We start from the raw sequence: 57,671 nt of genomic DNA on the forward strand, positions 1-57,671 counted from the left end.
TGGCGACGAAAACGATTGATGGTACGGTAACTGATTTGTTCATGATTAGCCAACCACCGCATCCGATAACTGTCTTCCAACAGAAATTCTATTCTTCTTCCTGAAAACACTTTTTGTGTATACGCATACAAAATGACTTTTAACATCATTTTGGGATGGTAGGCTGGACGTCCAAGTGGTTGTTCTAGTTGATGAAACAATTTCTGTGGAATGGCTTCAACTAGCGAGTGAACGGCAAAGACAACATCGGTTTCGGAAATAAACTGATCCATATCTAGTGGTAAAGTTGTTTGATTGATGGTATAATTTTTAAACATAAGAGCACACTCCTTTGATTTAGTTTCGACACTTTAATCATACTAGGTTGTGTGCTTTTTGTGTAGCCCAAAAGTGAAAAAAGCTCGTTTATTCAGTCTATTTCCTTATGATGAGGAATAGAGAGGGCTCATACTTCCAGAATAAGCAGCCTCAAAAGCAACTGGGGAATTACGAGCTGTTTTATTGCTATTTACAGCTCGTTTGACGCCAGTTAGGAATGAAATCGGCTCGTTTCTTGCCGAGTTGCTTCCGGCTAGCTGCCTCTTCGTTGATAGTTGATCCCTCTTGTTTTTTAAACGGAACATTCTCTTTTTTTAGAAATCAAAAAAGTGAGGCAACAATCAGATGTATTTCTGACTATTGTCCCACTCTCTATCCAATATCTTTGAATCAGTTTACCATCAATAGTTTTTTCGTCTTCTAGTTTTCCACCATTTTTAATGATTGTTATTTTAGAAGGTTCATTTTCTTTGTCACAGGTGAGTAAGACTTTTGAGTGTCCTTTCTCTTTAAATATAGCTAAAGATTGCTTTAATAATTCATTGGCATAGCCTTTTCCGCGGTGGGAAGGTACAACCCCATAACCAATATTTCCACCCAATTTCAGTAATTTTTCGTTTAGTTGATACCTTAATTGAACTGCCCCAACCAATTTAGACTCTTTTTCCAAAAATAAAGTTTCTGCTGGTACAAAAGAATGACTTGAATTTTTTTTATCTTCTTGGAGTTTTTCTAACCACTGTTGATAAGTCAGTCCATTTAAATTAGCAGAAAACGGCGTTATTCTGCTTTCTCCCACTTGTTGCCAATCTTGAACAAATAATCGATACTTCTCTTCATCTTCACTATTCAACGCTTTTAATGTCATAAACTGCACCTAATTTCGATTAATATTTTTGTTTCTCAGGAATTACTCCTCGAACACCGCCTAAAGGCTCTTTCATATCTCCATGATACCTTGGGATTAGATGAATATGACAATGCATAACACTTTGTCCAGCATCTTCTCCACAATTTACACCAATATTGAACCCACTAGGCTGAGACTCCCTATCCAACATCTTTTTTCCACGGATGATTAATTCATCGATTGCTACTTTTTCTTCTTTTGATAAACTAAAATAATCGCTCTTATGATTTTTAGGTATAATTAAAAGATGGCCTTCACTGACGGGATATTTATCAAAAAAAGCACCTGCAAATTCGTTCTCTATATAAAATTTATTCATTTCACAAAAAATACAAGTTGCCATCAGAATCCTCCTACTCAAATTATTATTTTCAAAAAGAGGATGGGTGTTTGTCCCATCCTCTTCTTACTTGATTTTTATGCTATTATCGCACCATTCGGCATTTCTTTTGGCGCGTCAACTAGTTGAAGTTTTCCATCAGGCGCTTCAGCTGATAGAATCATTCCTTGACTGATTTGTCCACGCATTTTTCTTGGTTTTAAATTCGCAACAACGACAACTTTACGACCAATCAGCGCACTTGGATCAGGATAAAATTCAGCAATTCCCGAAAGAATTTGTCTATCTTGTTCGTCACCAGCATCTAGACGGAATTGTAAAAGTTTGTCCGCTCCTTTTACTTTTTGACAGTCTATCACTTCAGCAACTTTTAGTTCAATTTTATCAAAATCTTCGTATTTGATTTGCTCTTCTTTTATAGAAGTCAATGTTGTTTCTTCTGGATCCCACTTCATTTCCTCAGCAGTTGTTTGAGCATTATTAGACATCTGCTTTTTGATATAGATAACTTCTGTTTCAAGCTCCAATCGAGGGAAAATAGGTGTTCCTTTCGTCGTTACCTTTACATTCAATGGGAACTCTCCAAATCGAATCCCTACCATCTGCATCTTTTGAGAATCTAATCCTAACTGTTCAAAAATTCTTTTAGGAGCTTCTGTCATCATTGGTTGTAGCAAAATAGCAACAATTCTTAAGCTCTCTGCTAAGTGAACCATAACACTGTCTAATTCTTTTTTCTTCTCTTCATCTTTGGCTAATACCCAAGGCTCAGTTTCATCAATGTATTTATTAGCTCTAGAAACTAATGTCCAGATTTCAGCAATTGCTGTATTAAATTCCATTTTTTCCATTGCTTCATGATATTTACCAATCACATTCGCTGCAGTTGTTGATAATTCACTATCAAAAGGTGTTACTTTAGAAGAATATGCAGGAACATGTCCATCACAATATTTGTTAATCATGGCAATCGTACGGTTAAGCAAATTACCTAAATCATTGGATAAATCATAGTTCAAACGAGAGACAAAATCTTCTGGCGTAAATACTCCATCACTACCAAATGGAATGGCACGTAATAAATAGTAACGTAACGCATCTAAGCCGTAACGATCCACTAACATATCCGGATAAACAACATTGCCTTTTGATTTAGACATTTTCCCATCTTTCATCAATAACCAACCGTGTCCAAATATTTTTTTAGGTAATGGCAAATCTAGTGCCATTAACATAATTGGCCAATAAATGGTATGGAAACGAACAATTTCTTTCCCAACCATATGCACATCTGCAGGCCAATATTTTTGATAAAGAGAATCGTCTGTAGACCCATAACCTAATGCAGTAATATAATTAGATAATGCGTCAATCCAAACGTAAACAACATGCTTAGGATCTTTTGATAATGGAACGCCCCATGAAAAAGTAGTTCTAGAAACCGCTAAGTCTTCTAATCCAGGCTTGATAAAGTTATTCAACATTTCATTTTTTCTTGATTCTGGCTGAATAAATTCTGGGTGTTCATCATAATATTTCACTAATCGCTCTGCGTATTTGCTCATACGGAAGAAATAAGATTCCTCTTTAACAAGTTCTACTTCGTGACCACTTGGCGCTTTTCCACCAATCACTTTTCCTTCATCATTGCGATAAACTTCAGCTAATTGTGTTTCCGTAAAATACTCTTCATCAGAAACAGAATACCAACCTTCGTACTCTCCAAGATAGATATCCCCTTGGTCTAATAACTGGTCAAAGATTTTTTGAACGGCTTCTTTATGATAGTCGTCTGTTGTACGAATAAATTTGTCATAGCTAATATCTAATGTCTTCCATAATTTTTGCACATCAGCTGCCATTTTATCCACATATTCTTGTGGTGAAACGTCTAATTCTGCTGCCTTATGCTCTATCTTTTGTCCGTGCTCATCTACACCTGTTAAATAGAATACATCGAAGCCCATTAACCTTTTATAACGTGCCATTGCATCGCATGCAATGGTTGTATACGAATTACCAATATGCAACTTGCCACTTGGATAATAGATTGGTGTAGTAATATAAAATGTTTCTTTCTGTGTCATAACAGGAAAGAACCCCCTTTAACAATTTTCGAGAATCTTCTAAATTCATTCTTAAACAGTATACCATATATCAGACTTTTTGAACTATCAAATCCGTGTGTTTTATTAAGGTCTACTTCCTATAAAAATTCAGCATGATTCTATTTTTACTGTCGCTTCACTAACTTTCTTTTTCCTAAATACTATCGAATAACGCCATCCTTGATTGCCGCCGCTGAAACTTCTTTAGTAATAATTTCTGCAAGATTTTCATTAAAAACCGAAGGGATGATATATTCTGGTGTTAATTCAGATTCTGGAATAATATCAGCAATTGCCTTGGCTGCTGAAAGTTTCATATTATCAGTAATTTTAGTCGCCTTTGCCATAAACGCTCCTTTAAATAAGCCAGGAAATGCTAAAACATTGTTGATTTGATTAGGATTATCCGAACGACCCGTTCCTACGATTTTTGCTCCAGCTCCCAAAGCCTCTTGATAGGTGATTTCTGATTCGGGATTGGCCATAGCAAAAACAATCGCATCCTTATTCATGGATGAAACCATTTCTTTTGAAACAAGTTTAGGCGCTGAAACACCAATAAATACATCTGCCCCGCTCATTGCTTCTGCCATTGAACCTTTAAAATTCTCTTTATTTGTTATAGAAGCAATTTCTTTTTCTAAAAAGGACATTTGATTCTGATTTTCTTTTCCTACGACACCATTAATATTATACGCAATAATCTCTTCGACACCAAAATCAACTAACATTTTAATAATTGCACTGCCTGCTGCACCAGTTCCTGAAACAACAACTTTGATATCTGAAACATTTTTATTTACAATTTTCAAAGCGTTAATTAAGGCTGCGATAGTTACAATTGCTGTCCCATGTTGATCGTCATGAAAAATAGGGATATCAAGCTCCTCAATTAATGCTCGTTCAATCTCTACACAGCGTGGCGCAGAAATATCTTCTAAATTAATTCCTCCAAAAGTTGGAGCTATAGCTTTTATGATAGTAATTATTTCTTGTGGGTCTTTTGTATCCAAGCATATTGGCACAGCGTCAATCCCACTAAATTCTTTGAAAAGTAAGGCTTTCCCCTCCATTACTGGTAACGCTGCTTCTGGACCAATGTCACCTAACCCTAGAACCGCTGTCCCATCAGTTACAACCGCTACTGTGTTTCCTTTCCAAGTATAATCATACGCTTTTTCAGGGTTCTCTTGAATCTTTCTACAGGGTTCTGCAACCCCGGGCGTATAAGCTAAAGACAAGTCTTCTTTGGTTTCCAACTTCACTTTAGAAGTTACCTCAATTTTCCCTTGCCACGTTTTGTGAGCCTCTAATGCTTTTTCATAAATAGTTGTCATTTTATTTCCTCCTACAATCGTTTCCTAACATTTTTTCAGGTTTTACCCACTGGTCGTATTCTTCTGCAGTTAACAAATGTGAAGCAATTGCTGCTTCTTTTAAAGTGATTTCTTCTAAATAGGCTTTTTTGGCAATCATTGCTCCATTATCATACCCTATATGTGGGTTTAACGCAGTTACAAGCATCAATGAGTTTTCAACATAGTCTTTCATTTTCAACTGATTGGCCTTAATCCCTCTTAAACAATTCTTTTCAAAAGATACAAGTCCACCTGCTAACAGTTGAATACTCTGAATAAAATTATAAGCAATTACGGGCATAAAGACATTTAATTCAAAGTTTCCTTGAGAGGCACCAATGCCAATTGTTGTGTCATTTCCCATCACTTGAATCGCCACCATGGTTAGAGCCTCACATTGCGTCGGATTTACTTTTCCCGGCATAATTGAACTACCTGGTTCATTTTCTGGAATTGTTATTTCACCTAGGCCACTCCGAGGTCCACTAGCCATCCAACGAATATCATTAGCCATTTTCATCGCATTAGCTGCTAAAGCTTTCAAGCCACCAGAAACAAACGCAATCGCCTCTTTATTCGCTAAACTATGAAATTTATTGGGTGTTTCTTTAAATTGAATTTCTGTTTCAAGTGACAGCTGTTCAATAAAAGTTTGAACGTACTCAGGTGAAGCATTCAAACCAGTTCCTACAGCAGTGCCACCCATGGCTAAGTCTTTTAAACTTTCTAAAGATTGTTCCAACATCCTCAAATTGCTTTCAAAGGCTGAACGCCATCCACTGATTTCTTGTCCAAAAGTTACAGGCGTAGCATCTTGTAAATGTGTTCGACCAATTTTGATGATTTCTTGATTTTCTATTTCTAATAACTGAAGCGTTGTGATGATTTTTTTTATTGCTGGATAAAGTTCTTTTTCAATTAAAAGAACACCAGAAATATGCATCGCTGTCGGGAAAACATCGTTTGAGCTTTGAGACATATTCACGTGATCATTAGGATGCACCTTTACCCCTTCTTGGGCTGCTAAATGAGCAATCACTTCATTAACATTCATATTTGATTGGGTACCACTTCCCGTTTGCCAAACAGATAAAGGGAAATGTTCATCTAATTGACCAGCAATGATTTTATCTGCAGATTTTTGGATGACTTCACTGATAGATTTATCCAATTTCCCAGAAAGCTCATTAGAGCGAGCTGCCATTTTTTTCACTAATGCTAAAGCATAAATTAAAGGTAACGGCATTTTTTCTGAACCTATTCTGAAATTATTTAAACTTCTTTCTGTTTGAGCCCCCCATAAACTTGATGCTGCTACTTTAATTTCTCCCATCGAATCTCTTTCTAAGCGATATGACATTTTTTACTCCTTCCAGACCTTACTTTGATAGTTTCACTATACTTATTTATTGGTTATTTCGCAATGATAATTCAACGATTTTTTCTAACTTATTAGTGGCAACCTTGCTCAGTTTAAGAAATAAAAAAACAAGCACTATGAGAGCACTTGTTTAACTATTCCATTTCATTAATTCACTGTTTACATTTTCATTAATCTATTTTAATTCTTCATTAGCTAAACTATGCTTGTATCCATAGAAGAAATAAATGACTAACCCGATTACTAATGTGACACCAAAAATCTGCCATGTTGCTGTTTTTAACTGTAACATCAATGCCATACAAATAAAAATAGATAAAATCGGAAGGAACGGTACTAATGGTACTTTAAATTCTTCTGGTTTTGGTTTACCAAACATTTTTCTCAATTTTATAATACCAACAGCCATCATCATTAAATACATTAGACTAACAATATTTGTTAATTCTGCTAATAGCTCCATAGGTACAAGCCCAGCAAAAATCATGGCACAAAGTCCGGCAACATAGGTCGCATTTTTTGGCGTACGGCGTTTTTCATCAATTTTACTCATAAACTTAGGTAATAGACCATCCTTACTAATTGCATAAATAACTCTAGCTAAACTGTACATCATAGAAATCGTTACTGTTAGTAAAGTTAAGATAGCTCCTACAGAGATCAAACCACCAATTGTAGAATGCTGAATAAAACGCATAGCAAATGCGACTGGATCTTTTACCCCTAATTGAGTAAAAGGGACAATTCCGGTTAAAATTAATGTCACAACGATATAGAGAATCGTGCTAATAATTATTGATCCAATAATCCCTTTAGGAATGTCCTTTTGGGGATTTTTCACCTCTTCTGCAGCCATACTCACAGAATCGAATCCTAGAAAAGCAAAAAAGACCAAAGCAGCACCACTAATCACACCAGAAAAACCAAATGGCATAAAAGGCTGCCAGTTTTCAGGTTTCACATAAAAAATCCCAATTCCCACAAATAAAGCAATAATAGCAAACTTCACAAAAACCATAATGTTATTTAAGCGCAACGCAGTTTTTGCTTCTTGTGATACCCAGAAAGTGACCAAAACCACTACTAACATTGCGATTAGGTCAATATAGGTCCCCTCAGCTGAATTGTAAGCGCCACTGATAGCTTTAGGTAAGTTCACTCCTAAACTATCTAAAAAACCATGTACATAACCTGACCAACCTGAAGCAACAGAGGAAACAGCTAGAAAGAACTCACAAATTACTAGCCAACCTGTCATCCAAGCAATAATTTCTCCAAATACAACATACATATAGGCATATGGCCCACCAATAACCGGGACTCTTGAAGAAAATTCTGCATAACATAAGCCTGATAAAATAATTGCAATAGCAGCTATCACAAAAGAAAGCGTCAATGCCGGTCCTGCATATTCATTCGCTGCTACACCTGTAATAACAAATATTCCTGTTCCTACAACTGCTCCAATTCCTAGCATAATAAGATCTACGGTTTTTAATTCTTTTTTCATTGCTCCCGACCCACTTGACGGAGCACTCATTTTTTTCTTTCTAAAAATTGACATTTTGGCCTCCAAAAAAATAGGCGTAAACAAATGGTCTACACCTTCATATACCCTAAAAGAATACCACCTAAAATAACAAAAAGGCAACCAAAAATGACATATCTCATCTCTTTTTTAGTTTTGTATTCTCCAAGTAGAAAAATTCCTCCCAAAGTAGAAATAATAATCCCCATTTGAGAAAGAGAAAAACTAATCGCTAAGCCCATTGTCTTCATGGTTAACAACATACAGATATTTCCGAGTCCCCATAAAAGACCACAAATTGTATTTTTCCAGACATACTGATTAACTTTTATTTTTTTAAATGCAAAAAAACTAGCACCAACAACCATCCCGATTCCTTGTGGCAAAATAATTCCCCAAGGATCTAAGCCCATAGCTTTTATTAAAATCGTATAAGAACCATACCCAATCGTTGAAAAAACAAGTGCTCGCAATCCCTTATTAAAATTCAGCATTGACCAAGTAGTTTTTACACCACTTTCGTCATCTTTTCTAGCTGTCAAATAAGCACCTAATACAAGTAGCGCAAGAGCAATAAATCCTAACGTGAAATCTCTACTACCTTGCCACTCATGAAAAATAATCGCTCCAGCAATCGTATTGACAATTAACTGCATCCCCGTTGAGACGGGTAATCCAACGGAAACACCCATATACTTCATCCCATGAAATTGTTGATTCTGTCCGACGCTCCAAAATAATCCTGATAAAATTCCTACAACAACCAGTTGAAAAGTCATTACTGGTTGAACGAATAAAAAAATAAAAGCAGAAAAAATAAAGGCACCGATAGTCATCCCTAATGTCTGTTGATTTGCACTACCTCCAATTTTACCACTAATTAAACCAATACTCCCCCATGCAAACATTGGGATTAAGGCTATGAATAAACTCATCTTATTCTCCAATCCATTTTTTATCTTATTTCATTGAAATAACTGAGAAATGGAAAAAGTAATTTCATCGTAGTTCCTTCTCCCTCAATTGATTCCATTGATAATTCATGCCCTAGTTTTACAGCCAGTTTTTGAGCTAAATATAAGCCTAATCCTGTTGAATGTTGTTCACTTTTACGTCCATTCTCACCAGTAAAACCTTTATCAAAGATTCTTCGCTGATCTTTTTTAGGGATTCCTATACCGGTATCTTTTAATGAAAGCCAAATTCCTTCTTTTGTCCGCTGAATTTCTACCGTAATCTCTCCACCTTTTGGAGTATATTTAATCGCATTACTAACTAGTTGTCTAAAAATGAAAGCGACCCATTTAGAGTCTGTCAAAACCGTAGCATCCTCTCCAATGATTGTGAACTGCAAGTTCTTTTGAATAAAATAATTGGCTTGCGTTCGGATGACCGATTGAACAATTTCTTTTAATGAATATTCTTGAATTAGATAATCTTTAGAGAAGCTATCTAATCGTGCATAATAAAGAACTTGCTCGACATAATCCTCAATTTTCTCCAATTCATTTTCTAGTAAATAATATTTTTTTTCTGGAATATCATCCTCTAATGATTGTAAAAGTAAATTCACAGCAGACAACGGGACTTTGATTTCATGAACCCAAGAATCGATATATTCTTTTTGCTCTTGTTGAGAACTAATCGCTTGTTGCATCACTTGTTGGTGCTCTACTATCAAACCATTGACATATTCTTGTGACATTTTTTCTTCATGTTTTGATGCATATTCTAAATAATTTTGTAAAGAAGGCGGATGTTCAGACGTTTCAATCGACTGCCACCAACGTTTTTTTAGCGAATAATCAATAACTAAAAAAAGAACGAGCAATAACCCTTCTAATAATACAATATACCCCATCACAGACATCGTCAACTTCATTTCAGGAGATAACCATAAAATGAAACAGGTAATCCCTACAAAGGAAAACCATCCAATAAATAATAGCCAATGATCTTTTAAATATTTACAGATTGTCATTTTCCCACCTACTTACGGAACAATATAGCCTTGTCCGACTTTCGTTTCAATATATCCTTCGATTCCAGCCTGTTCGATTTTCTTTCTTAACCGATTGATATTAACAGTTAAAGTGTTGTCATCGACGAATCGTTCATCTTCCCAAAGAGCCCTCAATAATTTTTCTCTCGTTAATATTTTTCCATGTTTCTTTACTAAAATGTATAGTAAACGATATTCATTTTTACTTAAATCAATTGTTTCACCTTTAATCTCCATACTTCCATTGTCAACATTCAAGGTTATTCCGTTATGAGACATTATCTCACTACTACCTTCAGAATAATTATAAGATCGTCTTAGCAAAGCATTAATCTTAGCAATTAAAACATCTATCTGAAACGGCTTCGTCACAAAATCATCTGCTCCCATATTCATAGCCATAATCATGTCCATATTCGTATTTCTACTAGAAATAAAAATAATTGGTACTTTAGATACCTCTCGAATTTTTTGGCACCAATAATAGCCATCAAAAACAGGTAAATTAATATCTAATAAAATTAATTGCGGTTCTTCTTGCTGGAAATCTTCCATTACGCGGTTAAAATCAGTGGTTCCAAATGTATCTAATTGCCACTTTTGCAACTCTTCACTGATCAATTCGCGAATCGTTGCTTCATCTTCTACAATCATAATCTTTGACATTTCTAATCCTCCAATTTGATTATTACTTTCATTCTACCTTAACAGAAAAAAAACGTCATTCATATAGGACTTTTTGCCGAATTTTATGATAAATATTTAATAAATAAAAAAAGAGAAAGCAACATTCACTTTCTCTCATTCCACAGTTTGTTTTAGATACTCAAAAAATTAAATTCTTCTTCCCAAGGAAAGTCACCAGACGTTTCAACATTTTTAGGCCAATGCTTACACCACTCAGGTACTTCTGGTTTTTCTACTCTTTCCGTACTTGGCGTATAAGGCTTGATATCAAGAAGCGGACTGTCATTTTCGGCATCCAAGTAGCTTACTTGAATCCTACCTTTTGCTTGATCGATAGTCACAATTTCCACGACTGAGTACGCAATCAAATTAGGGCGCGCTGGGCTTCTAGTAGCAAAAACACCTAATATGTCTGGCGACTTTTTATAAGGCTTTTCTACTTCTAAAATAGTCCTCATCTCTGGAACATCAAATTGATCAAACCAGTAAAGAACATCCACATGACTAAAACCTTCCAAGCCTTGAATTCCCGCAATATATTCTGGTAGCAACTGAATAAAAAATCCTTCCTCGTTAACTTCTGTGTAACCAATGGCATTTACCGTAAATTTTTTCATTTACTATCCCTCCTGTACAAAAAGCATACAGTCTCACATCATGTTAGAGTCAAGAGATTTTTTTAATGGAATTTGTAACTCGGTTAAATAATTTTCAGAATCCATTTCTTCACAGGGTCCTCGATGCGCTATCTGTCTAGTAGGTACTGACATTTCAAATTCCTTATTTGTATCTAACCACTTAGCCAAGGAACCGTAGGCACTTGCAATTTTTTCATAAGGGCCCTTAACAAAAATAGAAGCTACTAAGGGAAGTTCTTCTATTTGATAACATTGAAGTGGCTCTTCTACTTCAACGATTTCCTTAACTTTTAAACAAATTTCGATATCTATAGATTCCTCGTGGTAACATTCGTCATGAAAAATAGTAATATTATCTGGCGTTCCAGGTAGAAAGTCAACCTTTTGCTTTTCAAGCTGTTTGCCAAACTCTACCCATAATTTCCCTTCATGAAAATAAGTAGGGATTTTCTTCCTTAACGAGACAATGGATTCTTTAGGTACTGTTTTAAAACTAACATGATAAAATTCTTCATCCTCATTCTTGATTCGCTGAATCGTCTCTTCAATTTGCAAAAGACGTTTCTTTTCAAGCTCTATTTCTTTTTCAATCTGCTGATATTTTTCATTTAAACGTTTTTCCAAATGACTCTCATCTACTGATTGAATCACTTCAGCTATTTCTGCAACAGAAAATTTCAAATTTCTTAATAAAACAATCTTTTCTAAAACAGGCAATTGCTGTACTTGATAAAAACGGTAGCCTGACTCTTCATCTATTTTAGCTGGTGTTAATAACCCTTGTTCGTCGTAATATCGTAACATCCGAATAGATACTTGCGACAGTCTTGAAAATTCTCCAATCTTAAACATAATTCCTCCTCGATGTGACTAATCAATAATATCCATAACAAAAAAGCTATCTGAGGTCCAATTGGGACCCCAAGACAACTTCTATTCAAATACAATCACAGAACTACTTGAAACCATCTTCCCAACAAATAAAAATATACCATCCAATAATAAAATTGTCATATTTACTCCAAAAAGGATAGATAGCTTCTCAAGTCCATGCATTTTCTTCTTTTCTTTTAATATTAAATACAAAATAAAATTACTGCCGTAAGTAAAGACTGTTAAAACAATCACCAAATCCAACAAACCAACACTTCCCTTTTTATACTAGCTAACTCCCAAACAAATCTAATTGTACGCTATGTTTTAAGCATTGGGAAGGTCGATTTTTATTTTTCTTGGCTTGTCTGAATAGATTTCTTCAGCTTCAAAATACTTTAGCCATATAATATTCATCTATATAAGTGCCATTTTGATAAATTGATTTTTTTCTGATGCCTTCCTTTTGAAAACCTTGTTTTTCATAAAGTTTTATTGCCCGCAAGTTTGTTGACATAACCGTTAACTCCAAGCGAGTCACTTTTTCTTTTTCAGTCCAAGCATTGAGTTGTGAAAAAAACTGTTTTCCTATTCCTTTTCCTTGATACTTTTGTAAAATTCCTACAACTATATAGACAGTATGATTCATCTTCTTATATATTCCTCTTTGGGCTGAAAGATAGCCCACCAATTCTTGATTTTCATTTACTGCAACTATAAAAAAGCTATTTGAATGAATAGTTTCAATAATAGACTGGTGAACCTCAGAAACTTCACTCCTTCGTTCCTCTGGTTTTAATAACATATAGCTAGTTTCTAAGTCTAGTTTTCTCTGTAGCTTCAAAAAATGCTCTGCATCCTCTATCGAAATTTGTCTAAAAGAAATCATTTTTTCTCCTTAACTGATTCTAGGTTCTCTTCTTAAAAAAAATGAATCCATTTTTTTAAAAGACTAACCAATTAGTTGCCATTGACGATTACGATCAAAATACTCCGCCTCTGATTTGGCTTGATTTACTACTTCTTTAGGATAATTAAGAACTTGCAATAGTTGAATCGCATTTCTTGTTTTTGAAGGACCTTCTCTTAAACAATAATCAAAAGTTACCCCATTTTCTTCGGTTACTTGCTCTTCAAAATGAACGTTGCTACAAGAATCTTTTAAAATTTCTGTCAGTTCTATATCATGAGTTGCCACAAAAGCGAGACTTGGAAATTTTCCTAACCAACTTACCATACTAGCAGAAGCTGCAATTCGTTCAATCGTATTAGTTCCTTTCAAAATTTCATCCACAAAGCACAAACACGGAACCTTTGTTTCAGCCAATTGTAAAACTCGTTTTACTGATTTTATTTCAGCTACAAAATAACTATCTCCTTCAAAAATATCATCTTCTACTGCCATAGAGGTTAGTATATGACCATGAGGTAAGCGAAAGTCTAATGCTAATGCGGTGTGAATTGTCGCTGCAAGGATACAACTAATTGCTACACTCTTTACATAAGTGGACTTCCCCGAGGCATTTGAGCCTGTTACAAGGGTATTGCGTTCCCACTGAACATCATTCGGTACTGGTGTGGTCAATAACGGATGGTAAACTTCGCTACCTTTAACAACAACCTCATCAGTAAATACAGGTTGACATGTATCTGGCATAATTGTCCTAAAATTTAAAACAGCTGCTGCAACTTCTAATTCTCCCGACAGACGCCAAATTTCTTTTGCTTCATTCTCATAATTGATTAATTTTGCAATGACAAAATTATAAGAAATAAACGGTAGCATAAACATCATTGATAAGTAATCAAAAAATAACTCCGCTTCACTATTTGATTTTACTCTAAAGGCAATACCAAATTTCGTGATTGCTTCAATAGATTTCAGATTCCCTTTCAATTCATCTTGAAAAGGAGTCGGTATTTTTGAAAGCTTTTTGGCTGTGGAAATAGTCTGAACTAAATACCCCATGCAAGCAAGTTCTCGGTCTAACAATTGTTTTTTCAGCTGATAATAGACTACATTAAATAAAATTGAACCTAATAACAAAATAATTGAAAAAGTTGAAGGGATGACTACTATCGTAAATAACGCAAAAATAGGTAATAAGCCCAAAAAAATATACAGTCCGACATTGGGAAGTTTTTGATTCTTTGTTTCGTTTAAGTAGCTCTCCACCAGATTGTTATCCTTTTTTCCTAGACAAGCAAATAAATATTGTATTTGCTCTCTTTGCTCCGGATTATTTTGGTAGTAGCTGATTAAAGTTTCTAGGCGTTCATGATGGGTTTTAGAGAAATTAAAATTTCTTAAGCGCTGATACAGAGCTTCTGAACCAGCACTAGAATAAGTCGCGTTTATTTGCTCAAAGAGCGTAAATCCATCAAGATCATACCATGTGATATCATCCACTTCGCTATCATACTGCCTATATTTTTTTGCTTTAACCCAAGCAGATTTTAAACTTTCTTCTTTATCAAATACGCGCGAATACGGTAGCTTTCCCCATCTTTCTTTGACCCTTCTTCTTAAGCCTAGACGGTTCTTTATTTCTATAAGTATGATTGCAAAAATTATCAATGCAATAAAAATTAAAACGACTGCAACCTGTGTCGGCATAGAAATCCCTCACATTCTCTTTTTCTATTTAGTATATGTTTTTTATTACTCAAGCACAAGAAGAACTCTTTTTGAAAATGAATTCCTCTAGAATATACGAGAAAGTAATTCACAAAAAAATAACTAAACGGAAGTAGATATACTTTCCATTTAGTTATTTCTATTATTTATAACAAATAGTTATGATCGAATATTACATCGATTTTGTAATTACCAATTTTTTCGTATACTTGCCGTTGAATTTCAACTCTCAATTCATAATCCGATAATTGAAATTTTACAGGGATCACCAAATCAAATAGAAGCTGGTTCTCCTCTTCATAATTAACAGTTCGAATATCATGGGCTCGTAAATCACTATGAATTCCTTTAATGATTTTTTTTAGTTCTTGGTGAATAAATTGTTGTTTTTGGTCATGCAAATTAACAGGATCAATATGACAAACCAATTCTACCCCTAATTCTTTTTTGAAATTCATTTCAATGGCATCAATTTTTTCATGCGCTTGGTTTAAATCCCAGCGATCATCAATTTCAATGTGAACAGAAGCAAATTTTTTATTAGGCCCATACTGATGAATGAGTAAATCATGATAGCCAACAATATTTTCTACAGAAGCCAGATGCTCTTTCATTGAGTCAATTTCTTCTTGATCTGGTCGCAAACCCATTAATTCATCAATAAATTCACGAATTAACTGCAATCCACTATAGATAATGTAACAAGCAATAAGTAACCCCACAAAACCGTCAATTTGTAATCCTGTAAATCCTTCGATACCCGCTGAAACTAAAACTGCCAGGGTCGTAAATACATCATTAAAACTATCTTTTGAAGCCGCAACTAAGGTATTAGAGTTAATTTTTTTAGCAACAGCTTTGTAAAATAGCCCTTGCCATACTTTAATAAGAATCGATAGTACTAAAATGATCAATACTATCGGTGTTACGCGTATACTCTGCGGATCTTTAATTCGCTCTATAGATGTTACAAAAAACTGAAAGCCTACAAATGTTATTAACAATGACACCATCATACCACTGATGTATTCAAAACGTTCATGACCATAAGGGTGTTCTTTATCTGCTGGTTTTCCAGCAATATGAAATCCTACTAACGTTAAAATTGAAGACAGCATATCTGAAAGACTGTTCATTGCATCTGCCATGATTGAAACACTGCCAGAAAACAGCCCTATCAATAGTTTACCTATAAATAAAAGAAAGTTTGACAGAAGTCCCATCTTTCCTGCAAAAGAACCAAAGGCATTTCTAAGATTTTGTTTCTTTTGTTTTTGACGATTTTCAAATCGCTTAATGAATAAAGTTATCATACATTTCCCTACCTACATTTAGAGTATAAAGAACACTATAACCTCTACCACTTCCTTTGTATAGTATAGCATCTATTTTATTAGTGAGTTCTTATTGTTTAGAAAACCCCAATTTGAATCCTCAGCACTGCTTGTTTTTTTCTTAGGTATACCTTGATTTTCCTAACTTATATTAGAGAAAAAAAGAAGCTACCCCTTAAGGCAACTTCATTTTTATTAATGAAACATATGACTTTCATGAGCAATAGCTTCCAATTTTCTTACTTTTTCAACAATATAAGGGTATGCTAATGTTCCAATGATACTAAATACAATCATGATCCCAAACATAATGAAAATGGCGTGCCATGCGTTTGGCCAATAAATTCCTCCCGCGGACTCTCTTAGTAAATTCACAGCATGAGTAAACGGCAAGAAGGGATTAATAAATTGGAAAAATTTTCCAGATACTTGGATTGGATAATTTCCACCACCGCCAGAGATAGAAAGTACTAAAATGATAATGGCAATCCCTTTTCCGACATTTCCAAAGAGAGCAGCCAACACATAAACCATCACCATAAATGTCAATGCAATTAACAGTGCAAAAATCACGCTGAAAAATACATTTTGAACATCAACACCTAGCAAGAAATAATTTCCTAAAGTAACGATTAAAGCTTGCGCTAGTCCTACAGTCATAAAGGTTAGCATTCGAGCTACGAATTGTTCCCGTTTTGAAAACTTCTCTTTATCCTTTTCATCTAGATGATAATCAGTTGCTAAAACACTAGAAAGTAAAACTGCTCCAACCCATAAACAAAGCGCTGTATAAAAAGGAGTACTTGCAGAACCATTATTAGCAATTGGATAAACCCTATTCTCGGCAATCTCTACAGGTTTCGTAAAGAAATCACTTTCCTTAGTTGCATCTAGCTTCAATAATTTTATTACTTCACCTAAATCAACTTGTTCTTCCCCTTTTCTAATAGCATCTGCTGCTTTATGCAAACCTGTTTTAATGCTTGGCCAGTCATTTACTATTAAGTCGTTTGCTTTATTTAACGCTGACTCTAGATCAGGCATTTTTTCATTGACGGTTGTTAATGTGCCGGTAATATCTTTTTTGATTCCTGGATAATCATTTTGAATAAATGACGCAGCTAGGCTTAATTTATTTTCAACTATAGGTAATTCATTATTGTACAGAGCTGCTCCTCTATTAATTCCATTAACAATCGTTTCCATGTTGCCATTTAGCATCAGGTTCGCATCATGAACTTCTTGCTTAATGGCAGGTAATTGTCCTTGATATTTTTCTAGAATGCCAATTGCATTAGAAACTGTTTTTTCAGTGGAGTTTAATAAGGCTTCAATATTTATTTGTTTTGCTTTACCTAGTAAATCCTGCGCTGTGCTGATCGTTGCAAGCAACTTATTCAATATATCATTAACTGTTGCAGCAATAGCAGCAGGGTCGATTGAACTAGCTACTCCATTGATAGCGTTGGATGTCGTTTGAATATCGTTTAGGAAAGCCGCAAGTTGGCTAGTATCAATATTATCTACATCGATGTTATCCACTTTAACCTTTAGACTTCCTAATAAAACACTAATCTGATTTAACTTATCAATAGTTGGCTGTAATTCCTGATTACCAGCTTCTTGCTGCATTTGAGTTAACATTTCAGCCAATTGTTGGGCAGCAAGCTGTTGCGTTCCTAAACTTTCAGAGAACTTTTGTAACACTTCTTTCAATTTTGCTCGTTCTTCTGGTGTTAAGTTACCATCGGCTAACATCTGTTGAATTTCACCAACGATAGAAGAGACGTTAGCAGTAATAGATTTAATCGCTTCTAAAGTTACCTTCACACTACTAGTAATTCCTGGTAAGGCATTTTGTAATTCTTTCGCACCATTGGCTGTCGCTGTTGCTAAACTATCTGCTTGATTTCCTAATTTTTGAATATCAGGAAGAGTCTGTTGCACCCCTTGAATGATTTGCAATCCTTGTTTCGCTTCTTCAATCCCTTCATTCATGGTTTGTTCCACTGAAGCAAAATCTTCATCAATCATAGCAATTTGTTTTCCAGCATTTTGAATTTCTGGTATTTTTTGTTGTAGTGTCAAAATAACTTTCGCTTGTTCTTTGATCATTGGCATTTTGCTGTTTAAATCCACAATCTTATTTCCCAAAGCGTCCACTTGAGGTAAATAATCCACAAACTCATTTGCTTTAGCAAGTTTCCCTTTTAATTCTGGTAACTTTCCGTGTAAATCAACAACTTGTTTCGTATATCCATCGATGGTTCCAATATTTTCATCCGTCGAAAGAATCATGTTCTTCACTTTATTAATGCTCAATAAATTAGAGTCTAAATCATAACCAACTTCATTAAAGACGCTAATCAATGTACTGCTCGCAGTTTTAATAAATTCATCTGTAATTTGTGCTTGTAAGGAAGAAGCTCCTTTTTCAGCAATTTTAGGTGCAATAGCATTAATTTTCTCATTAATTGAGTACTCTATCTTAGGTTTGTTAATTTCTCCTGTAGTGAAACTAATTAAATCTTTTGAAAAATCCTTTGGTAAATAAATGCCGGCAAAATATTTTCCTGATTTCACCCCTTCATCCAACTCTTTTTTTGAATGAACAAATTTCCATCCAAGTTGTTTATTCTCATGAAGATTATTAATTACCTCGTCACCAATATTTATTTTTTCATTATTGATTGTTGCTGTCTGATCATCACTATAAACTGCAATTGGTAACTCTCCAGTGTTCGAATACGGATCCCAAAGTGCTTCGATATTAAACCAAGCATAAAGTGATGGAATAACCATCAGTGCCACAATCAAAAATGCGGCAATGGGGTTTGTAAATAGTCGTTTCCAGTCTAATTTAAATAATTTAAATGTATTCTTTATATGATTCATTTTGCTCACCCGTTCTTATTAATTCCTGATTACTTTAGCACTTTAGCACAATTCTTTATTTAATAACAAATGAAAAAAATAAAATTTGTCTATTTCTACGACAGTTCCACTCAGTTGTCGTAATTTATAATGAATGATCATTAAAAAAGACTCACATTCCTAAAAAAAGACAAACCTTTTATACACGGCTTGCCTTCAAAACTTATTTCTATAACTTAGAAGAAAAATCAGATACTACTTTTTTTACTTCATCCACTGCCTCTGGTTTTAAATAAGACAAGGCTCTTGGTGTGACACCTATCAAATACATCTTATTCAATTCACCTGTCGATTTTCTATCCATTAGTTCCACTAACAAATGCTTCATATCTTCTTGATGTTCTGGTTTAGTCCGATCTAAAATAAAGGTATAAAACTTTTTTTCTGATGGCTTCATGGTTATCGCCTCCAATACTTTTCTCTATTATAGAACCTTTTCAAAAAAAAATGTAGCAATTCATCTTTTAACACAAAAAAAACAATAAAATAAAGCCTTCAATCCCTTGCTTCACCTTATTGCCTTTTCAATTATTGTTTGAATTTAGATCTTTTAACTACTTAAGCGCCATGTTTCTTCATCAGAAACTCGTAAGCAGCTCTACTAATAATTCCCATTGGCTGATTTATTCCAGGGTTAAAGAAAAAGTCTAGAGTCACTAATTCTTCTAGAGTCACTTCTTTGGCAATCGCTAAAGATAAAGTGTTAATTGACTGAGTAATATCTTTTTCAGACATTATTTGCCCACCAATAATTTTTTGACTTCCTTTAGCAAAGACTAATTTAATGTGAACCTCTTCTTGTTTCTTTATGAAAGGAAGTTGGTAAGGAATACTTATAAAAATACTCTCTACATCTATTCCTTCAAACTTCGCCTCTACTTCAGTTAAGCCTGAACTAGCAACATACAAACCAAATATCTTAGAGGCGGTCGTTTTCTGGGTTGTCAAATAACCCATTTTATTCCCTAGTACGTTCATTGCTGCCACTGTCGCACTGCGAGCCACATTGTTCACTAATGGTATGAAAGATTTCCTAAAACTGTTATGGATTGGATAAGAAATGACATCTCCAACAGCATAAACATCAGGATCACTTGTTTGCATCTGCTCATTCACTCTTATTGTTCCATTCGAATTTAAATCTAAAAAGTCTCCCACCAATGAAGTATCTGGTCGTGCATTTACAGCAACAATCACATAATCATTTCTAATTTCCTCATTTGTTGTTTGAGTAATAAACGAATCTTTCTCCGTTTCTTTAAATCCTAAAACACTCTCATTTAAGTGTAATTCAATATTATAGGACTCCATTCTTTGCTTAATAATTTCAGCAAGTTCTTTATCAATATATCGAAAAAGAACCGTATCAGCGCTTTCAATTAAATGAATCTCTTTATCTGAATTTTTTAGTCCCTCACATAGTTCAATCCCAATATATCCTCCACCAATAATAGATATCACTCTAGCTTCAGAAAAACGACTCAACACTTCGGTTGAACTAATATAATCTTTAAAGACTGTTACCTTATCTTTACTTGGTAATGTCAAATTCGTTGAAAATTGATTAGAGCCTGTTGCTAAGATTAATTTGTCATACCCTTCTTCATAAGAAATACTGTCATTGTTATAAAAAACTAACTTGCTATTTGAATCAATATGCAATACTTCTGAATTTAATAAAACCTTTATCCCCAGACATTCTAAGTCTGATGCCGATATATATCTTACATCATCTAAGTCATCAACAACATTCGTCATTTTCAAAACAAGACCACTTGAAACATAACTAATATTGTCTCTTTTTTCAATTAAAGTAACTTCTATCTGGGGATTCAATCTTTTCATTGTCACTACAGCTTGTATTCCTCCATGTGAGGCACCAATAACTACTACTTTCAATAAGATCTCTTCTCCCTCCGAATGAGTTAGCTCTATTTCAAAATAAAGCTAACAAGTATCTGTTATTATTATATATATATATTATTGAAATTGAAAATAAATATGCTAAAAACATACTTTTTCAAGTTGCGTATTGCCATTTCAACACGAATAAAGTATCCTTAAAGTGAGGTGTTGATTATGCTTAAACGAGATTTTTTAGAAAAACCTTACGATTATATGAATGATATCCTCTTATTTCTTTATAATAATCAAGGGAATGCAACAAAAAATGAATTAATTCATGAATTTCAAATCAGTTTACCTACACTGAATGAATATTTATCTTTTCTTCAAGTTTTTTTAGAAGAAAGTCAAATAGATGACCTAGTAACTGTTACTCTAGAGGGTGAAACGATTTCTTTAGTAAAGGCACCAACGTTCCCATTAAAAAAAATCGTTGTTCTCTTTCTTGAAAAATCAATCAAGTTTCAGATGGTCAATCAACTTTTCTTTAAAAATGAACTTAGTTCTGGCTATTTTCAATTGAATTATGCAATTAGTTCAGCAACCTATTATCGAAAAATTGCTGAATTAAATGAATTGCTAAAAGAATTTCACCTTCAAGTAAAACGAGGGAAATTAGTTGGTGAAGAAAAACAGATTCGTTACTTTTTCTTCAATTTCTTCTGGTTCCTATTTGAAGATAAATCTGATTTAGAAAAAGAAACGACTAATCAGTATTTAAGTTTTGTTGATATTTTAAAAGAATCATTAAATTTAACTTTTGATCCTACAGAAGTATTACAAATAAAATTGTGGATGAAAATTTCTTTTAAAAGATTAACAATAGACTCTGATATTTTAATGAGTCCAAATTATGACTATCCTGATCGACCACTATTTGAAGAAATCAACTTATCCGTACATACATATTTTAAAAAAATTGATCGTCCATATACTATTTATGAGGCCTATATGTTTTATGATTTCTTCTGCTCTATGAACAATTTTTCACCTAACTCTACTTTTGCCTTTCGTTTAGCTGAAAGACAACGAAAAGAGAGTTCCTATTTAAACTATATGAACAAAGCTATTTTGAAATATCTCAAACAACAAGGATATTTATCTAGTTATGCTTCATCGGCACGTTTATTATACATTGAGAACTTGCTATTCCAACTGCATTCACAGCTGTATTACTTTGATGGGTTCATCTTACCTTTTGACAATTGGACAATTAAATCCATTGTAAATGCTCATCGACACCCTTTTTCTGGAAATGAAGTCAGAGAATTGATGGATATCGCAACTGAAAAATTTGATCAAAATGCTGAAAAAAGCAATTACAAAAACAAGTTCACAGAAATACATTATACGATTATATTAAATCACATTGCCGAACTAAATGAAGAAAAAATATCCATTGGTGTCTATCATTCACTTAATCCTTTTATCGCTGAACTAGTGATTCAACATTTATCAAATGTTTTAGGACACAAATATCCTATTAAAGCAGAACCTTTCGCAGATGATAGCCACTATGATATCCTTTTATCAAACATTTACAGTGATATTATCTCTGAGAAACAAGAACTTGTATACATTTTTTCAGATATAGGAAATAACTATGATATGTTAGAAGTGGAAAAATTAATTGTTGATTTAATTGAAACAAGATAATTATAACAACGTATAATAACAATAATTATTTTAGTCTAACTGCATTATAACAGAGAACATTCTTTCATTGTTCTCTGTTTTCTTTATCCCAGTGAAATTTAATGAGAATTTCCTACTTCCATAGATACTAGTAGCTTCACTCAACAAATCCCTTACCTCCAAATAAATGATAGCGGTTAACTTATTTTTTTCTGAGAAAAATAGAGGATTGTTATATTTGAAAAAAGAAAAACAAAATAACAATCTTTTCTTTCTACTTTATCCAACTCATTTGATTAAATGGAGCAAATCTAAACGATACAACGCCCTCAATTGATGAATTATTGACCAGACCAAATTCTCTGCTATCACTTGAATTTTCTCGATTGTCTCCCAACACAAAATAAAAGTCCTTAGGAATCTTTTTCATTTCTGTTAACTGTTCAGTAGCATCTTTAGAAATATTTACTTTAATCGTACCATCTGGCAACTGATTCGCAAAAGTTAGGTCTTTAGGTATTGTCGTTGTCTGTTGATTAATAAATAGATACTTGTCCTCTAACCAGATTAAATCTCCTGGCATACCTATTACCCTTTTAACATATTGAAACTCACTTGCCACTGGAGGTTTAAAAGTAATCACATCATAGCGATTAATTTCTTTTGTTCTTCTGACAATTACTCGATCCTTATTTTTAAGAGTAGGATTCATTGAATTTCCTTCAACCATATGTGGTGATGTATTTAAAATAAAAAGAAAAACAAGGATTGTAACAATTAAAATTGGTAGAGAAAATTTGATAATTTCTATAATATTTCTAACTCTTCGCTTCTTCTCTCTTAATCTGATTTGTTCTTTCGTTAGCTTCCTGCGTTTCTTTTTTCTTACTTTCGTTTTACTCTTTGTAGAAGTGGTTGGTTTCTTTCTTTCATTTACTTCAGATTTCTTCTTACTTGGTCTATTTTCAGTATTTTCTGTTCTTTCCATCACCTTATGTCTTTTCTCTCCATTTTTTTATTTTTCTTACTCTTAATTTTTAAAATCAAATCTTTTGTTTATTTGCATTAGATTATCTGTTTGCCTTTGTTTTTGTTTTTTTACAATTACTTTACTAAGTTTTTTTTCAAATAAAACAAGCTATTTCTCTTTCAGAATACCAGATAAAAAATTCTTTTGCCAAAAATGCGCTTAACTGTTTCCAAATTATAAAATTTGGAACTTTATTCAGCTTAATAACTATTATATCATGAACAAACAAGTTTCATACTAAATTTCAGTAATTTAGACTATTTTTATTGGTCTTTTTGCTTTCATATTTTAAATTTAGAGGCAAATAAAAAAGACGCAAACAGCTTTTTGCGTCTTTAAAAATAAATGGTTATGGATTATAAGATAGTTCCTGACCTTCAATAATAAAACTATTGCTAAGCTGATTTTCATTCATAAGCGTAGTTAAAGACAAGCCAGTTTCTTGAGCAATTTCCCATAATGTTTGTCCTGGTTTAACAATGTAACTATTCTTAGGACTATTCTTTTCATCAGCCGTTATCACAGCTTCTTTCTCTGATGACGAGGTTTGTTGACTCTCACCCTTTGGAATATCCTGTGGTGTTTCAGTAGGCGCAGGTGGCTGTGGCAAAACTACTCCACTATTCCCAGAAACTGGCACTGCTGCCTGTTTTCCCTCTGGCGAGACAGAGGCAGCTAACAGCAATGAATTATTCGTAAAATAAAAGATGGAACCAAACAATACGCATGAAAAAAGCAAGCTGTAAATATTTTTTTTATCAAACTTCTTTTTCATACTGTTCTCCTCCATTCTTCTTCTTAGTTCCCTGTTTTATCTAAACGAGAAAGTTTTCCTAAGCGTTCTTCTAATTCACGATAAATTGTCATGATTTCATTTTTAGACTCTTCAACTTCATTTGAGATATTTTTAGCACGGTTTCCAATATTTAGCATTTCAAGTTCTGCAGAATTAATCATATGTTTTGCTTCAACTTGCGCCTCACTGATAATACGGTTAGCTTCTTTCTTCGCTGAAACCATTACCTCACCAATTTCTTGTTGAGATTTAAGTGCTTCTTCTTGTAAGGATTGGTTTTTTAATAGCAGATCATTGATTTGTTGTTTTGCTTGTAGTAATTCTGCTAATTGTCCACTCTTAACTTCACCAGTTGTTGAAACATTACGCAATGCTTCTAATTCTTCTTTCAAATGGTCAAATTCTGCTTCTTTTTCTTTAGATTGCTCTCTTAAAACAGATAATTCAGATTCAAAAATATTTTTTTGGATTGAATACTTATCATTTAAGCCTTGAATGCGACCCAATGATATTTCTAATTCATTTTTCGCTTTTAGAACAGACTCTAATTCATGTTTCAATTCATCTAAACGACCATTTTCTGTTGCAGATTCTGGGTTTTCTAATAAACTAACTTCTTTATCTCTTAATTGAGTATTTTCTTCTTTCAATTTCGCAATTTGTTCTTGAAGAGCAGCTACTTTATTCGTCAAATCTTGGTTTTCTGTTTCAGTGTTCTCAAGTTTTCCATTCAATGATTCTAATTCCATTTTCACCGTCTCCAATACATCTTCTTTTTCTGTTAAAAGCTCTTTAGATATTAGTTGTTCGCTTAATTCATTAATTTCTTTTTCTTTCTCAGTAATCTTCTGATTTAACTCTTGTTCTTTCTCACCAATTGCTGATTCTAAAACAGAAATTTGTTCTTTTGCTATTGAATTTTCTTTGCTTAGTGCTTCTAATTGCGCTTTAACACGGTTTAGTTCTTCTAAAGCAACAGTTGATTCAGTAGATGTCGTTGTTGCTTGTAAATCCACAAGTTCTGCATCTCTTTTGGTTAGAAGCGTCGTTAATTCTTCATTTTGTTCTTTCAACTCTTCTATTTCATCTTGATGACTTTCTAATTTAAAAGCTAATTGTCGGTTTTGTTGGCTTAAACGAAAATTTTCTTCCTCATTTTTTTCAAACTCAATTTCTCTTGCTCTAAAGCTTTCTAGTTGTTCTCTTAAATAGTTAATCTCTTGCTCCTGTTGTGCAATACGAGCACTACTTGATACGGTAGATGTCGTCTCTATATCAGGGTCATTACTGAAATCAAATTCTTGTGTTAATTCTTCATCAGAAACTTCATTAATTTTTTTAATTAAGCGTCTCTTTGCCATTTAAATCGCACCTCATTTTTTCTTTCGTTTACTTTTCTAACTCTATCTTTTCTAAGTTTCCTTCTTTTGAAGGTCTTGAATAAACAATCGCTTTTTTTGATAAGGTATTTGTTTTATCACGATATGTAAAATTAAAATCTAGCATAGTTATTTCTTTTATTGGGGCTAATTCTTTTGCAAAAACTTCAACATTTTTTTCAGCCGTTTCAAATCCCTGATCTCTTAACGAAGAAGAGAAAATAGATAATGTTAATGATTTGGTATTATTACTTTTTAAAATCGTTGCATTAATTTCACCAAAAAATGGTTGCCAATCTCTTGATAATTGGATTTCATAATTTGTTAAGGCTGTTGCATCTCGACTTTCTACAACCTTGTTCCAAGGAAACTCAGTAAGCTTCAGAGCATTTTCTTTATAACTTTCTACTGTAATACTCGAACTTCCTGCACCAGAACTTTTGATTTCTTCAACTTTTAATTCTAAATCCTTAGTCTCTTGTCTTAAAACATTCTGATTATAGAAAACACCAGCGAATAATAAACTAAACATGACTGTTCCAGCCATAAGAAAAATCAATGACCGATTGTTTTCTTGATGTTTATAAAAATTAATTTTTCGCTTCATTTTTGGATTATCAGAATCTAAACTTTCTAATTGGACTCTAACATACAACTGGTAACTAAAAAACGCAAGTAATAATGCTACCAGTATAACCATAACAATCATTATCAAAATTACAAACCCCTTTACTTCTTAATAAAAAACGATAAAATCTATACAAGTCAAAGTTACTCATTTTCCCCCAATTATACATAATCCATTGTAACATTACACTTCGTCCTTGCCAACTTTTTTTATCAAATTATTTTGGTATTATGTCGTATAATAGCGAAAAACCAGCTATTTTTGTGGACATTATCTATAGTTTTCAACTAAATATGCTTAATTTTCCTTTTTACGACTATTATCCTATTCAAATAATAGAAAAAAGCACCTATAAAAGTAGGGGTTACCTATCTTTCAGGTGCATTTAACTTTGTCAAAATAAGAAAATGATTTATCCGACAAATTTCTATTTCTTTTCTAAGTTTTAAATCTATGGACTCACTTTACCTACCAACAACAGCGCCCCAATAAGTATAATTTTTCATCCTTCTTGATGAAAGTCACAGCGTTTAATTCAAAATAATTAACACTTATGTTAAAAGAATGGTTCTAATATTGGCATCTTACATTTTTATATTCAAATATATGTAATAAGCCCTTCCCCGTCTATCTCCGCAGATAAAATCCCCACACTAACACCTAATGCGCGATCCACTGTTTCCATAATAGATATGTCTAAATGACAGACCTTTTCTTTTAATCGAATTTTATCTATTGTTCTAATTTGTTCTAAGAGAATAACTGAGTCACGCTCTATCCCTGTCTCTTCTGATTTGATTCCGATATGTGTTGGTAATTTTGGCTTAGCCATTTTTGCAGTAATTGCAGCTACGATAATCGTTGGGCTAAAATGATTACCTAAATTATTTTGTATGACAAGTACTGGCCTAACTCCCCCTTGCTCTGAACCAACAACAGGGGACAGGTCCGCAAAATATATGTCGCCACGTTTGACCATAGCGAACCTCCTATTCTATCTATATTCTCTCGGTATACGTTCAGAAAAAGTACATGCTACTTCATAGTGAATTGTACCAAGTTGCTCAGCCACCATTTGCATTGTAATCTCTTTTTTCTTATTTTTACCTATTAAAGTTACTTCAGTGCCAACTGCTACTGGCTTAATCAGACGAATCATACATTGATCCATACAAATACGACCGACAATTTCACAATGTTCTCCATCGACTAATACTTCAAACCCTTGCATATGTCTTAACCAACCATCTGCGTAACCAATAGGAACGGTACCAATCCATTCTGTTCCAGAAGTTACATACTCCTTACCATAGCCAATTCCTGAATCTACAGGTAACTCTTTTATCTGTATCAATTTAGAAACTAACGTTAGAGCTGATTTCAGCGTATAGGGAGACGGTAACAAGTCCCCTGATGGATTAAGGCCATACATCGCAATACCAAAACGAATCATGTTACTTGTAACTTGCTTATGCCAAAGGGCGGTTGCACTATTTTCGACATGAATATAACGTGGCTTTTCTTCTAGTGCATCAAGAATTTCTTGGAAACATTGCACTTGCTTTTGAAAATAAGTATCATCTGACTCATCTGCTGTAGAAAAATGTGTAAACAGACCTTCCCAAATAAAATGGTCTTCTGATTTTATTGTTTGAATCGCTTGTAATGTTGCACTTTTTGATAAAAACCCAATTCTTCCCATCCCTGTATCGACTTTTATATGTACTTTTAACAACACTTTTTCATCCATATTTTTTAGATAGTCTGATGCAAGTTCTAGCCATTCTTGGGTTGCTACGGTTATAGATAAGTCATACTTAATCAACAATTCTATATAGGAACTATCGACAACGCTTAAGATTAAAATTGGTTCTTTTATCCCCGCTTCTCTCAATTCAATTGCCTCATCCAATAACGCTACACAAAAACCTGTGGCTCCGCCTATTTTCGCCGCTTTAGCGGTTTCAACTGCGCCATGGCCATAACCGTTTGCTTTTACAACAGCAAAAAGTTCTGAATCATTAGGCAATCGTTTTATTTCATTGCTAACATTTTCAATGATTGCTTTTTTGTCTATAATGATTTTTGTAGGCCGATGCCAACCAATAACCATATGTCCCCTTCTCTCCAACTGTTTACTTTAAAACACTACTCTTCTAAGATAATCTGTCCAACAGCTATTGTATCAGTATGTGAAATAGAAACAAATACTGAACCTGAATGAGGTGATTTAGTTACTTTAGGAGCACCACTTCTTTCTTTTAATATTTCTATGTCTTGAAACCCCACAGATCCAATCCCTGTTCCTAGAGCTTTTGAAAAAGCCTCTTTACATGCAAAACGTCCTGCTAAAAATTCTACTTGACGCCTGTATGACAAACTTTCAAAAAGTATCAACTCTTTATCAGTTAAAACTCTTTTTACAAAAGACGACTTCTCTGATACTATTTTTTCAATTCTGGAGAGTTCTACAATGTCAATTCCAATTCCTTTTATCATTTTCTTTGAGCCCTCTTTTTGAATTTAATAAATTAACTCTATTTTATCAAATTTTCACAAATTTTCCATACATTATTGCAAAATTAACAAAAATGAAAGTTCCTCTTCGAAAAGAGGAACTTTCATTTCATTTTTTGAGCCTAGTTGCCACGGATGACAAACCCTCTTTTTTTATCGTTCGTTCGTTTTGATGAGCTTGAATTTTTATTTTTATTGTAGCCGCCACTGCCGCCTTTGTTGTTTTTACCACCGCGGTAGCTACCGTTTCCGTCTTTACGTTTGCGGCTATTTCCGCCACCTTGACGATTATTTTTGTTGAATCCTTTTTTGTTTGATGGTAATGGACGTTCTGGCGTAATTTTAACCGGAACAGCATCTGTAGGATCTTTAGAAACTGTTTTTAATAATAATGCAGCTAAATCTTCAGCTGAATATTTTTCTAACAAGTTTTCAGCAGATGCAAGGTATTTTTCCAACCCATTTTCTTCTAATTTTGTTTCAACTGTTTCAATTGCAGCACCTAATTGACCTTTAAATGCTTCTGTTTCACTTGGTGGACGTAATGGTGTCATACGTTTTTTTGTTAACTCTTCAATAACATGTAGGTAGCCCATTTCATTTGGTGTTACAAATGTTACAGACATTCCGCCTTTTCCAGCACGTCCTGTACGACCAATACGGTGAACATAGCTTTCTGGATCTTGTGGAATATCATAGTTGTAAACATGAGTAACGCCAGAAATATCCAAACCACGAGCGGCAACGTCAGTCGCAACTAGAATATCCAAGTTTCCACCTTTAAATGAACGTAAAACGCTCATTCTTTTTTGTTGTGATAAGTCACCATGGATTCCTTCAGCTTTATAGCCACGAGCTTCTAGGCCACGTGCTAGTTCATCTACACGACGTTTTGTACGACCAAATACGATTGTTAATTCTGGTGTTTGCACATCTAATAAACGAGTCATAATATCAAATTTTTCAAAGTCTTTTGAACGAACGTAATATTGATCGATTAAATCAGCAGTCATTTCTTTTGCTTTGATTTTTACATGATGTGGATCATTCATGAATTTCACACCAATATTTTTAATCGCAGCTGGCATTGTTGCAGAAAATAGTAATGTTTGACGTTCAGATGGTACTTTTGAAATAATTTTTTCAATGTCTTCCAAGAATCCCATATTCAACATTTCATCTGCTTCATCTAATACTAACGTTTCAACGGTTTCTAGTTTTAACGTACGACGATTGATGTGATCTAATAGACGTCCTGGTGTTCCAACTACAATATGTGGATTTTCTTTCAGTCCGCGAATTTGGCGACCGATATCTGCTCCACCATAGACAGCTTGAACACGAATCTTTTTGTCTCTTCCTAAGCGATACAATTCTTCTTGTGTTTGGATAGCTAATTCACGTGTTGGTGCAATAACTAGTCCTTGAAGTGAACGATTTTGTGTATCAATTTTGTTAAGCATTGGTAATCCAAATGCAGCTGTTTTACCAGTACCTGTTTGCGCTTGACCGATAACGTCTTTTCCTTCTAATGCTAATGGAATTGTTTCTTCCTGAATGGGTGTTGCTTCCTCAAAACCTGAACGTTCGACTGCTGTTAATAATTCTTGTGCTAAACCAAGTTCTCTAAATTTCAAATGATATCCTCCTAGATTTGTTGTTATTAGAAAAAGACTCATTTTTTTCTTTTTCTAAATTTGAAGGTGATTTTACATTTATCAGTATCGAAAGAATTGTGAATTGACCCTATATCTTCAATTTTAGATTTCCTCTACTTTGAATGAGAGCGTTTCTTCTCTCTTCATAACATGTGCATGGTACATGGCTTTATAGAGTAATCCCAATGCTTTCTAATTGATTTTACCGAAAAATCCACCTTATGAAGTTCTATGGCACTAGAAAAGCCAAACGATGTCGTTCAGCTCTTTTACTTTTTATATGATAGAAAATAGTTTTCCTTCTTTGCTATCTTTCTTGTCACTTCAATCTTTCGGCAATAGGTCATTCTATCATAGATTTGTATTTTCAGCAAGTTTATTGGTTTTCATTTTCAAGAAGTTAGTTCACTAACTACTTGATTTAATCCCATCCCATTACTTGCTTTTAAAACAACCATATCATTGGCTTTCAATGTTGTCTTTAATTTATCTATCAATTCTCTTTTTTCTTCTTTAGTAAAATAAAATAAATTCTCTGGCGAATATTTTCCAACTAGTTCTAAATATAGCTCTTTCATTACTTCTCCATAGACGAAAACAGTTGAAATTTCTGATGGATTTAAGAAAGCACTCATCGAACGATGCATTTCCCCTTCATCAGGTCCAAGCTCTAACATATCTCCTAAGACAGCCACTCGGTTCCCAGTTGTAGGCATTTGGCAAAAACTTTCTAATACTAAGCCCATGGCAGTAGGATTTGCATTATAAACATCACTTAAAATTTCTATTCCTTCTGGTGATTTAAGCCATTCTGTTCGATTTTTTGTCAATTGAAAAGAAGCTAAACCACGAGTAATTTCTGCTTCTGTCAAACCATACCAACGACCAATCGCAATGGCAATGAGTGCATTGGTTACGTTATAGCTTCCTGGTACAGGAATCGAAAATAGCGAATCTAATCCTTTCACACGAAAAATCGTCTTTTCTTTTTCTAGCGTAATCGTTTCGGCTGTGTAATCTGCGTCCTTTTCCAGACCAAAGGTTTCTACTTTTTGAGTTACATTTTTTAAAATTGGTAATAATAATGGTTCGTTCTCCGGAACAATTAACAGACCATTTAAGGATAGCCCCGCTACAATTTCCATTTTTGTTTGCGCAATACCTTCTCGAGAACCTAAATTTTCAACATGAGCCTCTCCAATCATTGTAATCGCAGCAACTTCTGGACGAGCTAATTTCGATAGAAAAGAAATTTCTCCCGCATGATCCATGCCCATTTCAAGGATTAATTTTTCTGTATTATCTGGCATTTGCAAAATGGTGTATGGCAAACCGATATCATTATTGTAGTTACCTTGCGTTTTATACGTATGGAACTTTTCAGAGAGAACCGCTTCTGTCATATCTTTAGTCGTTGTTTTACCATTACTTCCAGTTATCGCAATCACTGAAGGGGCTTTTTTTAATACGTAGTAAACTGCTAATTCTTGCATAGCACTTAAAGTATCTTCTACTTGTATAATCGGAAACCCTTCTGGGGCTAAATCTTCTGACCAACTCCAAAAAGTTGCTTTAGCTCCTTTTTCGATTGCTCCGTTAATGAACTTGTGCCCATCGCTTTCTCCTTTTAACGGAACGAACAGATCTCCTAATTTCATTTTGCGACTATCAAATTCGACTCCTACCACTTCAAAATTAGGCCATTTTTTCCAATCATTTGTTGCTTGTACCGCTTGAGCAATTTCCCAAAAAGTAAGTTCCATTATTTTTTTCTCCTTCTAAAAAACGACTATATAGTAAAAACAGAAGCAATTAGCTAATAATTCAAGTAAAACAATAAATATCGACTGAACACTTTGAAACAGTTTGCTTTCCATTTCGTGTGCTTCTATCAATTATTATCCATTTTCCTGACTTATCAGAGCAAATCGCTTCTGTCCAATCTCTCAATATCCAACTATTTAGGAAATGGTCATTCTTATCCTAGTTAGTTCTTAAAAAATTCTTGTCTTTGTTTAAATCGATTCAGCCCTAGTTGAATCAGTTCTTCAATTAAGTCACCATATTTTAAGCCCATATTCTCCCAAAGTAAAGGATACATACTGAATTGAGTAAAACCTGGCATTGTATTAAGCTCATTTAAAAACAGCTCGTTTTTGTTAGTTAAAAAGAAATCACAACGACTTAGGCCACTTCCGTCTAAGATTGTGTATGCTTTCTTAGCAGATTCTTGCGCTTTTTGGTGAACCTCATCTGGAATTTCAGCAGGAATTTGCATCGTAATTTGATTATCAATATATTTGGAATTGTAATCATAAAACTCTACATCTTTCACAATTTCACCTGCTAAGGTCGTTCTCACGTCTTCATTCCCTAGAATTGCAATTTCAATTTCTCTTGCTTCTAGCCCTTGTTCAACAATGGCTCTTGAATCATAACGGTAGGCTTCTTCCAAAGCATTTTGTAATTCTTCTCGATTCTCTGCTTTACTAATGCCGACACTTGAACCTAGATTAGCTGGTTTAACAAATACAGGATAAATTAATGAACCTTCACATTGTTCAAAAATTTTCTTAGGATTTTCTTTCCATTGACTCTTTAGAACAGGAACAAATGGTACTTGCTGAATTCCTGCTGCTTGTAATAAATACTTCGTCATTATCTTGTCCATTGCTGTCGCACTAGCTAAAACTCCAGCTCCAACATAGGGCATTCCTAGTACTTCTAAAAAGCCTTGAATCGTTCCATCTTCACCATTTGGACCATGTAAAACAGGAAAGACAATCGCTTCTTCCTCTTTAATTTCACATGGAGAAATCAACTGACCTGTAATAACTTTCGCGTCATTGCCTTGTTCTGCCCAATTTAAGTGAAGGACATCTTCATTTTCAGGTTTTTCAGCCAACAATGGTCCCTTAACCCAATCTCCATCTTTACTAATAAATACTAATTGAACTTGATAATAATTATAGTATATTGCATTTAAAACAGAGTAGGCAGATAACAACGAAACATCATGCTCTCCACTTCTGCCACCATACAGCAAAATAATCTTCAAATGCTTTTCCTCCTATACTTCAATCTGTTCCTTGATTAAAACACTCTTTCATATTTTAGCATAAAAGCGCTATTTATAATAGGAACGATCAAAAATAATTGCTTATGCATTCTCTAAAAAAACGAGAGATTATAATGTAAACTTTTTTTCCATATTTTTCAAGTTTTTTTAAGAAAAAGATTCTCTAAATTTTCTATAGCAGGTAATTTATTGCCATCTTTTTAAAAAGAAAAAATAACTATGACAGTTTTTTGTGACCATCATCTTTCAATCATCAGCATGAGTTGTTGCTTAAATTGTTCTCTATTTTCAGCAGTGAAAGGTTTTGGTCCTTTAGTTCGTCCACCACTCTTTCTTACTTTTGCACTGAAATATCGCTGTTCTAGTAAGCCATCAATCGTTTCTATCGTATATTCTCGTCCAAGCTGATGAAGAACTGAAACACCTTTTGGTAAGACTAATGAAGCTAGTCCATAATCTTGTGTAATCAGTAAATCACCTTTTTGGACTAGTTGCACAATTTTATAATCAGCAGCATCGGAGCCTTTATCCACATAAACAAAAGAAACATTTTCAGGGTATTCTTTTAATGAGTAATGGTCAATACTAGTGACAATTATTACCTCTAATTGGTACTTTAACGCTACTTCAATTGTTGTATCTTTTACTGGTGAACCATCACCATCAATAAAAATCCTCATTGCTGAATTCCCCTTACTACTCTCCTAGCTCAAATACCAAGCAGGATGTCTTTTTAGAAATAATGATATTTCTTCAAAAGCTGATTCTCTTACAATTTTATACAACTCTGGATTTCTGATTTTCTTTTTTACAGCGCCAACATAACGAGGACGCTTGACATCGATTGAAAGAACCAAATCAAATCTTTCAGTAAAATTATCTGTCGTCAAATATTTTAATCGATTGGTTTCTTCTAAAAATTGATTGACAGCATCCACAGCTCCATGTATAAAGCCATCCAAATGAGTCCCTCCATCTGAAGGTAAATGGCCATTAACAAAGCTATCCTGAATACTCGCTGAACTATTTTTTGAAATGACTGCTTGAATTTTAACGTTTTCTCTCGTCGTATTAATCACAATCGGTTGCCCACCACGAGTAATACTATCATCTTTTTGGAAAATATATTCTACTAATCCTTGAGTATAATGAAAAACATTTTTTTGTTGCCCACCGTCTGTCAATGATATTTTCAGTCCACTATTGAGCATAGCCAATTCTTGACATCGATTAAATAAAACAAAGTAAGAGAGTGGTTTATTTCCAAATATTTCTTTATTAGGGGTAAAGGCAAGCTCGATCCGTTCTGTTTCTTCATCAGATGGAATCAACACTTTTTGCTTTAAAAGCCCATCATTGTATATTTGAATTACTCGTTTTCCCTTTGTTTCTACACCGAAACCCATTTGTTCTGACAATGCGTTGACTACAGCTAAAAATAAGTAGGGGGATGCCGCTCCTACCTTTTCCTTTTCTAAAAAAAAGTCTTTTTCTGTATAATAAGAAAAAATGATTTGTTTTTCCGAGAGTTCGATTGCTAAATCGGCAGTACCAATATTTTTGGCTAATTCTAGTAGGTTATCTAAAGCTTGTAAAATCAAGCTTTCCATACCTGCTTGTCCTGTTGCTCCAAGAAACATTCCTGGTCTTTTTTGAATATTTTCTTTTAGCAGTTCATCCTCTAGTACTTGCCAAATATTTTCTTTCGTCATGTCTAGCCCCTCCTACAAACACTATTTTTCCTATCACTAGATAGTCTCTGCTTCATTACTACTCCTAGCATAACAATTTATTCAGCTCACGTAAATAAATTATCCACTCCTGTCTATCATTATAATGAAAAAAAGACTAGAACGGAAGTAGCATGATTCATTTCACACTACTTATTCTAATCTTTTCAATCATTATTGCTTCAAAAATAGATTAAGCTACTCTTCTTATTTTAAGGTCTTCTTCATCATGTCAAGTAATGTTTTAACGTCTTCTGGGCGAGTATCTCCTGTACTTGAATCAATAATCGAGCTATATACATGAGGAATAATTTTCTTCACGCCTGCATCTACTGCAATTTGTACGATTTCTTCAAAGTTTTCTAAATCAATTCCGCCAGTTGGTTCTAAATAGAAGTCATATTTCGCACAAGCTTCTGCTACAGCTTTGTATTCTTCAATATGAGCTAATCCTTTCATTGGGAAATACTTGATTGAGCTTCCACCCATATCTTTCAATAATTTAATCGCTGTTTCAATTGATACCTCGCCAGCAGGAGCTAATGAACTTAGTGGACCTGTTGCAATATTAACAATCCCTACTTTTCCTGTAGGTGAAACCAATCCATTAACAATTGTTTCATCTTGTCCTAATAATGCACGGGATGTTCCGACGCCTGTAAAGACTTGGTTCACATGTTGTGGTTGTAACTCTTTAGAGATTCTTGATACCATTTGGCTTTGATTCGGATCTCCTGCGCCTAAACCAACAGATAAAGCATTGTTCGTAGCTGCAGCATATTTTTTCATATCTTCAATGGCCGCTTCATCGGTAGCATAGTTTTTTGATAAAACACCTAATACAATATGACCATCGGCTGCTTCATAACAGGCTTTGGCATTCTCCACTGAATTGGCTAAAACATTCAAACAAAGACGATTTTCTAAATAGTTTGGTGTTACTGACATATATTTCCCTCTTTTCTTTTAGTTAAACAATTATTTAAGCATGTTCATTCATAATTTCTTGCAATCGTTTCACAATTTTGCCCATTTCCTCTTGGTTTACTGAACGAATATCAAATTCGATAATTCCGTTATTTGCTTGATATTCCCGAGTATAGATCGCAGGACTTTTTTCTTTTAATTCTTGTATAATTTCTGTGGCTGTTTTAGATCCTGAAATTTTAAGGCTTGCTCGGAAAATATCTCTGCCAGCTCCATCTTGAACAACTTTTGCTTCAAGATTTTGAATTTCATTTAAGCTTTCAATAAATGGCCCTAAACGCCCTTTCATCGAGGTCCCTGATTCACTGCCGTTTTTCAAATAATCTTCAACCGCTTGGGTAAAGCCTAAAATGTTATCTTTGCCAATTTTCATAGCTCTGCCAATCCCTTTTCCTTGCAGACGAATCCATTCAATATAGCGTTTTTTCCCAATAACTAAACCAGCACTAGGACCTTCAATCGCTTTCGCTCCACTATAGATCACTAGATCTGCGCCAGCTTCAATATAGGGAAATAAATCTTCTTCTGCAGCGGCATCGACAATTAATGGCAATTGATGTTTTTCAGCTACTTCAGCAATTTCTTTCACGCTTAACATGCTTTTTTGAACAGAGTGATGACTTTTAATATAAAGAATCGCTGCTGTTTGTTCTGTTATCATCATTTCCACATGTTCTGGTGAACACATATTAGCGTAACCAGCTTCTACAACTTGTCCACCGCCTTGCGCCACCATCACTTCCACAGGAGTCCCATAATCTACATTGTGCCCTTTTGGTAAAATGATTTCACGTTTTGCTATTTTTTCAGTATATGGATGATACGCGTGAAATAGCGAGCCTTCACCAATTAAACCAGCAACACTTTGGGCAATTCCAGCTGATGCTGAAGACACTACTTGAGCATCTTCTACCTTTAATAAATTAGCCAAATAACGACCAGTCTGGATACTTAAATCGCTCATTTCAAAAAAGTGTTCGCCACCAAAACGTTGGGCAGCCAATACTGATTCTGAAACTTTTGATACACCTAAAATCGTCATGCGGCCAGAGGCATTAATTACTTCTTTTAAGTTAAATTTTTCATAACTAATTGTCATACACAATTCCTCCAATAATGGTTTTTACAGGCGTAATAAGTTCTTTTGCCTCACGAGTAGAACCATTCGAATCGGTTAAGGTTTTATGGCCTTTTTGAATCGTAAATAGAGTGATATCACCATCAAAACCTTCAGCTAATTGTCCTTTTGTATCAAAACAGAAATTTTTAGCTGGGATTTCTGTGACTTTTTCAATAATTTCTTCCCACTCATAGCCAACTACCCGCAATTTTTCCATAGTCGTTGCTAAATTATAGACCGGTCCATTTTCTCGATTTCTGATATAAATATCAGTACTGATACTTTGAGCTTTCATTCCTTCTTTAAAAGCAACTTCCGCTACTTCAAAATTGAAACTGTCTGTCCCATGACCAATATCAAAAACAATCCCCTTATCATAAGCAGCCCAAGCAAACTCTTTAATTTTCTTCGTTTCTTGATTTAGAATACCATTTTCTTTCCCGTTAAAACAGTGAGTTAAGATATCTCCTTTAGACATAAGCGTTAGTATTTCATCCAGTTCAGGAGGGGCTGAGCCAATATGAACCATTAGTGGTATGTTGTCATTATCTCGTTGAATTTTTTTGGCAACTTCTAACGGAGCAATTCCATTATCGCCAATTACTGTTTTACTCATTCGTGCTTTAATTCCAACAACAAAATCAGGTAAGTCAACTAATGCTTTATGAACAAGTTCTTCTTTTACTTTGTTTAAATCTGCTAGTTCATCTTGCTCTACGATACCCCATTTTGAAATATTCATTAAAGCATAGACATTCGTTTTTGCTTTTTTCGCTAAATCATAAAACTCATGAATATTTTCAGCTCCCGTAGTGCCAGCATCAATAACCGTTGTAACGCCCATTTTGACACCAATTTCATCTGGATAATCATAATACAGCGTCATTTTTTCGAAACAATGAACATGATCGTCAATCCACCCAGCAGAAATATAAGCCTCATTTTTTAGGTCAATAATTTCTTTCCCTGCCTCGTCAATTTTCTCAGCCACTTTAACAATTTTACCTTCACGAATAGCTACTGCAATTGCTTTATCTTTTATTGTTTTTGCATTTTTTATGATTAGATCATGGATCATTTTCCATCCCTACTTTTCTTTGAATCTAAATTTAGTCCAAGGTTTAATAAAATCTAAAAGAAGTAATTCTTTTTCAGTTATTTGACCTACTTTGTTTTTTCTTTTATCGGAATGAGGCGTTAAAACGATTTGTAGTTCATTCTTATATTTGCCAAAGCCATCATTTCCAACCACAATATCTCCTCTTTGAAATTCTAAAAGATTATTATGTACAGGATTGACTGAGTCACTATACTTTTTACGAACTTCAGTTGAACGAACGACTTGATCAGTTATATCGCCTCTTCTGAAATGCTGCTCTGATAAGACAATTTTTTTCTCTGTCTCACTAGCCTCTTTTTCAAATTCTACAGTTAACTCTAATTGATAACGATTCAACTTTCCTAACATTTCCAATTCTTCATCAGAAGCATACGCATTTCCAATAATTACGTCATCAATTAATCCACTTGCAAATAAATGTTTTGCTTGAATTTCAATAGGTAAATGGCGATGGATTTCTAGTGTCGGTAACCCATCATTCACATCCCAAGGTCCAATTGTTGCTTCTTGGGATGATAGAAATGCCGCAGTACGAATCCCATGTTTTTTAAAACGAATACTACATTTTTCAAAAAAATCATAAGGCAAGGCCGTTCCTTCTTGAGGATAAAAATTATGGCATCCGTATAAAAAAGGCTTATTTGCTTGATAGGTCAAAATATTATCTAAATAGGCTACATCATTACTCATATTTAATTCAATGGCCAATTCAAAAGGATTGAATGTTAGCTTCGCTTCTTTGTTACCATCAAACCCAGCATCTAGGCGGATGCCATCTGCTCCAACTTCATGAAAAAAAGTCAGATCATCATAAGAGATTTTTAAATCGTCGAAAATACTTGGCACTACATCTAAAATCGTTTCAAAACCTAATTCTTTTGCATAATGAATCAACGATTGAAATTTTTTCTTTACAACTTCTTTTCCATCAGTCACTTCTAACATACTCATAAAGATTCTCGAAAATCCGCATTCACTAGCTTTTTTCAAATACGCTTTATCTTTTTCAGGATCGCTATGATCTGGATAGACTGATACACCTAAAGTTCTTTTCATCAACGTTTCCTACTTTCTACTTTGTCATATTTATTTCTATATTTCCATGAAGTCAAGGTGCTTAAAAAGATGGTTGTAGAACCAACAACAAAGATTGGTTGAGAAATAAGGATGCCTACTAAAACTGAAAAAAGGATACTAGCAATGGTTAAAAAACATATATGAAGCAATCGCATATCCAAAATTTTAGAAGGTAACCATTCTTTTTCTATAACAATTTGACTAAAAATAAAAAATATAATAAACCATAGCAACATTATCTTGAACACCAAAGAGGATAGTATACTTACCATCCTCCCCTTCTTTTGTTAGTTCGTTAATTAAGCAACAATAGATGATCTCTCTAAGCTGCTTTCTTTTCTAATTCTAATTCTTCTGCTTCTTTATCCAATTGTTGTTTTTCATATACTTTAAAGAAAGGATAGTAAATTGCTAAAGTAATTAGAAAATTCACACAAACTAACAATGCGGCTGGAACACTCCAGTTAGTACTCATCCAAGCAGCAACCGGTGCTGGTATGGCAAAAGGTAACCGTGCTGCCATCATCGGAATGACATTCGTAACCGTTAAGAAATATGAGAAAGTAGTCGTAATTAATGGTGCCACAATAAATGGAATTCCTAAAATAGGATTCATGACAATCGGTGTACCAAAAATCACAGGTTCATTAATATTGAATAAGCCTGGTAAGAAAGATAATCGCCCTAGACTCTTTAAGTATTTTGACTTGGAAAACATCATTAAAACAACAAGTGCTAAAGTCGTTCCCGCTCCACCAATCCAAATAAACCATTGTAAAAATTGTTCTGTAAAAATATTAGGTAAATTATGAATAGAAGCGCCCTCTGAGAATGCAAGTGTATTTTCAGCAATTGACATATCCCAAAATGGTCTAATTACAGGTCCCATAATTGCTGGTCCATGAATCCCCAATACCCAGAAGAAGCAGATTAGGAAAACAGTTAACAATCCACCAAACAGACTGTTTCCTGCCAAAGTGTCTTTCAATGGCATCAACAGCATACTTAAGAATCCATTTAAATCAAACCCAATAACATGACGAATTACCCAAAATAGTAACAAGATTACTGCACCCGGAATCAGTGCAATAAATGAGTTAGAAACCTCTGGTGGAACTCCTTCTGGCATCTTAATTGTAATGTCTCGTTGAATAAAGAAACGATAAATTTCAACCGAAACAAGAGCTGTAACAATGGCACCAAATAAAGAAGCTGAACCGAGATTGGCAATATTTATATATCGACCTGCACCAATAACATCTTTAACCTCTTCAAAAACTCTTGTTGGTGGCGCAGCAGTGACTAAAAAGGCCATTACTGCTAAAATACCACAAGTTAAGGAATCTAATTTATAACTTTTTGCTAATGAAGCTGCAATACTAAAAGCTGCATACAGCGCTAATAATCCCATTGTATAACGAGAAGGAATATCTAAAACTGGTTGATAAGGTTCAATAAATTTCATATACGAGTCAATTGGTATATTTTGAAACGCTGTAAAAAATGCACCTACAATTGTCAAGGGCATCGTCGCAATTAACCCTTTTCTAATTGCTGTCATATGCCGCTGAGATCCAAATTTATTGGCTATTGGCATTAACTTTACTTCCATCCACTGTACAAAACCATTCATCTCTTTTTTCCTCCGTTCAGAACTATGATAAATATAAACATGAAATATTTCACGTTTATATTAACATAGTAACATTATAATGTAAACGGTTTTCCAAAGGAAAAAGAGGTATTAGTGTAAAAAAAGAGGTATTTTCTATTTAATTTCCATCGGAAAAATTGCACCAAATACCATTGCGCCTAAGATAGCTCCCCCTGCAATTGGTTTTTTCCAGACATAAAAGATTAAGGCGCCAATTGTTGAACCAATACCAATAGGAATTGAAGCACCTGCTGCACTCAGAACAATTAGTGGGCCTAAGAAGCGACCAGATGCGTTCCCAGCTCCCATCATAATATCAGCACCAAAAGTAGAATTGGATTGATTGATTGTAAATTTACGAATAGCAATGATAATTCCGCCGATTAACAGCCCAGCAATCATTCCTGTGATTAATGCAAGGACAAAATTTTCTATTGGAGCTTTAATACCCATACTTAACAAAATAGCAGGAATCCCAATTCCCACACCTGTTAAAATAGCGCCACCAATATCTAGAATACCTACTAAAGATCCTTCTAAAATTCTAGCGAACAAGAAACTTGCTCCAAAAGCTGCCGCAGCCCCATAAGATCCCCCATCTAATCCAGCTTTAAGCATTGCAACAATTGCAACCTCATTAAATGCACCCACACCATATTCAACGTACATATGTGTTCCTGCAAAAACACCTGCAGATAGTAGGCCTACTATAATTGGAAACGACCAGTCAGCAAACCAAAAACTCTTTTTTTCTAATGTTACTGTTTCTTCCATTATGATTCCCTCTTTCTTTACTGATTAATTTCCAATATTGAACACATCATGCATGTTTTGTAACCATTCTGGAATGGTTAAACGGAAACTTTCTATCATTTGTAAATCAAATCCTCGGAAAAATGCACTAAAGACAAATAGTAAAATAATTGCACCCATCATGCTCTTAGTTACTCTATTCCATCCGATTTCATCGACACCTTTACCAATCAAGATTCCTAGTACTACACCAGGAACTGCATTTCCCATAACCATTGTTGCCAACGCTCCGAAAACTGTTGCCCAAAAACCAGAACGTCTACCAGCATCAATTGCTGCTAACCAGAATAACACTGGCATTACTGTATTAATTAAGATATTTGCTGCAGGTACTAAGACTTCAACAGCTGTAATTTGTAATGACTCAGGAATTGCTGAAGCAGTAGAATTCAAGAAAGCAACAACAACCATCCCAATAAGAGCTCCGGCCATACCCATTTTTTTCGGGTTATGCATTGTTTCTGAAACATTTTTGTTCTTAACTAATAATGCTGCTGCTGCCCAGTTTGGAATAATGCGGTGATCGACATCCTGTGTAAATGCTCCGGCTCCAACTGTAGATGCCCATGCATTAAAGAAGAATCCTAGTCCAAAAGAAAAGTGACTGGCTGCATCCCCTTCACAAGCATTCATTTCACCTAAGGTACGAAATGCTCCTAAACCTTGAGTACTTGGTGCATGGAACATTCTAGCTGCTCCAACCCCAACTGCAAAGCCAACACACCCACCAATTAATATTGACTTCACTAAAATAATCAACACTGTCATTTTAATTTGCCTCTTTCTTTATTTTATTTTTAAAAAATGGTAAAGAGAATCCAACTGGATTAGTACGTTTTTTTTCTATAAAATGTACAGCATCCATTTCAATCATCGTAATGTCTGCCGTAACATCTAATGTTACTCGGAAATTGTGGCGAACTCTTGGAAAAAGTACAAACAGAAAGCGCTCAACATATGTCTCTTCTTCAGCTTTCACTACGTTAACAGCTATAGGTTCAATTCTTAGAGTGACATCTTTAGACTCTTTGAGAACATGATTTTGTACTTGGCTTAAAGCATTTGCAAATGCTTTATTTTTTTCCTCGGCTATCCCTTCTACCCGAATAACTTGTTGCTTTTTAGAAGTTACATTCCCCATATTGAATCCTCCTCTTTCTATATCACTTGTTAGCCATTCTTTTTCAAGTATGCTTCTACAATACGTTTCCCTAATTCTTCTTGATCCATGAACCCGAAACCTAATACAGTTTTTCCATCATTGATGGCTGTAACACCTTCATCAATTGAACGCATCCCGTGACGCTCTGGATAACCATATTTTGTTGCCGCAGTTAGTGCACCTGCTCCACCACTACCACAGAAAGAAATACCAATATCAGCGTTTTCTGTTTGCATGACATCCCCTAAACGCATATCCGCACCCATCCCAGGTACAACAACCGCTTTCCCACCAGCTGCTTCTACACCTTTCGCAACATTTTGTCCTTTTCCTAAGCGATCTGCAATTACTACTGTTACCATCATTATTCCTCCCAAATTTCATTTTTTATACTGCTGCATTTTGTTTAGCAGTTTCAAAATGTATCGATAATACATACATTTCATCTTGTGGTAAATTCCCAATATGTTGAACAACTTCATTAGAAATTTTTAGTGCTTCTTCAGAAACTTCTGCAAACATTTCTGGATCAACACCACTCATTTGTTCACCTGCTTTTGAGCGTTTAATCATTTCATTTAAATGATTGATTAATATTGTCCATTGTAATTCTGTCGGGCAAATAGTTTGTTCTTCTAATAGAACAGCTACTTTATTGATTAATTCCTTTAAGTCAGATTGATTTGAGCTTTCAGTGATTATCTTCTCAGCCTCTTCATGTAATTTCATCCGCCAGCTACTCCTCTCCAATATAATTTAACAAAGCAGTAATTTCTGCTTGATTAACCATTAAATCGTTTTTAGCAAAAATATTTTCAATCTTTTCTACTAATGTTTGTTGTGACAATAATAATTCCTTCACTACATTTCCTGTATTTTCATACTGTCCTTCAAAAGTAATTCTGTGAACCATCAGCATGACATGGAGCAAAAAGGCTTCCTTGTATTCGAGATTTAATTGATTTCCAAATGCTTTTAGCAGTTCTTCGTAAACAATATAGGCTTTTACTAATAAATCACGGCTTTCCACTTCCATTCCCTGTTTCTCTTTGACTTCTCTTCTAGGAATTAATCGTGGCACTTTTCCGCTTTGTGTATCTGCTAATATTTTATTGACTTCATCTTGTATTGCTTGAATATCTGACTTGGTAGGCAACGGATTTACTTTTATAAACGGACGGTTAATTGTCTCAACTGGAAAAATACTTAAAACTAAATCTGGATTTTTTTCTTCAATTGCTTCTGTTGCATTTAACACTGAAGCAAAACCAGCAATTTCAACATTCGATACTTCTTCTAAAATCTTTTGCTCAATCAAACTGGTAACACCTAAACCAGTTGAACAAACGTAAACAATCCGAACGACGTTGATACTGTGTAAGTTTTTTTCATAAGCTACCAAGAAATGGAGTGCAATATAAGCAATAAATGAATCGTTGATTAACAACGCCGAACCACCAATATCATTTTGACTCGCTTCTTGTATCGCTATAAATAGATCCGGATATTTTGCTTTAATGTCATCTACGAAAGGATTATATTCATTAATAAATAAATGCTTTTTAGTCAGTCGTAAAGATAGATGAGCAAATAAATTAGTGAAAAGTTGACGATCGCGGTAAAAAGGAAAATTAACCTTTTCTGAAACATCCTTGATTAGTTCTTCTGAAAGTTGGACAATGTCTTGTTGATTGTTCGCAACAAAAACATCACTATAAATGTACAAGTATTCATCTGCCAGAATTGGAAGTTCGTAATGGGAAAAAACTTTTAGCATTAAAAGGAAAGGTAATTCTTGTTTTTGTTCCAATACATTTTGGTTGGATAAAATCTTATAACCACCAACAGTGTGATGTAGCTGCATTCTAGATGTCGCAATAGCAACTCTTAACGTAATCGATAATATTTCCGCATAGTTAAATTGATTTAACAATGAATGGTCAATTAAATTGGTCATTTCTTTTAAAGCCACTTGATAATTTTTTTGAAAAATAGTGTTAATGCCAATCGATACTTCACGAACTTTTTTCTGTTCATCTGATTGAACAAATTGACTCATAATCTGGTAAATATCATATTCTGTAATTTCTTTTTGAGTAATATACTCCATTAACAATCGAATTTTACTTTCTTCGCCAACGATTGAGAAACCCAGACGACTTTGCCGATTTAATTGTAGTCCGTAAGTGATGATTAGCGCCTCAACTCGATCTAAGTCACTAATAATAGTGTTTCTACTTACTTGAAGCTCATCAGCGATTGTTTGTGACGTAAGTGGCGTATTTACTAATAACAATCGGAAAATGATTTGGTTCACTCGTAACTCTTGATCTGGATACGTTTCAAATCGTTCCACTTCAAGTATTTCATTTTTTAAGGTCAAACGCTCTGAATCTGGGATATCTAACCAAATTCCTTTATTACGTCTCGTTTTTAACTCGACATTCTGATCTTTAAACCACTCCCGAATGTTTTCTAGATCATATTTAATTGTGCGTACGCTTACTTGAAACGTTTCTGATAAATCTTTTGTTGTCACACTGTCTTCTAAATCTAATAGCAATAATAATACTTTTATCTCTCTTTTTGATAAGTGCAGTGACACTTTTACTCACCTTCATTTCTTTCCCTTACAATTGAACTATATCGTGGTTTTAGTTATGTAACAACACAAAAAAGTTGCACTTGTGTAAGTGCAACTTTCTAAATCGTATAATGATTAGAGGAAACGAAACACATTTTTTCATTGTTTTACTTTTGATAACAAAAATATTAAACCCTTGTTATCCGTCGCTTATCTCTACTTATTTGGTGCAAGTGTTCGTTTTTTTCCATTTTATAACCCTTGCACTTACAAACCATTGCACTTTATTTATCAATTACAATTTTGTATTCTTAGACATAAAAAAGAAGACCGAAGTCTTCTCATCGCAGTACTTATTTTCATAAATAGACAAGACATTCTCCACAAAAGTCTTTGTCCGACAACTACATCCGGTAGTTAGTGAAGATCACTCTGCCTCTGCTAATTAACCAATCACCAGCCGCTTGAGCGGAATAACCGAAGTTATCTGATTGAGTCAACCCGTCGCATGTTTAAAACTTTAACACAAAAATAACAGAAAAGCAATCATGCTAAGTTTTTTATAAAAATAAAATCTTCCATCAAGAAGCCTGCTTCAATATCCGTGACAATTTCCCCAAAGTTTACAAAACCTTTGTGTTCATAAACAGCTATGGCTTTTTTGTTCTGTTGATTCACATGTAGATAGAGACTATTTAAATTACTTTCTTTTGCCACTTCTTCTAACCAATTGAAAAGTTCAGTTGCTATTCCTATCCCTTGATATTGGCTTAATAAATAAATTTTACTAATAAATAATCGTTGTTCTTCTTTTCGATAAGTAGTATATCCAACCGCTTCCTCTTGATAAAAAACGAGATAGTACTCTGCTTCTGCTGCTTGAATTTGACGATTTATTTCTTCTTTTGATTGATACATTTCTAACATATAGTCTACTTGATTTTGCCCAATGATTGGAACAAATGTTTCTTCCCAAATTACTTTCACAAGTGGTTCCAGAATTTCAATTTCTTCAAAACTTCCGATTTTTTTCAATGTAATAGTCATTATTCCACACTCATCCTTCTTTTAACCATTTTGTGTATAGACTCTCTACTAATTCTACCGTATCTAAGGTTATTCTCTTCGTCATAATTGGACTTTCTGTTAATTTTTTTCTTAAACAATCGTTTACATGATCTAACTCAAACTGGAATTCACTGTCAAAAAAAGCTTCTAATTCTTCTTTCTTTCCATCATCATAAAAGACAGTCGCTTTTTGCGCTTTCCAAAAATTCGTAACTTCGATTCTTCCTTTTTGTGCAAAAATCGTTAGTTTACTTTCCGTATCTAGTTTGACTGTGATAAAAAGATTGCCTAAGACTTGATTACTAAATTTAAGAGAAACGTTGCATTGATCATCCGTTTTTCCTGGCTCAATTGTTGCAACACCTGAAAAAGATGTTATTTTCTGATTCAAAATAAATTGCATATACTGTAATGGATAACTACCAGATCCATGCAACGTCCCTCCTCCTGCTTCAATCGAATGGAACCAGGAAATATGATCTACATTTGGATAAGCAGTGATTGATTGAATCCATTGAACTGCACCAATTTGATTCTTATGGAGAATTTTTTTAATCTTATGTGTAATTGGTAAAAAAACTGATTTTTGAGCTTCCATTAAAAAGAGTTCCTTTTTCTCTGCCAACTCAAATAATTCTTGGGCGTGGGAGCTCTTTAAAGTAAATGGTTTCTCTAACAATACATGCTTGTTATTCATGAGTGCCAATTTTGCAGCCTCAAAATGTCCTTTGTTGTAGGTCGCTATATAGATAATATCGATTGTTTCATCTTTGCATAGTTCTTCATAGCTACCATAACTTTTAGGAATACCTAATTCTTGTGCCATGTTTTCCGCTTTCTCTAATGAACGCGAAGCAATAGCCCTCACTTCTCCACATTTGCTAGCCTTTATTCCTTCCACAAATCTAGGAACAATTTGAGCTGTGCTTAGTATGCCATACCGAATTTTATTCATATCAAATTCTCCTTTTTTCTTTTACTATACTCATAACTAAGTAAGATTTCAAAGTATATTATTAAAAGAAAGAACATATGGCTACATCTAGCTAAAATATTTTTCTATTAAACTAGAAATCTTATTAAAATAATAAATATAAACCGAATATAAGTAATTTATCTACACTGGTTTATAGTAAACTAAAAAATTATTCTGACATCTTTAAAGTTTGATACACAAAATTTCAAAAAAAGAAAAAAAGTGGACAAATTGATCCACTTTTTCCAATTGCTGATTATTATGTATTTCTATGTATTCATTTACCCTAGCGAATTCCAACACTTATTTTTAATGCTTGATTTACCTTATCCATATCTACATCGGCTAATCGGCAAACCTTATGTAGAATCCGTTCTTTATCCAATGTTCTAATTTGTTCCAATAATACTAGTGACGGTGTCATTTTTTCATCATGCGGAATATTTACTCTTACTTGTGTTGGCTGCATCTTCTTACTAATATTTCTTGTAATTGGTGCAACTATCAAAGTTGGGCTAAATAAGTTCCCTTTGTTATTTTGAATAATCAATACAGGTCTTATCCCTCCCTGCTCAGAACCAACAACAGGTGAAAGATTTGCATAAAAAATTTCTCCCCTTCGCATCATCTAATTTATCACTCCCTTTTGCCATAAACTATCTTAATTGAATTATATCATGGTATTCTTCTTATTTTTTTCAAGATTTTGCTTCCACTGACTAAAACTTTGATAATCTATGAAATTTATAATTTTTTGTTTCTTATATCATCTCTATAAAATACTGTGATTATCCTTTAATTATCACTTTATTTTTTTACTAAAAAACTAATTTAATGTCAAATAATAACTGAAACACTCTTGCACCAAGTACTTTTTCTTTTGTCTGTAGATATTATATAAGGAATTCGCTTAAAATAAAAATATTAATCTATCCAATTTTTACTTTCTTAGAAAACCCCATTTAGCAGTTTATTTAATTTTTATATTAAAGAAAAAAAAGTCTTTTTTACTATCAACTCCAAATAAAAAATACTTTCTCATCAAATTCTTATTTTAAAACCTTTAAATAATATCTATTTTAAGGCTTTCATTCAAAATATACAAATTTTATCAGTAAAAAAGGGCACAAAACTGATTTTAGTCTTGCCACCCTTCTGTTCTTTAATTAACTAGTCCTAGTGCTATCTGTTTGCTCCGTTTCATTATTTCTCTTTAAGTTCGCTAAACCTTACAGTTTATTCTTCTTCATTAACTGGAAACCATACTTCAAAGGCTAAATTTTTCGGATTAGAATCAAGATAAACCTCAATATCTGGAGCGTTTGCATATTCATATCCTGAAATTGGTAACCACTCTGTAAAAATTCTTTTATGTAAGTTTTGAATAGCATCCGGCATTGGTCCTCTGTCAGCAAACACAGCCCATTGTGCAGAGGAAACTTCGTATTCGATCATCCCTTCTTGAAGAGGGGCGTTACTTGCCACAACAATCAGGTACTCCCATTCACCAACTTCATTGTCTCTTCTAACTCCCAGCACACCTGGAATTTCTTCTCCCATCAATAACCAAAGATTTTCTAGTTGTCCACTAGAACTTACTTTATCCCAAAACTTAGGAATAATTTCACAGTTTTTCTCCATATTTTTGTCTATTTTCACTGAATACCCTACAACTCTAAAGGAATCTTTTTTCACCATATGATAATTCATACAAGTCACTCCTTTAACAGTAATTGAAAATTTTAGTGGTGGAAAAATAGTTAATGAAGCACCGGACTTTTTCGCATCTCTTGGTGCAATTTGATGAATATTTTTAAAAGCCCGTGTAAAAGAGGTAGGTGATTCATAGCCATATTTTATAGATATATCCAACACTTTTCCTCCTTGTTGTAAATCAAATGCTGCCAAAGTTGCTCTTCTGCGTCGAATATATTCTGCTAACGGAACACCTGCTAAATAAGAAAACATCCGTTGAAAATGGTATGTGGAACAGTAAGCAATTTTGGCTGCTTCAGAAATATCTATATCATCGGTCAAGTGATCTTCGATATAATCAATACTTTTATTCAGTTGTTCTAGCCACTCCAATGCTCTTCACCTCTATTTAATCATTCTACTTCAAAAAACTTGTAGCTACCTCTCTATTATTGCACAAAAATGTTAGATGATTAATCTTTCGATTAAGTAAAAATAGAAAGAGGATGTGACAAAACTAAAAATCAGTTTTGTTTCATCCTCTAAATCCGAATAAACGGTGGTCAAAAGTCTGGGTCTTCGAAATTGGACCGAAAATCACTCAATACATAAAGCCTATTGTGCGCTTTTCGGTCCAATTTCTCGCCCCAAAACGATTTCTGTCTCAAACTCTTTCTTCGCGAATATTTCTCTCAGTTCTTATCTACTTTAAAGTGCTTTTTAATCTAATTCTGGTTTCTCTCCACTTGTTTGCTTATCTGGTGGAGCTGGAGCTCCTGAACCAAGATTTCCTAAACTAATACTAATTGTGACCGTATAGTCTAGCGGTACATATATACTGTGAGCACTCATACCAACTACAGTTCCTTTGGGCTCTGCAGAATCAACGTAGTTCACTACATATCGAATATTTGCCCCTTTTGCACGATATTCATCATAGAAAATTTTTTGCAAATCGCCTTCTACAGTGCTTCCTCTTAAGTCTTTCAAATACGGTTGACCCGCAGAATAATAAACTTTAACCGTCAAATCATCTTTACTGGTTAGTTTTGTACCTGCTTCTACACTTTGTGATACAAGTTGTCCATAAGGAACATCTACTGTATAAACGCTCTTAGCTAAAATTTTTAATCCTTCGACTGCTGTGGCAGCTTCTTCCGGTGTGTACTCTGCAAAATTGGGAACTTCAAAACCTTTCCCTAACGATACCACAACCGTCATACTTTCTTTTTTAGCCATTTTTTCATCTTTCGCAATACTTTGAGAAATAATGCTATCTTGAAGAATGTCTGATGAACTATCTTCCTCATACGTAACATTTATACTATTGTTTTTCGCCCAACTTTCTACTTCATTTTTTGGCTTTTTAGAAAAATCTGGTACAACAATATTTTTTTCAAAAGTTTCCTTGCCTTTTGAATAAAACATTTTTGCTTTATCTTTACGCTTGTAGGAATCATTCGTAACATCTTTAGTGACCATTTCAAATTTTATTGGCTTGCCTTTTTCAATTGTATCACTGTATTCCTGAATAATGTTGATATTCGTTGCTTGTTTATCTTTGAGCCATTTTTCAACATCTGCTTTGCTCATTTCCATAAAATTCGGTAATGGCAGTTTTTCTTCTGGATCAGGTCCTAAACTGGCTTCAATGATTAAATCTGCACCCTTTTTTATCTTACTCCCAGCTTTTTGTTTTTGCGAAATAATTTTATTGGCTTCTTTTTTTAAATCATAACTTTGTTCTAGTTTAATTTTAACTTTATTAGTAGTCGCCCAAGTTCTAGCATCAGAAATTTCTTTTCCTATAAAATCTGGCACCTTCACATGAGTCATTTGGTAATAGGCAAAAAATAGTAAACACAATCCTAAAGCAATCCCTAATCCAATAAGGGTAAATTTGCGCTTTCTTTTCTTATAGTAGGTAGGATCTGTTTCTACCTCCTCTTCTAGTTGAGAACGCCTTGTTGGAAGTGGTTCCTCTATAGTTGCTTCTCTTTCACTGGAATTAGGTTGTTCATCAGCTAAGTTCCTAGGTCCAATGGCTGGTTCTCTTCTTTTAGTATTTGTGCCTGCTTTTTCTACTAGACGATCGTATGAGGTTTTTGATTCCTTTTCCTGTTTATCGGTTTCTTCCCGAAAAGAATCTACCTGTCCTTTTTTTTCTTTTGTTTCTTTATAATTTTTTTTATCAAAATTTGAAAGAAAATCACTCATTTAACATCAACTCGCCTTGTTTGAGATAGTAGGTTTCATCTGATTGTTGGGCAATCTCATTTGAGTGGGTTACAACAATCACACATTTGTTATGGACTTCAGCAAGATTTTTAAAAATATCAACAATTTCTTGTTCCATTCCCTCATCTAAGTTTCCTGTTGGTTCATCTGCTAGAATCACATCTACATTTGTTGCTAAAGCCCTAGCAATAGCCACCCTTTGCTGTTCTCCACCTGATAATTGACTAATTAATCGATCCGCTTTTGCTTTGTTAATGCCTATATAATCCAAAAGATTGTATGCCACCTCTCGATGGTTTGGAGGTAACTCGTTGTCTGTAATTGACATAGCCACTAGAATATTTTCTACAGCCGTGAGATACGGAACCAAATTATAGCTTTGAAAAATAATACTTATCTTATCTCTTCTAAATCGTTCATAACCAATTTTTCTAATGTCTATTCCTTCATAAAGAACTTCTCCTGATTTTGGTACATCTAGTGCACTAATTAAAGAAAGAAAAGTTGTTTTTCCGGAGCCAGATTGTCCCAAGATTGTGTAGAAACGTCCTTGGTCAAAAGCAATAGAAGTATCTTTTAAAATCATTCGTCGTTTGTCACCATCTTGATAAAAATAATTGACCGCCTTCGTTTCTAAAATAGTCATTCTACTTTTCCTCCTACATCATAATTTTCTTTGGATTCAACCGCATAACATAGGTTAGAGGTAAAATCGCAGATAGTAAAACGGTCGTTAACCCTGCCAATAAGAACGTCAAAATATAGCTAAGTGAGAATTTCACTTCATAGGCATTCGTAATATCTCCCGTTGATAAATTAGAAGAAAGCGAACTTCCCCCAACAATTATTGCACCACTACTAACAGGTTCAGCTTGAGCCAATGCATCACTAGCAATCAAAGATTCAGAAACTAATTTCCCTAACACATTTCCTGTAATCAGCGAGGCACACATAGCAATCGCACTGATTAACAACAATTCAATCACAACTTGCGCCATAACTAATTTACGTTTTTCTCCTAAGGATAAATAGATGCCTAACTCATGTTTCCGATCACGCAAGAATAAAATAACTACCAAAGAAATAATCAACAATGCCGCTGCAATTGCTAAAATTACAACATAACCAGAAATTTGTGACATTTTTTTAACTGAACCACCCACTTTATCAAACTCATCTGTTGAAGCGTTCATTTTATAATCTTCTGGAAGTAACGGTTCTGATTCTTGTTTAAATGCTTCTACATCTTCTGGTGATTTCAACGTATACATTGGTGTGATTTGTTCTGCATCATTGGCTTCTTTAAAAGCATCCGGGTCTAATTCTTTGCCTCTCTCAAACTCCGCTTTATTAATTTCTCTTACTCCATTATTCGTCATATAGACTGTATTAAATTGCTCCATGTCTAAAAATGACTGATTTGGGTTAGATTTTTCTCCATCTTCTTTCTTCTTTTCTGCGACCAATGGTTCAAAAATACCAATAATTTCAACCGAATGCTTTTGACTATCATAGGTTTCAGTGGAGCCATCTTCTTTTGGCTTCATATATTGACTGTCCCAAATGACTTGATCTCCAACATTAATTCCATTCTCGTCTGCTACGGTTTTAGAAATAACGGCTAATAACTTATCACTAGCCTTATCTTCTTTTGTAAATAGACGCCCTTCAGTTAATTTGACTTTCTTATCTTTAAAATCTGATGGTTCATTACTATTGGTACCTTTTAGAAACAAATTATTGCCACTAAGTCCAGAAACTATCGTGTTACTATCTTTTTCCATTTGGTAGGTTTTAAATGATTTTAGTCCAAGATAACCGGAAATACTGTAATCATATTCTTTTACATAAGGAGATTCACCAATTTTTTTGATAGTCTCTTCTTTTAAAGGCTCAGGCGTTTTCATTTCACTGCCTGATTCATTCGCTTTCATTAATTTATCCATATCCATCTCGGCAGTAACGGCTGCACCCAATTGATTTTTTATTTTCTTCTCTACATTATCTGTTGATTGTTGAATCGCAATCGCGCCTGCAATTACATTTCCTAAAATAAAAATAACTGCAAATAGGATAATTGATTTTCCTCGTCTTCTTATGACACTACATAATGCTCTATTCCAATAATTCATAATTTCTCCTTCCACTCAATAAAATTAAGTTGAACTTTTTAACTTTGAATTTTACTACCGTTGACTGGTAAGTTCCTCTATTTAATAAAACTTAACTTACCACCATTTAGTCCCCAGATTTCATCTGCATATTTCGCAACAAAATTAGACTTTGATAATATAATCACACAGCTATTCTGATTTTCCGCATAATCTTTTAAATATTCAAAGGATACCTCCAAAGGGATTTCACTCAATGTAAGTAACGGTTCTTCTACTAAAATAACTTTAGGATTATTTACTATCGCTTTAACTAAGCAAGCTTTTTGCTGATTTATATTAGATAACTTTTTTATTTGCGTACCAGCAAGTTTCTGTTCTATACCGACACTTTTCAATAACTTATAGAGTTCACTTTTTGGTTTTCTTTTTGACTGAAGACTATTTGAACATAGTTGTAAATTTTCAATGATTGAGAAGTAAGGTAAAAAATTATTTTTTTGGAGAATCAATCCTACCTGCTTTCCTCGATAATCTTCCTTAGTTATTTTTTTTAAGGGCTGATTTTCAAACTCAACAGTTCCAGAAGTACAATCAGTATAACCCGCAATTACAGCCAACAACCCTGCTTTTTCAAACCTATTTTTACTAAGAATACAATAGGTTTTTCCAGCCAAGAAATCGATACTTGTTTGATTTAGCAACGCTTCTTTTTCAGTTTTCATTTCATAACTGACTTTTTTTAACGAGAGAATAGTCATTCACTTGATTTCCCTTCTAGTAAAAATTTTGTTGGATTAAATACCCAAATTTGATAACTTTCACTTATTCCAGAAGTAATTAAAAATAAGCCTAAACTTGTTGCTACTATTTTTAACGTCTCTCTATCCAGTGTTAGAGGAACTTTTGTCATAGGTAGGTTGTAACTTACCAATAAGTAAAAATTTTCAGCAATCAATTGATCGATCCAATTCATTAAACTATTGTTAACAACGGCTTGCGTTACTTGGCTTAACAGTAGACCGATTAATAGACAGCATACGCTCAAAAAGAATTTTTCTATAAATTTAGAACAGAAAATTTTTCTTTTATTCATCCCGAAACTCATCAAGGTATAGATATCACTGAGTCTTTTTTTGGTAAACATTGTTGATACAAGTAACAGCAAGACCATTCCAAAAATGAAAACACTCATTAATAATGTAAAGGCAATATCTTCTTTACTTTTAAAGGGCACCAAGACTTGACGAGCTGTGTCTTTATCTGACACCACTTTAAATTGTTCAGGTAACCCTTTTTCTTGTAGTTCCTTTTCAAATTGATTAACTGTCCCCGCTTTTTTTAAATGGTAAACGACATCTATCGCATAATTATTTAGAGAGGTTTGCATTTTTTTCAACGTATCATAATTTGTAATAAGTTCTTCTTGTTTGTATTGTTCCATTTCTGAAACAGGCACTGATAATTTTTCTTTCACTATCCCAGCAACGACTAATTCTTCTCGAATAAAGGTGTTATCTTTAGGAAGTTGTACAAAAATTTTGCTACCGATTTCTAGCTTATTTCGTTTAGCCAAGTCCTCACTAATTAAGCATTCATTTAAAGCCAGCTTGGAGCTTCCTTTTAATAGTTCCCTGGAGTTTGTGGAAAATTGATTTTCTTTTTTTCCATTGATTGAAGCAGAAAGGATTGCTGGATTATTTTGTTGATTGATCGTTGAATATTGAGTCTCCCCTTTTTCTCCTTGATTTACTTTCACAATAGGTTGTGTATCGGACGCTTTTAAATTTTCTAAAGTAACAGAAATTGCCGCTGTGAGGGTCATCTTTTCAACAAAATCTGACTTTTCGTACTCTAGGTATTGTTCCTCTGTTAGCTGTTCTGTTATCTTATTTGGCATATAGGTGGGGATTAATCGAACATTATAGCTAAGCTTATCCTCGTAGTTAGCAATCATTGATTTCAGTGCTGTATGAATCATGCCAATATTCACTAGTAAAAAAAAGAAAAAAGTTAAAAAAAGACCCATAAATATATTTTTCCGTTTATCTCTCCAAAAGTTTAAGAAAGCATGCTTAATCATGTACATATTCCTTGTCTCTCCTCCTGTACCATAACAATACCAAATGGATTGTTAATTGAATGTTAACAAAAAAAGTGATGGCCATTTCTAACCTCCACCACTTCCTCACCTTATAATTTTATAAACTTGGAAAAGTTAAATAGAAAGTAGAACCCCGTCCCTTCTCGCTATCTACGTAAACAAAGCCCTGACATAAGTCACAAACATGAGAAACGACAGATAAACCTATTCCATAGCCATCTTGCTTCAAACCATTTATTCGATATTTATGATTAAAAATATTGGCCTGAACAGTTGGTTCAATTCCTTTTCCTCGATCCTTTATTTTTACAATGATGCTGCCCTTTTTCTTTGCTACTGAAACATCAATCGCTTTGTTCTCACCATATTTAACTGCATTATCCACTAAATTGGAAACGGCACGATAAATCCAACGATCTCTCCCATAAATTAGAGTTGTCTCTGTTTCGTCAAATTGAAAGTTTAGAGCCGGATATGATTTTCGATAGATATCACAAACTTCAGCACAAACTAAAGAAACATCTACTGTTTCGCTTACTTGATTACCTGTGTTATTTGATAATGTCAAAATGTCATCAATACTGTCAGTTAAACGATCTAAAATTTTGATATTCCCTGTCTCGTTCTCTTCTAATTCTAAATTTGCTCTTAAAATTGCAATGGCATTTTTTTGCTCATGAGTCAGATAACTACTTAGTCGTTTATAATCATCCAAATTTCCATCAAACTTTCCTTTTAATTGTTCAAAAGCTTTTGCTACTGTTTCATCTTGGATATTTTTTTTAGAAAAATTCTCAATGAACTTTAAATCATGGATAATGCTTAACATTTGATTGGAATAGATCCTTCTTAAAATTAACCAAAGTAACAAAGTTAGCCCGATAATTACTGTACATACCGCCAAAATAATAGAAGGTAGAAATTTCAGCAAGCCGTTTAAATAGGTATCATCTAATGTCTTTCCACTAATTGACTCCACATTGAATGCAGATAAATTTTCTTGCATCGATTCATTGCCTTTTAGTTCGCTTGTTACTACAATTTGACTCCCTAGAGACTCACCAATATTTAACATGCTAAAATTATTCCTTAAGATAAAAAAACCACCAATGATTGCTGCCGTTATTAATAGAGAAAAAACAAAAATAACGAAACCAATTTTGTAATTTATTCGCATAATTGATACCCCTTTGCACGAATCGTTGTTAATAACTCTTTTTTAGCCGCTTCAGCTAGTTTTTTCTTTAAACGTGCGATATGTACTCTTAATACCGAAGAAAACGGATCAAAGCTTTCATCATAGACATGTTCGGCAATTTGTTCTGTTGAAACAACAGCCGGGTGTTGTTGCGCGATGCACAATAATATATCAAACTCTTTAGGCTTTAAAAAAATTTCTTTCTCTTTATAGCTAACAAAACGACTAACAGGATTAATTTTTAATTGTTCAATTTGAATATAAGGAGACGTCCTCCCGTGAAAACGGCGCACTACAGCTCGAATTCTTGCCGTCAATTCTAACAACTCAAACGGTTTTACTAAATAGTCATCCGCGC

The 57,671-nt window shown here is 34.0% G+C and carries 54 protein-coding genes (1 of these 54 running past the window's edge); 1 reads left to right on the top strand and 53 read right to left on the bottom strand.

The genetic code is table 11. The annotated features are described in order from the left end of the window. The 19 genes from BCR26_RS00005 to BCR26_RS00095 all read right to left on the bottom strand — a co-directional run. A partial coding sequence (locus tag BCR26_RS00005) for a transposase (RefSeq protein WP_139124838.1) occupies positions 1-317 on the bottom strand: 317 nt, incomplete at its 3' end. Between the two features lie 293 nt (positions 318-610). After that, on the bottom strand, positions 611-1,186 hold the full coding sequence (locus BCR26_RS00010) for a GNAT family N-acetyltransferase (RefSeq protein ID WP_069696905.1): 576 nt from the start codon (positions 1,184-1,186) through the stop codon (positions 611-613). Positions 1,187-1,205: 19 nt separating this feature from the next. Beyond that, complete coding sequence (locus tag BCR26_RS00015) at positions 1,206-1,571, bottom strand: HIT family protein (protein WP_069696906.1); 366 nt, start codon at positions 1,569-1,571, stop codon at positions 1,206-1,208. Positions 1,572-1,645: 74 nt separating this feature from the next. Further along, on the bottom strand, positions 1,646-3,655 hold the full coding sequence (gene metG / locus BCR26_RS00020) for a methionine--tRNA ligase (RefSeq protein ID WP_069696907.1): 2,010 nt from the start codon (positions 3,653-3,655) through the stop codon (positions 1,646-1,648). A gap of 182 nt (positions 3,656-3,837) precedes the next feature. Continuing rightward, positions 3,838-5,013: an NAD(P)-dependent malic enzyme gene (locus tag BCR26_RS00025; RefSeq protein ID WP_069696908.1), complete on the bottom strand. Its 1,176-nt coding sequence runs from the start codon at positions 5,011-5,013 to the stop codon at positions 3,838-3,840. A 1-nt stretch (position 5,014) separates the two neighbouring features. Beyond that, entirely contained in the window at positions 5,015-6,394 is a 1,380-nt protein-coding gene (fumC, locus tag BCR26_RS00030) for a class II fumarate hydratase (protein ID WP_069696909.1), read from the bottom strand. A 196-nt stretch (positions 6,395-6,590) separates the two neighbouring features. After that, complete coding sequence (locus tag BCR26_RS00035; protein ID WP_069696910.1) at positions 6,591-7,979, bottom strand: amino acid permease; 1,389 nt, start codon at positions 7,977-7,979, stop codon at positions 6,591-6,593. Between the two features lie 35 nt (positions 7,980-8,014). Continuing rightward, positions 8,015-8,878: a GRP family sugar transporter gene (locus BCR26_RS00040; protein ID WP_069696911.1), complete on the bottom strand. Its 864-nt coding sequence runs from the start codon at positions 8,876-8,878 to the stop codon at positions 8,015-8,017. 20 nt (positions 8,879-8,898) lie between these two features. After that, a complete protein-coding gene (gene sapS / locus BCR26_RS00045) occupies positions 8,899-9,924 on the bottom strand; it encodes a two-component system sensor histidine kinase SapS (protein ID WP_069696912.1) in 1,026 nt (341 codons plus the stop codon). A 12-nt stretch (positions 9,925-9,936) separates the two neighbouring features. Next, positions 9,937-10,611, bottom strand: coding sequence for a two-component system response regulator SapR (gene sapR / locus BCR26_RS00050; protein WP_069696913.1), 675 nt, complete (start codon positions 10,609-10,611; stop codon positions 9,937-9,939). 152 nt (positions 10,612-10,763) lie between these two features. Next, positions 10,764-11,249, bottom strand: a complete 486-nt coding sequence (locus tag BCR26_RS00055; protein WP_069696914.1) for an SAM-dependent methyltransferase — start codon at positions 11,247-11,249, stop codon at positions 10,764-10,766. 33 nt (positions 11,250-11,282) lie between these two features. Then, the gene (locus BCR26_RS00060; RefSeq protein ID WP_069696915.1) at positions 11,283-12,122 is read right to left on the bottom strand and encodes a MerR family transcriptional regulator; all 840 of its coding nucleotides are present in this window, start codon (positions 12,120-12,122) and stop codon (positions 11,283-11,285) included. Between the two features lie 81 nt (positions 12,123-12,203). Further along, positions 12,204-12,410 (bottom strand): hypothetical protein, encoded by a 207-nt coding sequence (locus BCR26_RS00065; protein WP_069696916.1) that lies wholly within the window; start codon positions 12,408-12,410, stop codon positions 12,204-12,206. 121 nt (positions 12,411-12,531) lie between these two features. After that, on the bottom strand, positions 12,532-13,032 hold the full coding sequence (locus tag BCR26_RS00070) for a GNAT family N-acetyltransferase (RefSeq protein WP_069696917.1): 501 nt from the start codon (positions 13,030-13,032) through the stop codon (positions 12,532-12,534). Between the two features lie 63 nt (positions 13,033-13,095). Further along, positions 13,096-14,760 carry a MutS-related protein gene (locus tag BCR26_RS00075; protein WP_069696918.1) on the bottom strand — a complete coding sequence of 555 codons (1,665 nt, stop codon included), beginning with the start codon at positions 14,758-14,760 and terminating at the stop codon, positions 13,096-13,098. 167 nt (positions 14,761-14,927) lie between these two features. Then, complete coding sequence (locus BCR26_RS00080; RefSeq protein WP_069696919.1) at positions 14,928-16,094, bottom strand: cation diffusion facilitator family transporter; 1,167 nt, start codon at positions 16,092-16,094, stop codon at positions 14,928-14,930. A 216-nt stretch (positions 16,095-16,310) separates the two neighbouring features. Further along, entirely contained in the window at positions 16,311-19,010 is a 2,700-nt protein-coding gene (locus BCR26_RS00085; protein WP_069696920.1) for a YhgE/Pip domain-containing protein, read from the bottom strand. 208 nt (positions 19,011-19,218) lie between these two features. Further along, the gene (locus BCR26_RS00090) at positions 19,219-19,446 is read right to left on the bottom strand and encodes a hypothetical protein (protein WP_069696921.1); all 228 of its coding nucleotides are present in this window, start codon (positions 19,444-19,446) and stop codon (positions 19,219-19,221) included. A gap of 161 nt (positions 19,447-19,607) precedes the next feature. After that, a complete protein-coding gene (locus BCR26_RS00095) occupies positions 19,608-20,948 on the bottom strand; it encodes an FAD-dependent oxidoreductase (protein WP_069696922.1) in 1,341 nt (446 codons plus the stop codon). A gap of 180 nt (positions 20,949-21,128) precedes the next feature. On the opposite strand from BCR26_RS00095, the gene BCR26_RS00100 reads away from it, so the two are divergent. Next, positions 21,129-22,610, top strand: a complete 1,482-nt coding sequence (locus tag BCR26_RS00100) for a helix-turn-helix domain-containing protein (protein ID WP_069696923.1) — start codon at positions 21,129-21,131, stop codon at positions 22,608-22,610. A gap of 253 nt (positions 22,611-22,863) precedes the next feature. Here the strand turns inward: BCR26_RS00100 and lepB are convergent, their stop codons facing one another. The 34 genes from lepB to BCR26_RS00275 all read right to left on the bottom strand — a co-directional run. Then, positions 22,864-23,577, bottom strand: a complete 714-nt coding sequence (gene lepB / locus BCR26_RS00105) for a signal peptidase I (protein WP_069696924.1) — start codon at positions 23,575-23,577, stop codon at positions 22,864-22,866. Between the two features lie 391 nt (positions 23,578-23,968). Continuing rightward, positions 23,969-24,394, bottom strand: a complete 426-nt coding sequence (locus BCR26_RS00110) for a LysM peptidoglycan-binding domain-containing protein (RefSeq protein WP_069696925.1) — start codon at positions 24,392-24,394, stop codon at positions 23,969-23,971. Between the two features lie 23 nt (positions 24,395-24,417). Beyond that, positions 24,418-25,776, bottom strand: a complete 1,359-nt coding sequence (locus BCR26_RS00115; RefSeq protein WP_069696926.1) for a coiled-coil domain-containing protein — start codon at positions 25,774-25,776, stop codon at positions 24,418-24,420. A gap of 28 nt (positions 25,777-25,804) precedes the next feature. Further along, positions 25,805-26,503, bottom strand: coding sequence for a hypothetical protein (locus BCR26_RS00120; protein ID WP_245341864.1), 699 nt, complete (start codon positions 26,501-26,503; stop codon positions 25,805-25,807). A 517-nt stretch (positions 26,504-27,020) separates the two neighbouring features. Beyond that, positions 27,021-27,401, bottom strand: a complete 381-nt coding sequence (locus BCR26_RS00125) for a type II toxin-antitoxin system PemK/MazF family toxin (protein ID WP_069696927.1) — start codon at positions 27,399-27,401, stop codon at positions 27,021-27,023. A 15-nt stretch (positions 27,402-27,416) separates the two neighbouring features. Then, on the bottom strand, positions 27,417-28,535 hold the full coding sequence (gene alr / locus BCR26_RS00130) for an alanine racemase (protein WP_069696928.1): 1,119 nt from the start codon (positions 28,533-28,535) through the stop codon (positions 27,417-27,419). Positions 28,536-28,570: 35 nt separating this feature from the next. Beyond that, positions 28,571-28,921: a holo-ACP synthase gene (acpS, locus tag BCR26_RS00135; RefSeq protein WP_069696929.1), complete on the bottom strand. Its 351-nt coding sequence runs from the start codon at positions 28,919-28,921 to the stop codon at positions 28,571-28,573. 140 nt (positions 28,922-29,061) lie between these two features. Further along, positions 29,062-30,576 (bottom strand): degradosome RNA helicase CshA, encoded by a 1,515-nt coding sequence (gene cshA / locus BCR26_RS00140; protein ID WP_069696930.1) that lies wholly within the window; start codon positions 30,574-30,576, stop codon positions 29,062-29,064. A 413-nt stretch (positions 30,577-30,989) separates the two neighbouring features. Next, positions 30,990-32,360 (bottom strand): UDP-N-acetylmuramoyl-tripeptide--D-alanyl-D-alanine ligase, encoded by a 1,371-nt coding sequence (locus BCR26_RS00145; RefSeq protein ID WP_069696931.1) that lies wholly within the window; start codon positions 32,358-32,360, stop codon positions 30,990-30,992. A 224-nt stretch (positions 32,361-32,584) separates the two neighbouring features. Then, a complete protein-coding gene (locus tag BCR26_RS00150) occupies positions 32,585-33,655 on the bottom strand; it encodes a D-alanine--D-alanine ligase (RefSeq protein WP_069696932.1) in 1,071 nt (356 codons plus the stop codon). 260 nt (positions 33,656-33,915) lie between these two features. After that, on the bottom strand, positions 33,916-34,356 hold the full coding sequence (locus tag BCR26_RS00155; protein ID WP_069696933.1) for a YaiI/YqxD family protein: 441 nt from the start codon (positions 34,354-34,356) through the stop codon (positions 33,916-33,918). A gap of 24 nt (positions 34,357-34,380) precedes the next feature. Beyond that, positions 34,381-35,388 carry a hypothetical protein gene (locus BCR26_RS00160; RefSeq protein WP_069696934.1) on the bottom strand — a complete coding sequence of 336 codons (1,008 nt, stop codon included), beginning with the start codon at positions 35,386-35,388 and terminating at the stop codon, positions 34,381-34,383. A 225-nt stretch (positions 35,389-35,613) separates the two neighbouring features. Continuing rightward, a complete protein-coding gene (gene dagF, locus BCR26_RS00165) occupies positions 35,614-36,354 on the bottom strand; it encodes a 2-dehydro-3-deoxy-phosphogluconate aldolase (protein WP_069696935.1) in 741 nt (246 codons plus the stop codon). A 34-nt stretch (positions 36,355-36,388) separates the two neighbouring features. Next, positions 36,389-37,492, bottom strand: coding sequence for a DgaE family pyridoxal phosphate-dependent ammonia lyase (locus BCR26_RS00170; RefSeq protein ID WP_069696936.1), 1,104 nt, complete (start codon positions 37,490-37,492; stop codon positions 36,389-36,391). Beyond that, the gene (locus tag BCR26_RS00175) at positions 37,482-38,591 is read right to left on the bottom strand and encodes an amidohydrolase/deacetylase family metallohydrolase (protein WP_069696937.1); all 1,110 of its coding nucleotides are present in this window, start codon (positions 38,589-38,591) and stop codon (positions 37,482-37,484) included. The genes BCR26_RS00170 and BCR26_RS00175 overlap by 11 nt, the downstream gene beginning before the upstream one ends. 9 nt (positions 38,592-38,600) lie before the next feature. Continuing rightward, complete coding sequence (locus tag BCR26_RS00180) at positions 38,601-39,689, bottom strand: DUF871 domain-containing protein (RefSeq protein WP_069696938.1); 1,089 nt, start codon at positions 39,687-39,689, stop codon at positions 38,601-38,603. Between the two features lie 343 nt (positions 39,690-40,032). Beyond that, positions 40,033-41,343, bottom strand: coding sequence for a PTS sugar transporter subunit IIC (locus BCR26_RS00190; protein WP_069696939.1), 1,311 nt, complete (start codon positions 41,341-41,343; stop codon positions 40,033-40,035). Between the two features lie 135 nt (positions 41,344-41,478). Then, positions 41,479-42,138, bottom strand: a complete 660-nt coding sequence (locus BCR26_RS00195; protein ID WP_069696940.1) for a DUF4310 family protein — start codon at positions 42,136-42,138, stop codon at positions 41,479-41,481. Between the two features lie 24 nt (positions 42,139-42,162). Beyond that, positions 42,163-42,945, bottom strand: coding sequence for a DUF4311 domain-containing protein (locus BCR26_RS00200; RefSeq protein ID WP_069696941.1), 783 nt, complete (start codon positions 42,943-42,945; stop codon positions 42,163-42,165). 1 nt (position 42,946) lies between these two features. Further along, positions 42,947-43,318, bottom strand: coding sequence for a DUF4312 family protein (locus BCR26_RS00205; protein WP_069696942.1), 372 nt, complete (start codon positions 43,316-43,318; stop codon positions 42,947-42,949). A 29-nt stretch (positions 43,319-43,347) separates the two neighbouring features. After that, positions 43,348-43,701, bottom strand: coding sequence for a glycine-rich SFCGS family protein (locus tag BCR26_RS00210; protein WP_069696943.1), 354 nt, complete (start codon positions 43,699-43,701; stop codon positions 43,348-43,350). A 25-nt stretch (positions 43,702-43,726) separates the two neighbouring features. Next, positions 43,727-44,068 (bottom strand): PRD domain-containing protein, encoded by a 342-nt coding sequence (locus tag BCR26_RS00215; RefSeq protein ID WP_069696944.1) that lies wholly within the window; start codon positions 44,066-44,068, stop codon positions 43,727-43,729. Positions 44,069-44,075: 7 nt separating this feature from the next. Continuing rightward, on the bottom strand, positions 44,076-45,944 hold the full coding sequence (locus BCR26_RS00220; RefSeq protein ID WP_069696945.1) for a BglG family transcription antiterminator: 1,869 nt from the start codon (positions 45,942-45,944) through the stop codon (positions 44,076-44,078). Between the two features lie 525 nt (positions 45,945-46,469). After that, complete coding sequence (locus tag BCR26_RS00225; RefSeq protein WP_069696946.1) at positions 46,470-46,970, bottom strand: GNAT family N-acetyltransferase; 501 nt, start codon at positions 46,968-46,970, stop codon at positions 46,470-46,472. A 10-nt stretch (positions 46,971-46,980) separates the two neighbouring features. Continuing rightward, complete coding sequence (locus BCR26_RS00230) at positions 46,981-47,946, bottom strand: Gfo/Idh/MocA family protein (RefSeq protein WP_069696947.1); 966 nt, start codon at positions 47,944-47,946, stop codon at positions 46,981-46,983. 307 nt (positions 47,947-48,253) lie between these two features. Continuing rightward, positions 48,254-48,595 carry a type II toxin-antitoxin system PemK/MazF family toxin gene (locus BCR26_RS00235; RefSeq protein ID WP_069696948.1) on the bottom strand — a complete coding sequence of 114 codons (342 nt, stop codon included), beginning with the start codon at positions 48,593-48,595 and terminating at the stop codon, positions 48,254-48,256. Positions 48,596-49,203: 608 nt separating this feature from the next. Continuing rightward, positions 49,204-50,055 (bottom strand): AraC family transcriptional regulator, encoded by an 852-nt coding sequence (locus BCR26_RS00240; RefSeq protein ID WP_069696949.1) that lies wholly within the window; start codon positions 50,053-50,055, stop codon positions 49,204-49,206. Positions 50,056-50,382: 327 nt separating this feature from the next. Next, positions 50,383-51,879 (bottom strand): PASTA domain-containing protein, encoded by a 1,497-nt coding sequence (locus tag BCR26_RS00245; protein ID WP_069696950.1) that lies wholly within the window; start codon positions 51,877-51,879, stop codon positions 50,383-50,385. Then, complete coding sequence (locus tag BCR26_RS00250; RefSeq protein WP_069696951.1) at positions 51,872-52,546, bottom strand: ABC transporter ATP-binding protein; 675 nt, start codon at positions 52,544-52,546, stop codon at positions 51,872-51,874. Before BCR26_RS00250 ends, BCR26_RS00245 begins: the two co-directional genes overlap by 8 nt. Positions 52,547-52,559: 13 nt before the next feature. Beyond that, a complete protein-coding gene (locus BCR26_RS00255; RefSeq protein ID WP_069696952.1) occupies positions 52,560-54,032 on the bottom strand; it encodes an FtsX-like permease family protein in 1,473 nt (490 codons plus the stop codon). 77 nt (positions 54,033-54,109) lie between these two features. Further along, positions 54,110-54,736 carry an ATP-binding cassette domain-containing protein gene (locus tag BCR26_RS00260; protein WP_211272267.1) on the bottom strand — a complete coding sequence of 209 codons (627 nt, stop codon included), beginning with the start codon at positions 54,734-54,736 and terminating at the stop codon, positions 54,110-54,112. 32 nt (positions 54,737-54,768) lie between these two features. Then, entirely contained in the window at positions 54,769-56,100 is a 1,332-nt protein-coding gene (locus BCR26_RS00265; RefSeq protein WP_069696954.1) for an ABC transporter permease, read from the bottom strand. Positions 56,101-56,212: 112 nt separating this feature from the next. Then, positions 56,213-57,292, bottom strand: coding sequence for a sensor histidine kinase (locus tag BCR26_RS00270; RefSeq protein ID WP_069696955.1), 1,080 nt, complete (start codon positions 57,290-57,292; stop codon positions 56,213-56,215). After that, positions 57,283-57,671, bottom strand: partial view of a response regulator transcription factor gene (locus BCR26_RS00275; RefSeq protein ID WP_069696956.1) — the 3' portion only. Its footprint extends 280 nt past the window's final position; the window shows 389 of its 669 coding nt (coding positions 281-669); its start codon lies beyond the right edge, outside the window; the stop codon is at positions 57,283-57,285. Before BCR26_RS00275 ends, BCR26_RS00270 begins: the two co-directional genes overlap by 10 nt.

Source organism: Enterococcus rivorum, from assembly GCF_001742285.1.
Taxonomy (GTDB): Bacteria; Bacillota; Bacilli; order Lactobacillales; family Enterococcaceae; genus Enterococcus_L; species Enterococcus_L rivorum.

What these genes read in the sequence shown, in the direction of transcription:
- dagF (WP_069696935.1), bottom strand. Translation starts at nt 36,354, where the DNA reads ATGTCAGTAACACCAAACTATTTAGAAAATCGTCTTTGTTTGAATGTT.
- BCR26_RS00110 (WP_069696925.1), bottom strand. Translation starts at nt 24,394, where the DNA reads ATGAAAAAGAAGTTTGATAAAAAAAATATTTACAGCTTGCTTTTTTCA.
- BCR26_RS00175 (WP_069696937.1), bottom strand. Translation starts at nt 38,591, where the DNA reads ATGATCCATGATCTAATCATAAAAAATGCAAAAACAATAAAAGATAAA.
- BCR26_RS00010 (WP_069696905.1), bottom strand. Translation starts at nt 1,186, where the DNA reads ATGACATTAAAAGCGTTGAATAGTGAAGATGAAGAGAAGTATCGATTA.
- BCR26_RS00145 (WP_069696931.1), bottom strand. Translation starts at nt 32,360, where the DNA reads ATGGAACTTACTTTTTGGGAAATTGCTCAAGCGGTACAAGCAACAAAT.
- BCR26_RS00230 (WP_069696947.1), bottom strand. Translation starts at nt 47,946, where the DNA reads ATGAATAAAATTCGGTATGGCATACTAAGCACAGCTCAAATTGTTCCT.
- BCR26_RS00245 (WP_069696950.1), bottom strand. Translation starts at nt 51,879, where the DNA reads ATGAGTGATTTTCTTTCAAATTTTGATAAAAAAAATTATAAAGAAACA.
- BCR26_RS00255 (WP_069696952.1), bottom strand. Translation starts at nt 54,032, where the DNA reads ATGAATTATTGGAATAGAGCATTATGTAGTGTCATAAGAAGACGAGGA.
- fumC (WP_069696909.1), bottom strand. Translation starts at nt 6,394, where the DNA reads ATGTCATATCGCTTAGAAAGAGATTCGATGGGAGAAATTAAAGTAGCA.
- BCR26_RS00075 (WP_069696918.1), bottom strand. Translation starts at nt 14,760, where the DNA reads ATGCCGACACAGGTTGCAGTCGTTTTAATTTTTATTGCATTGATAATT.
- lepB (WP_069696924.1), bottom strand. Translation starts at nt 23,577, where the DNA reads ATGGAAAGAACAGAAAATACTGAAAATAGACCAAGTAAGAAGAAATCT.
- BCR26_RS00080 (WP_069696919.1), bottom strand. Translation starts at nt 16,094, where the DNA reads ATGATAACTTTATTCATTAAGCGATTTGAAAATCGTCAAAAACAAAAG.
- BCR26_RS00235 (WP_069696948.1), bottom strand. Translation starts at nt 48,595, where the DNA reads ATGATGCGAAGGGGAGAAATTTTTTATGCAAATCTTTCACCTGTTGTT.
- BCR26_RS00100 (WP_069696923.1), top strand. Translation starts at nt 21,129, where the DNA reads ATGCTTAAACGAGATTTTTTAGAAAAACCTTACGATTATATGAATGAT.
- BCR26_RS00170 (WP_069696936.1), bottom strand. Translation starts at nt 37,492, where the DNA reads ATGACAATTAGTTATGAAAAATTTAACTTAAAAGAAGTAATTAATGCC.
- acpS (WP_069696929.1), bottom strand. Translation starts at nt 28,921, where the DNA reads ATGATAAAAGGAATTGGAATTGACATTGTAGAACTCTCCAGAATTGAA.
- BCR26_RS00090 (WP_069696921.1), bottom strand. Translation starts at nt 19,446, where the DNA reads ATGAAGCCATCAGAAAAAAAGTTTTATACCTTTATTTTAGATCGGACT.
- BCR26_RS00125 (WP_069696927.1), bottom strand. Translation starts at nt 27,401, where the DNA reads ATGGTCAAACGTGGCGACATATATTTTGCGGACCTGTCCCCTGTTGTT.
- sapR (WP_069696913.1), bottom strand. Translation starts at nt 10,611, where the DNA reads ATGTCAAAGATTATGATTGTAGAAGATGAAGCAACGATTCGCGAATTG.
- BCR26_RS00070 (WP_069696917.1), bottom strand. Translation starts at nt 13,032, where the DNA reads ATGATTTCTTTTAGACAAATTTCGATAGAGGATGCAGAGCATTTTTTG.
- BCR26_RS00265 (WP_069696954.1), bottom strand. Translation starts at nt 56,100, where the DNA reads ATGTACATGATTAAGCATGCTTTCTTAAACTTTTGGAGAGATAAACGG.
- BCR26_RS00260 (WP_211272267.1), bottom strand. Translation starts at nt 54,736, where the DNA reads ATGAAAACTGAAAAAGAAGCGTTGCTAAATCAAACAAGTATCGATTTC.
- BCR26_RS00200 (WP_069696941.1), bottom strand. Translation starts at nt 42,945, where the DNA reads ATGACAGTGTTGATTATTTTAGTGAAGTCAATATTAATTGGTGGGTGT.
- BCR26_RS00120 (WP_245341864.1), bottom strand. Translation starts at nt 26,503, where the DNA reads ATGATTGTTATGGTTATACTGGTAGCATTATTACTTGCGTTTTTTAGT.
- BCR26_RS00040 (WP_069696911.1), bottom strand. Translation starts at nt 8,878, where the DNA reads ATGAGTTTATTCATAGCCTTAATCCCAATGTTTGCATGGGGGAGTATT.
- BCR26_RS00085 (WP_069696920.1), bottom strand. Translation starts at nt 19,010, where the DNA reads ATGAATCATATAAAGAATACATTTAAATTATTTAAATTAGACTGGAAA.
- sapS (WP_069696912.1), bottom strand. Translation starts at nt 9,924, where the DNA reads ATGACAATCTGTAAATATTTAAAAGATCATTGGCTATTATTTATTGGA.
- BCR26_RS00215 (WP_069696944.1), bottom strand. Translation starts at nt 44,068, where the DNA reads ATGAAATTACATGAAGAGGCTGAGAAGATAATCACTGAAAGCTCAAAT.
- BCR26_RS00190 (WP_069696939.1), bottom strand. Translation starts at nt 41,343, where the DNA reads ATGAATGGTTTTGTACAGTGGATGGAAGTAAAGTTAATGCCAATAGCC.
- alr (WP_069696928.1), bottom strand. Translation starts at nt 28,535, where the DNA reads ATGGTTATTGGTTGGCATCGGCCTACAAAAATCATTATAGACAAAAAA.
- BCR26_RS00195 (WP_069696940.1), bottom strand. Translation starts at nt 42,138, where the DNA reads ATGGAAGAAACAGTAACATTAGAAAAAAAGAGTTTTTGGTTTGCTGAC.
- BCR26_RS00160 (WP_069696934.1), bottom strand. Translation starts at nt 35,388, where the DNA reads ATGACGAAAGAAAATATTTGGCAAGTACTAGAGGATGAACTGCTAAAA.
- BCR26_RS00180 (WP_069696938.1), bottom strand. Translation starts at nt 39,689, where the DNA reads ATGAAAAGAACTTTAGGTGTATCAGTCTATCCAGATCATAGCGATCCT.
- BCR26_RS00115 (WP_069696926.1), bottom strand. Translation starts at nt 25,776, where the DNA reads ATGGCAAAGAGACGCTTAATTAAAAAAATTAATGAAGTTTCTGATGAA.
- BCR26_RS00035 (WP_069696910.1), bottom strand. Translation starts at nt 7,979, where the DNA reads ATGTCAATTTTTAGAAAGAAAAAAATGAGTGCTCCGTCAAGTGGGTCG.
- BCR26_RS00025 (WP_069696908.1), bottom strand. Translation starts at nt 5,013, where the DNA reads ATGACAACTATTTATGAAAAAGCATTAGAGGCTCACAAAACGTGGCAA.
- BCR26_RS00060 (WP_069696915.1), bottom strand. Translation starts at nt 12,122, where the DNA reads ATGTTTAAGATTGGAGAATTTTCAAGACTGTCGCAAGTATCTATTCGG.
- BCR26_RS00205 (WP_069696942.1), bottom strand. Translation starts at nt 43,318, where the DNA reads ATGGGGAATGTAACTTCTAAAAAGCAACAAGTTATTCGGGTAGAAGGG.
- BCR26_RS00225 (WP_069696946.1), bottom strand. Translation starts at nt 46,970, where the DNA reads ATGACTATTACATTGAAAAAAATCGGAAGTTTTGAAGAAATTGAAATT.
- BCR26_RS00270 (WP_069696955.1), bottom strand. Translation starts at nt 57,292, where the DNA reads ATGCGAATAAATTACAAAATTGGTTTCGTTATTTTTGTTTTTTCTCTA.
- BCR26_RS00015 (WP_069696906.1), bottom strand. Translation starts at nt 1,571, where the DNA reads ATGGCAACTTGTATTTTTTGTGAAATGAATAAATTTTATATAGAGAAC.
- BCR26_RS00155 (WP_069696933.1), bottom strand. Translation starts at nt 34,356, where the DNA reads ATGAGGATTTTTATTGATGGTGATGGTTCACCAGTAAAAGATACAACA.
- BCR26_RS00250 (WP_069696951.1), bottom strand. Translation starts at nt 52,546, where the DNA reads ATGACTATTTTAGAAACGAAGGCGGTCAATTATTTTTATCAAGATGGT.
- metG (WP_069696907.1), bottom strand. Translation starts at nt 3,655, where the DNA reads ATGACACAGAAAGAAACATTTTATATTACTACACCAATCTATTATCCA.
- BCR26_RS00055 (WP_069696914.1), bottom strand. Translation starts at nt 11,249, where the DNA reads ATGAAAAAATTTACGGTAAATGCCATTGGTTACACAGAAGTTAACGAG.
- BCR26_RS00210 (WP_069696943.1), bottom strand. Translation starts at nt 43,701, where the DNA reads ATGGTAACAGTAGTAATTGCAGATCGCTTAGGAAAAGGACAAAATGTT.